Genomic DNA, 55,712 nt, shown 5'->3' with positions numbered 1-55,712 from the left:
CCCGACAGCTCGAAAATCGCGTGCGTGACCATCAGGGGATGCAGCTCCCCCGCATCGCGCTCACCTGGGGCTTGGGTGGGTGGTGCGCCCACCAGCACGGTTCCGCCCCGTGCGTTGGCCAGCCCCACCGCGTACCGCGCGAGCTCCTGCGGCGTGACGTCGAGCGGCAGATGCACGCACGACGGCCCCGGCGGCGGCAGCACCCCCAGCGGTGAGATCGCGTCGACCGAATCAGACGTCACGGGGAGGAAGTATACGGGGGGCACAGGCGGCTGTCACCCGGTCGGGGGCGTGCCTTGCGCCTGTTGGGTGGCCCAGAAGCGCTCCACTCCACAGACCTTTCCCTGGTCGTCGAGCCACACGAGCGCGGTTCGCGCGCCGATTCCCCACAGCACGGCGGCCTGACCCCAGGCGGCACCCCAGGCCACGGCCTGATGCAGGCGGGCCGTGGGGATCAGCAGGGCCTCCTCACGCCACATGCCCTCACCGTTGTGGGCAGGAAGCGGTGAGAAGCCCTCGGCCTGAATGCGGGCCAGCAGCTCGGCAGCGGCGCGGGTGTTGGCCTGGTCGCTCGCTGGCTGGCCCCCCGGGTTCCAGGCGGTGACGACGGCCCAGGTTCCGCGGGCCCAGGAGGGAGCTTTTCCCCGCTGTGTCGCCAGCCGAAAGCGTTCGTGGGCGGTGCCGTAGGTGGCGGCATGAAAAGCGGCACGAAGCTCCTTCACTGGGCGCGCAGGACGGTCGCCTCGATATTCAGCACCCGAAGGTTGCCAAAACGCAGCGCCAGCTTCACGTGCTGACCGGTGCGAAAGTCGCCACTCACCGCGATTCGGTAGGGCGTTTCCGTGCCCAGCCGCAGGGTGCCGGAAAGGGGAATAGCCTGGACGGCGGTGCAGCGCGGCGTGCACTTCAGGAGGCGGGCACGTCCCCCGGCGCTCCATACGCCGGTCAGCTCGTCCCCTGCGCCCGCCGTGATGTGGCCCTCCAGGACCGCGCCCCCAAAGGAGGGCCGCAGATTCACCGCCGCCACGGGTGGGCGGGCCGCCGCCGCCCCCAGCAGGAGGAGGAGCGCCGCCCAACGAACGCACCTCATGCGGTTTCCTCCTGGTCACGCTCCTCGGGGTTTTCTTCTGCCACGTCCACCTCCGTCTTCATCAGTTCCCGCAGAACACTGGTCGCAAAGCTGCCCTTGGGAAGCGTGAGGGCCACGGTGTAGCCGTCCTCTTCGGGACGAACCTCCGCGTCCTCCAAAAAGACGCGCGTCAGGCGGCGGTCACCCCGGCGTGAGGCGAAGAGTTCAGGCGTCAGCCCAAAGGTGGACAGTGCCTCCCGTTCGAGTTCGCCCGCGTCCCGCGTCAGCGGCTTCACCTTTTTCCCGAAGAGGGTTCCGGTCGCGCTCACCTCGCCCCGCTGCGCGCGGGGGGACTCGGCCGCCGCGTCCTCCACCAGAAAAACGCCCCCAGTGTCGTGCTTTTTGGCCATATCGCCCACCAGTAGGCGGTCAAAGAGGCCGCGCGCGAGGCGCAGGCTCAGAAAGCGGTTAAACACCAGGCTCTGCACGCTCGTCGTGAGAAGGCGCCGCACGCGGGGATCGCGCAGCCGGGATTCGCCGCGCAGCACTTTCAACCCTTCCTCCGCATTCAGGCCGCGCAGCCCAAAGCGTTGCGGCCCGAAGTAGTTCGGCACGCCCCGTGCCCTCAGCAGGGCGAGCGTGGCCGCCGCCTGGTCTGCGGTTCCCGCCGCGTTCCGCACCCGGATCACGAAGCGGTTGCCGCGCAGGTGCCCCAGCCCCAGCTTGTTGCTGTGCCGCCGCGTCTCCAGGATCCGCACGCCCGTCAACGCGAAACGGCTGAGCCGCGCCTCGTAGCGGGCGGGCAGGCTGAGCCACTGCGTCGTGACCGCGTGGCGGTCCTTGAGTCCGGCGACGCCGACGTCCCGGTCCCGCACGCCCAGTTGTGCGCTCAGCTCCCGGACCACCTGCGCGGTGGTGTGTCCCCGCTTCTCCACAAGCAGATACAGGTGCTCACCCTCGCCGGAGGGCAGGTAGGCGGGCACCTCCTCGACCCGGAAATCCTCCGGCGCCGCTCGCAGCTGTCCGCTCGTTCCCGGGGTATCTGTCAGCAGTTCCAGCGCCGACCACTCGAAAACCAAACTCACGATGCCTTCCACCATACGCCAGGCGAAGGAACCGCGAAACCCTTGACCCCCTGCGCTGCCCCCTCAATTCAGAATCCGGCGGTCCGCATACACCTGGGGTGTCCAGTCGGCGCGAAAGAGGCGGGGTTCACCGCTACGGGAGCCCGTGACATACCAGACGCGGATGCCGCCCACGTGCTGGGGAAGGGGCAAGAAAGCACTCTGGCCGCTGCTCAGCGTGTTCAGGGGGCTGCCGCCCTCATCGCGAACGCGCAGCCAGGCGTTCATGCCCGAGGGTGACCACCCGGCCAGGCGCAGAGGCACCTTGGAGACGTTGACCAGCCGGGCGCCCCGTTCGGTCACGGTCACGCTGAGATCCGGCCATTCCGGCTGCTGCACTGGGCCAAAGCGAATCTCCAGCCCAAGCGGGTGGGCGGGACGACGGGTCCGGTAGAGCGCTGCGGAGAGCCCCCCACCCAGCCCGGCGAGCAGCGCCATCAGGGCGAGGGTGACAGACGGCGCCGGACCGCCCTGCACGGCGAGGAGGACGAGCAGCAGGAGGCCACTCAGCATCCCGACGAGCGGCCACGCCAGGGAGGGCCGCTCCCGCGCGGGCCGAAAGGCAGCGGGCCAGAACTCGGCCAGCAGCAGCAGGGCCGCGCCCACGCCGAACAGCGCGGGCACCTCCAGCGGCGGCGTCAGCCAGAGGAGGCCTAGGCCCGGCACCGCCCACCACGCGACCTGCGGCGCCCAGCCCTGCCGGGCCTCGTGCGCCACCCGCCACAGCCAGTAGGCAGCGATCAGGGCCAGGCTCAGGGCGTAGGGAAGGGTCACCTCGCTGCTGGGGGTCAGGGTCCACGGCGCAGCCACGGCTTAACCTTCCCCCCCGGGTTGCTCCGGCTGGCCGTGGCGCGCCACCTCAAAGGCGAGGTGCCCGAGTTCGTCGCGCAGCAGCCCTTCCCAAGCGGTTCGCACGGCGTTCAAGCTGCCCGGCAGCGCGAACAGCAGGGTCTGGCCCGCGAGCCCTCCCACCGCTCGGGACAGCATCGCGGCGCCGCCCACCTCGCGGTAACTCAGCATGCGAAAGAGTTCCCCAAAACCCGGCAGAGGCTTGGTGATCAAGGACTCCACCACCGGAATGGTCACGTCCCGCCCGGTGATGCCCGTGCCGCCGCTTGTGATGACGATGGTCGCGTCTCGCAACAAGCCCGTCAGCGCTGCGCGGATGGCGAGCGCGTCGTCCCGGACCACCGCGTAGCCCACCACCTCGTGTCCCCCCGCGCGCAGCTCGGCCAGGAGGAACTGGCCACTGGTATCCGTCTGCGCCGTGCGGGTGTCGCTGACCGTCAGGACCGCGGCCCGCACGGACCGGGGAGCGGCGGCATGGTGCGGGGTGGTTGGGGCAGGCGAGCGGTCCGTCATGCCCGGCACAATACTCCCAGCGGCGGGCGGGGGGCGTGGACAGGCTCACGGTCCACGCGCGGCGGTCCGGTGTCTGCGTGAGCCTTCATGTGCCCCGCTTATACTTGCCCCCGTGATGCCCATCGGCCCCTACGTGGCCGCCCGTGAGCTGACGGGCCAGCGGCCCCCCGGTGCGGTGCGGACGCTGCGCGCCACCGACCGCCTGACCGGTATGCCGGTGCTGCTGCACGTGTTGCCGCACGCCGTTCCCCTGCCCGAGTTGCCCCACCACCCGGCCCTGCTGTCTCCCAGCGAGGGCGGCATCGCGGGGGACACGGCCTACGTCGTGACCGAGTTGCCCCCGCACGCGCACCCTGTGACTGATCCCCTGCGTGCCGCGCGCGGCGCCCTGGCTGGCCTCGCCGCCCTGCACGCGGCGGGGCTGACCCACGGCGGCATAGACCTGCCGCAGCTTTGGGAGGTGAATGGACGCGTGAGCCTCGCGGGGGCGGGCCTTCCCTGGGAGGGCGAACGCTCGCCCGCCGCCGATCTGCGCGACTTGATGAGCACCCTGGAGGCGCTGGGTGGCGTTCCCCCCGCCCTGCGGGCAGCGCCCAGCGATGCCAGCGCCCGTGACCTTCTTGCCCGCCTGGACGCGCCCGAGACCCCAGAAAAGCCGCTTGAGACCAGCGGCGCGAGCCCCCCGCGAGAGCAGGCGAGGGAGGGCAGCGAGCCCGCGCCGGAGCCCCCCCCCGCCGCCGAGACGGTCTCCTTCGCGGTTCCGGGGGGAGAAGACACCCCTCCCCAGACCAAGGCGGGGCGGGTGCCCCCCCGGCGCGTTTCCGGCGATCCCGTTCGCATCGCCTGGAACCCGGACGGTACCCGGCGGGTGGTCAAACCTGACCGTGAGGCCCGCTCCGCCCCCCGCCGCGCCCCCGGCGGGCTGCTGCCCGTGCTCGCCCTCGTCCTGCTGCTGCTGCTGGCCGCTGCCCTGTGGGTCTGGCGAACGGTCGCCACGCCACAGAGGAGCACGGCGGGAGCCGCTGTGGCGGCCCAGTCCTGCTGCGACGTGCGCTTCACGGTGCAGGGAGACGCCACCGTTCCCGTACGCCTCAGCCTTATCACAGCCCCGGAGGGCGTGCAGGTGAACCCGGACGCGGTCCTTGGCCGCGCTCCCGGCACCGTGCGCCTTCCCAAACCCGGGACCTATACCCTGCGGGTCGCGGCCGAGGGCTACACGCCGGGAACGGTGACGGTCACTGTACCGACGGCGGTACCGGTCCAGATTGCCCTGACGCCTTGAGCGCCCCGGGGAAGGCCCCCTGCGCGGCGCAGCCCCCGACATGAGACAATTCCCTTCGTGAGCATCGTCATCCTCGACTTCGGCAGCCAGTACACCCGTCTGATCGCTCGGCGCTTTCGTGAACTTGGTGCCTACAGCGTGATTCTGCCGGGTACGGCGAGCCTGGAGCGCATTCAGCAGGAACATCCGCGGGGCATCGTGTTGTCGGGCGGCCCCAGCAGCGTGTATGACGCCAGTGCCCCGCGCCCGACGCCCGGAGTGCTCGACCTTGACGTACCCATTCTGGGCGTGTGCTACGGCATGCAGTTTCTCGCGCACGAGGCTGGCGGCGACGTGCGGCGGGCCGGGAAACGCGAGTACGGCAAGGCGGACCTCACCCGCTACGGCGGCGAGCTCTTCGCCGGCATTCAGGGTGAATTCGTCGCCTGGATGAGCCACAGCGACTCGGTGACGCGGCTGCCGCAGGGCTACGAGGTGATCGCCGAAACCGCGGATACACCCGTCGCGGGGATCGAGAACGCCCAGACCCGCCGCTACGGGGTGCAGTTTCACCCCGAAGTCGTTCATACCCCCAAGGGCGGTCAACTGCTGGCGAACTTTCTGGCGATTTGTGGCGTGGCGCGCGACTGGAACGCCGAACACATCGTCGAGGAGCTGATCGAGGACGTGCGGCGGCAGGTGGGCAACGGCCGGGTGCTGCTCGCGATCAGCGGCGGCGTCGACTCCTCCACGCTGGGCCTGCTGCTGTCCCGCGCGATCGGTGACCGCCTGACCGCCGTCTTTATCGACCATGGTCTGCTGCGGCTGGGGGAACGCGAACAGGTGGAGGCCGCGCTGCTCCCCCTGGGGGTGAACCTCGTGACCGTGGACGCCAGCGAGGAATTCCTGGGAGCGCTTCGCGGCGTCGCCGACCCCGAGGAGAAGCGCAAGATCATCGGGCGCGAGTTCATTCGCGCGTTTGAACGCGAGGCCAGGAAGTACGGGCCCTTCGACTTTCTCGCGCAGGGCACCCTCTACCCCGACGTGATCGAGTCGGCGGGCGGTGAGGGCGCCGCCAACATCAAGAGCCACCACAACGTTGGCGGCCTGCCCGAAGACCTCCAGTTCAAACTGGTGGAACCCTTCCGCACCCTCTTCAAGGACGAGGTGCGCGCCCTGGCTCGCCTGTTGGGCCTCCCCGACGCGATTCGCATGCGCCACCCCTTCCCCGGTCCCGGCCTGGCCATCCGCTGCCTGGGAGAGGTCACCCGCGAGAAGCTCGACATCCTCAAGCGGGTGGACGACATCTTCATCAGCGGCCTGCGCGAGTTCGGCCTGTACGACGGCTGCTCGCAGGCCCTCGCCGTCCTGACCCCAATTCAGTCCGTCGGCGTGATGGGTGACGAGCGCACCTACTCCTACACGGCCGCCCTGCGCGCCGTCACCACCGACGACTTCATGACCGCGGAGTGGGCGCGGCTGCCCTACGACTTCCTGGCGACCATGAGTAACCGCATCGTCAACCACGTCCACGAGATCAACCGCGTGGTGTATGACATCACCGGCAAGCCGCCCGCCACGATTGAATGGGAGTGAGGCCCGGACCGGAGGAGACGGCGCTCCTCACGCCTTGGGCGGCTCGTCTAGCCCACGCACCAGGATGAGTGAGCCGCTGGCCCTCTCCTGCCGCAGGGGGCGAATACGGGCGTACCCTTCCGACTCGTACCACGCGCGGGCCTGCTCGGCCGAGGGAAAGGCAATGACCACCACCCGGCCCGGCACCGCGCCCTCCAGCGCCTCGGGGTGGCCGCCCCGCACGAGGAACTGGCCGCCGTACGGCTCAAGGGTGGCGGGCACCTGCCCCGAATAGGTGGGGTAGCCCTCGGGGTCGTGGACGTCCATCAGGCCGATCACGTAGGCGCTCATGCTTCCTTCATTTTGCCCTCCAGGCCCAGTCATACCGTTGTCTGGCTCACCGCCCGGCTCTTGCCCATCCCGGCCACGACCTGATTCACGATGCGAATCCAGGCGCGGGCGCTGGCCTCCACCACGTCGGTCGCCACGCCGGTGCCGTGCAGCGTCGTTTCGCCGTAGCGTGCGCCGATGCTGACTTCGCCCAGCGCGTCGCCGCCGCCCGTCACGGCCTGGATGCGGTAGCTCTCCAACTCCGGTGTGATGCCGGTGATCTTGTTGATCGCCTGGAAGGCGGCTTCAACCGGGCCGTCGCCGTGGGCGGTGGCGTCCACCTGACCGTTTGGCGTTTGCAGGCGCACAAAGGCGACGGGGGTCATGTTCATGCCGGAAGTGATCTGGAAGCCCTCCAGCGTGAAGGTCTGCGGCACGTCGCTGCGGCTTTCGACCAGGGCCCGCAGGTCATCGGCGTAGATTTGCCCCTTGCGGTCAGCCAGGTCCTTGAAGCGGGCAAAGAGGTGCTGTACCCGGTCGTCGGGCAGGTCGGTGTAGCCCAGGTCGCCCAGCGCCTTGCGAAAGGCGGCGCGGCCCGAGTGCTTGCCCATCACGAGCACGGCAGCCTCGCGGCCTACAAGTTCCGCATTCATGATCTCGTAGGTCTCGCGGGCCTTGATGACGCCGTCCTGGTGGATGCCCGACTCGTGGGCAAAGGCGTTGTCCCCCACCACGGCCTTATTGGGCTGCACCGGCATCCCGCTCAGGCGGCTGACCATTCGGCTGGAGCGGTAGAGTTCGCGGGTGTGAATGCCCGTTTCGAAGCCGTAGTGGTCGCGGCGGGTATGAAAGGCCATCACGATCTCTTCCAGGCTGGCGTTTCCGGCCCGCTCGCCGATGCCGTTCACCGTGCACTCGATCTGCCGCGCGCCGCCCTCCGCCGCGGCGATGGAATTGGCGACGGCCATTCCTAAGTCGTCGTGGCAGTGGGCCGAGAGGATCACGTGCTCCGGCAACTCGCCGCGCAGGTAGGCAAAGAGGTCGCGGATCTCCTCGGGAGTGGTGTAGCCCACCGTGTCGGGCACGTTAATCGTCGTTGCGCCCGCCTCCACCGCCGCTTTAAAGATGCGAGCCAGGAATTCGCGCTCACTGCGGGTGGCGTCCTCCGCGCTGAATTCCACGTCGTCCACAAAGGAGCGCGCCAGGCGCACCGCCTCCACCGCCCGCTCGATCACGGCGTCGGGCTCCAGTCCCAGCTTTTTGGCCATGTGAATCGGGCTGGTGGCGATGAAGGTGTGAATGCGGGGCTTCTGTGCCGGTTCGACCGCCCTGGCCGCCGCCTCGATGTCGGCACGGTTCGCGCGCGCCAGCCCGGCGATGATGGGCCCCCGCACCTCGCGGGCGATCCGCGAGACGCCTTCGAGGTCACCGGGAGAGGCGATGGGAAAACCCGCCTCGATCACGTCCACGCCCAGGCGGGCCAGCTGATGGGCGATCTCCAGCTTTTGGGTGTGGTTCAGCGCCACACCGGGCGACTGCTCTCCGTCGCGCAGGGTGGTGTCAAAGATGCGGATGCGCTGGCTCTGTGCGGTCTGCTGCGTCATGGGCGTCTCCTGAGGGTGAGAAGGGCGGGCGCAACGAAAACTCCCCGGAGGGCTGTCCTCCGGGGAGCAAGCGGGTCTTCTGCCCTTCACTCCACCGGAGGAAGGCTAAGAAGAAGGCCGCCGAATACGGTCATGGGGTGCATCCTAAGGCGAGTTCGGCCCTGCGGCCGTGCCGGTGTCTAGACGCTCAGACTTCCAGTTCCTGCTTGCTGAGAAAGGGCATCTTGCCCCGCAGCTCCCGGCCGACCACCTCCAGCGTGTGGGTCCGCATCTTTTGGCGCTGCGCCTTCATGAAGGGGAAGCCGCTTTCAGCCTCCTCAATAAAGGCGCGGGCGAACTGACCGCTCTGGATCTCAGAGAGCACGTCCCGCATGGTGGCTTTGGTCTCGTCGGTGATGATGCGCGGCCCGGTCACGTAGTCCCCGTACTCGGCCGTGTTGGAGATGGAGTGGCGCATGCCCTCGAAGCCTTTCTCATAGATCAGGTCCACGATCAGCTTGACCTCGTGCAGCGTCTCAAAGTAGGCGATTTCGGGCTGGTACCCCGCCTCGACGAGCGTCTCAAAGCCCGCCTGAATCAGGTGCGTGACGCCGCCGCAGAGCACGGACTGCTCCCCGAAGAGGTCCGTTTCCGTCTCTTCCTTGAAGGTCGTTTCGAGGACGCCCGCGCGGGTGCCGCCGATCCCGCGCGCATAGGCGAGGGCGAGGTCGCGGGCTTGGCCGGTGGCATCCTGCGCCACAGCAAAGATGCTGGGCATGCCCGCGCCGTCCACGTACACGCGCCGCAGCATGTGGCCCGGCCCCTTGGGGGCCACCAGAAATACGTCCACGTCGGCGGGGGGCTGAATGCGCCCGAAGTGGATGTTGAAGCCGTGCCCGAACGCGAGCGCCTTGCCCGCAGTCAGGTGGGGCGCGATGGCCTCCTCGTACACCTGGGGCTGCGTCTCGTCGGGGATCAGCAGCATGATGACGTCCGCTTCCTTTGTCGCGTCCTCGATGCTCGCCACCCGCAGCCCCGCCTGCTCCGCCTTGGGACGGCTGGGGCTTCCCGCGCGCAGACCGACCACCACATTCAGCCCGCTGTCCCGCAGGTTCTGCGCGTGCGCGTGCGCCTGCGAGCCGTAGCCGATGATGGCGATCAGTTTGTCTTCGATGGGGGAGAGGCTGACGTCACGGTCATAGTACATCTTGGCGGCCATTGGTGAATTCTCCTACAAATGGTGGGCGAGGGGGATGGGTGGACTAGGGAAGCGGCTTAGAACAGATTGGGTACGCCTCGCGCCCGCTCCTCGCGCGGTTCGACGCCCTCCACCGCGGGTTTGAGGGCCTGGGTCTCGCCCGCGTGGTAGACGTGGGTGGGAATATCGGCGTTGGAGCCGCGCGTAAGCGCCACGCGGCCCGTGCGCATCGTTTCCAGAATGCCAAAGGGGCGCATCTGCTCGATAAAGGCGGTGATCTTGCCCTCGTCGCCGGTGACCTCAAAGGTCAGCGCGTGGCGGCCCACGTCCACGATGCGGGCCCGGAAGTCTTCCGCGATCTGGCGGACCTCCACGCGGCTTTCCGGCGTGATGGCCACCTTGACAAGCACGAGTTCGCGGTCTACGTACTTCTCCAGGCTGTGGTCGATGATGTTGATGACGTCGTGCAGCTTTTCCAGTTGCCGCATCGCCTGTTCGACCACGCCGCGGTCACCGGTCACCACAAAGGTCATGCGGCTGACGCCGGGGTGCTCGGTCGAACCGACCGAGAGGCTCTTGATGTTGTAGCCGCGCCGGCCAAAGAGGGACGTGATGCGGGTCAGCACCCGCGGCTCGTCGCGGACCAGGGCGGACACGAGGTGGTCACGGGGGGTGGGGTCGGTCATGCGCCCTTTGCCTCCTCTGCGGTGGGGTTGCGCTCGTTGCCGGGAATGGACCGCGCCGGCTCCTGTTCGATCATCTCGCTGAGGGCCGCCCCGGCGGGCACCATCGGGAAGACGCCGTGCTCGTGCGGCACCACGACCTCCAGGAGGGCGCTCTTTGGGTCGGCCAGCCAGGCGTCGATGGCGCCCGGGAGGTGTTCGGCGCTGTCGGCGCGGTAGCCGGGGACACCGTAGGCATCAGCCAGCTTCAGGAAGTCGGGGTTGGAGTCCCCCAGCCACACTTCCGAGTAGCGGCGCTCGTGGAAGAGTTCCTGCCACTGCCGCACCATGCCGAGGTAGGCGTTGTTGATGATGCAGATCTTGACGTTGCGGATGTCGTACTTCTTGAGGGTGGCCAGCTCCTGTGCGGTCATCTGAAAGCCGCCGTCTCCAGCAATCACCACGCTGCGCACGCCGGGCTCGGCCAGGGCCGCGCCGATGGCCGCCGGAAAGCCAAAGCCCATCGTGCCCAGCCCGCCCGAATTCAGCCAGCGCCGGGGCCGCTCGAAGCGAGCGAGCTGCGCGGCGAGCATCTGGTGCTGCCCCACGTCGGAAGCGAGGATGTCGTCCGGCCGCAGGCGCTCGGTGACGGCCTGCACGGCATAGGCCGCGCCCCAGCGGTCGGGCTTTTGGGTGCGCGCCTGCCAGCGGGCAAGCTGGGCGTGCCACTCGGGCCGGTCGCGCCGCTGCGCCCCCTCGCTGAGCAGCCGGGCTGCGGCGGCGGCGTCCCCGCGCACCGGCACGTGCGTTCGCACGATTTTGCCGATCTCGGCGGCATCGAGTTCGACGTGAATGATGGCGGCGTTGGGAGCAAACCCGCTGACCCGGCCCGTCACCCGGTCATCGAAGCGGAGCCCGATCCCCAGCAGCACGTCGGCCTCGCTGATCGCGCGGTTGGCCGCAACCGAACCGTGCATGCCCGGCATGCCCAGCCAGAGAGGATCGCTGGCGGGAAATGCGCCCAGGCCCATCAGCGTGGTGATGACTGGAATCTGCCAGGCGCGGGCGAGTGCAGTGATCTCCGCGGCGGCGTCCAGCGAGCCTCCACCCACGATGATGACGGGCTTGTTCGCGTTTCGCAGCAGCTCACGGGCACGCTCGATCGCCTCCGGTGCCGGTGCTGGAGCCTCGGGGCGAGCATGGGGGACCGGAATGTCCCCGGAATAGGGCGCGAGTTGGATGTCTTTAGGAATGTCCACCAGGACCGGGCCGGGCCGTCCGCTGCGCGCGATGCGAATCGCTTCCGCGAGAATGCGCGGCAACTCTTCCACCTCCCGCACCACGTAGTTGTGCTTGGTGATGGGCAGCGTGATCCCGGTGATGTCGGCTTCCTGAAAGGCGTCGGTCCCCATCAGGTGCCGCGCCACGTTTCCGGTGATCGCCAGGATGGGCACCGAGTCCATCATGGCGTCTGCCAGGCCAGTCACCAGGTTGGTTGCGCCCGGCCCCGAGGTGGCGAGGCACACGCCGATCTCCCCAGTCGCCTTCGCCCAGCCCTCCGCCGCGTGGACCGCGCCCTGCTCGTGCCGAGTCAGGATGTGCCGCACCTCCGGGTAAAAGGTGAGGGCGTCATACACCGGCATAATCGCCCCGCCCGGATAGCCGAACACCGTGTGAATGCCGTGTCCGACCAGGGTGGCCCACAGCGCCTTGGCTCCCGTCATCTCGCCTTGGGTCATGCGTCTCCCTCCTGCAAAAGGCGCGCGCCACGCTCACCCGGGGGCGGCGCGGCGCGGCAAGCGTCCTGGTGAACCAGTCCCGGACGGTTGGCATGTGACTGCTGGCGTTTCCTCATCTTGCCTCTCTCCTTCGCTGGCCTTGAACGAAACACCCCCGCCCGGGTGGGGGCGGGGGAACGGCACGCACTCGCGCTTAGCAGCCAGAACCCCCGGTGCTAAGAAGTACGGTCACGAGAATCACGTGCGGCGCGTTCATGACCCTACCCTAAATGCTCAGCGGGCTCAGGAGAGGGAGGGCGTCTAGACGCCATACGGGAACAAGGTGGAGCCGGGAGAGAACCCGGGCGAGTGTCCGCGGCTGGACCTACCGCCCGCTGGGCACGAATTCGCGGTCGGAGTAGTCTTCGCGGCGGCGTTCCCGGTCATCCCGGTCGCGGCTCCAGCGGCCCTGACCGCCCCGGTAGCCGCCTTCACGGTTGCTAAAGCTGCCGCGTCCACCCTGAGCGCCGCTCCCCCGACCACCGCGGTAGCCACCCTCGTCGCGGAACCCGCCGCGGTAGCCGGAGCCGCCCTGACGGCCCTCGCGCGCCGGAGCCTCGAACAGCTCGGGAAGTTCCTGGGCGACTTCCACCCGGATGTCACCCTCGAGCGGCGACGCCGTCAGCAGCTTCTCGACGTACTCGCTGGGCACGTCGGCCACCGTGCCGCCGCGCCACTGCCGCACCTTGCCCAGGCGGCGGGTGTCCACGTCGCTGTTGCGGGCGATGAGCGCCACGGTGCGCGGCACGCTCAGGCGTTCGCCGTGCAGGATCAGGGTGGTCAGGCCCTCTTCGCCGCTCAGCAGGCTGGCCGCCTGAACAGGTTCGGTCACGCCGCTGATCTTGGCAAGCGCGCGGGCCAGGGCTTCGAGGCCCAGCTCGCTAAAGAGCCGTTCGGCTTCGGCCTGGAAGGGCCGTGCCGCCTCCGCCTCCACCTTGCGCACCAGGTCGGCGCTGGCGCGGGCGCTTGCCGCCTGCACCTCCTTGGGGGTGGGCAGGGCGCGCTCCTTGAACTGCACGCCGGTGCGCTGCTCCAGGAAGCGCAGCTCGCGTCCTTCGCGCTCGCCGTACATCACGATGGCGGTGCCGGTGCGCCCGGCGCGGCCCGTGCGGCCCGAGCGGTGCACGTAGCTCTCGGGGTCCTGCGGCAGGTGGTACTGCACCACCAGGTCCACTTCTGGAATGTCCAGGCCGCGGGCCGCCACGTCGGTGGCGACCAGCACGCCCACGCGGCCGCTGCGGAAAGCGCCCAGCGCCCGTTCACGCTGGCTCTGCGCCAGGTCGCCGTGCAGCGCTTCGGATTCGATGCCGCGGTGAATGAGTTCGAGCGCCAGCTCGTCGGCCTCGCGTTTGGTGCGGGTAAAGACGATGGCCTTTTCGGGGTTGTAGACGGTGAGCAGGTCGGCCAGCACACGGGTGCGGGTGCGCCCCACCTTCACCTTGAGGTGCTCGACGCTCTGCGCGGCCTGGCTCTTGCCCTCGCCGACCAGGTCCACCACCACCGGTTCACGCAGGTACTGGCGAGCAATGCGGTGAATCTCGTCGTTCAGCGTGGCGCTAAAGAGCAGGGTCTGCCGCGTCTCGGGCGTCTTCTGAAGGATCGTCTCGATCGCGTCCGCAAAGCCTACGCTCAGCATCTCATCGGCCTCGTCAAGCACGGCGTACTGGATGGCGCTGAGGTCCAGCGTGCCGCGCTCGAGGTGGTCGATCAGGCGTCCGGGCGTTCCGACCACCACGTCCACGCCTCGGCGCAGCGCGTTTTCCTGCGGCCCGTAGGCCGCGCCGCCGTAGACCGTCACGGTGCTCAGCTGCGGTCCACTCTTGCTGAATTCCTCTGCGACCTGCTTGGCGAGTTCGCGGGTGGGCGCGATCACGATGGCCCGCGGCAGGCGCCCCCGTTCGCGGCTCGGGGCGAGGTTCTGAATAATGGGCAGCGCAAAGGCCAGCGTCTTGCCCGTTCCCGTGCGGGCGCGCCCAATGAGATCCCGCCCCGCAAGGGTGTGGGGCAGGCTTTCCGCCTGGATGGGGCTGGCTTCGGTGATGCCGCGTTCCTGGAGACGCGCCGCGAGTTCGGGCGCGATCAGTTGATCAAAGTTCATTTGTGGTCCTTTCCGGGAAAGCGCGTCCCCGTTGACCAGCAAATGCTTGACCTGAAAGTGGGGGCACTTTCCAAGCCGCCGGGAACGTCCCGAGCGGCGCACGAAGTAAAATCTTACACCACCGGGGGGAAAAAGGCAAGAAGAGTCACTCCAGCGGGCTTCTTGTCTCTGGCTCCTCTTCCAGCTCGGCCGGAAGGGTGCCGCCCAGCGCCACCCAGGCACCCAGCAGGTCATCCGGCACCGGCGCGTGCAGGTGCAGGAGCTCGCCGCTGACGGGGTGAGGAAGCGTCAGGAAGTGGGCATGCAGGGCGTGCCGGGGCATCACTGCGCTTTCGCGGCCATACACCGGGTCACCCAGAATGGGGCTGCCCAGGTGGGCGAGGTGCACCCGGATCTGGTGGGTTCGGCCCGTACGCGGCTGCGCCCGCACCAGCGCCAGCGTGCGCCCGTGTCCATCAGGGTGGACCGCGAGGGGGGTGAAGTGGGTTTGCGCCTCGCGGGGCCGAACGCCCCCCACGGTCATCCGCTGCCGCGCGGTGGGGTGGCGGCCCACCGGCGCATTCACGGTCAGCGGACCCTGCGCCTTCCAGGTTCCGGCCGCGATGGCCAGATATGTCTTGCGCGTGGCGCGGTCCTTGAAGGCAGCAGCAAGCCGGGCGTGGGCCTCAACCGTCTTGGCGACCACGATCACGCCGCTGGTGTCCCGGTCCAGCCGGTGCACGATGCCGGGGCGGTAGCCGTCGGGGCCCGCCGCACCGGGTTGCTCGGGCAGCGTCATCCGGCCCAGCAGGGCATTGACCAGCGTACCGGAGCTCACCCCCGGTGCGGGGTGGGTCACCATGCCGGGCGGCTTGTTCACGGCGATGAGGCTCTCATCCTCGTACAACACGTTGAGGGGGACCGTTTCGGGAGCGATGGCGGCCTCGGGCGGCGGGGGCAGCTGCACGAGAAGCGTCTCCCCCCCTTTGAGTTTCAGCCCGGCTTTCTGCACCACCACGCGGCCCACCTGCACCCGCCCGCCTTCGATCCACCCGGCAGCCTGCGAGCGGCTGACTCCAGCAAGGTCCGCAAGCACCGTGTCGAGGCGGCCAGGTCTGGCGGTGAGGTGCAGGGTGGGGGAGGTGTCCGTCACGGCGGGCAGTGTAGCGCCCCGCTAGCGCGGTGATTCGGCCCGCAGGGGCGGGACCCGCAGGCCCCCCCGCCCGTCCCATCCCTTAAAGGCGTAGAAGCGTCCCGGCTCGCCTGTTCGCAGATAGTCGTGCAGCGGCTCGCGCATGGGGGGCGATTCCAACAGCTCTACGGCCTCGTCGGGCGGACAGAAGCGGGCCTCCACAATGAAGCCGTCGGGATCGGAAGGATTCAGGAGCCCTTCCCAGGTCGCCTCAAAGGCAACGGCAACAGCGCGTTCGCCCCGGCGCTCATCCTCGATGTGGACCGTGTAGGCCATGTGCTTGATCCCGGTGAGTTTGAGGCCGGTCTCCTCTGCGATCTCGCGGTAAAGGGCCTCGAGAAGCGTCTCGCCGGGTTCGACCATGCCCCCCGGAAGGGTGTAGCGCACCCGGCCCAAGCCCTGCCAGTCGTTGCCCACCAGCAGCACTCGACCGAACTTGTCCCGCAAGACCCCTGCGGCGACCAGCAGGTCACGCCGCGCCATAGCTTCCCCGTGGCTCCTCGGTTCCCTGCATGGCGAGAAGCTGCCGCTCGCGCTCCAGGCGGGCAAGCGCAGCGACGATGGGCGCGAGGTCGCCTTCTATGACGCTCTCCAGCGGAAAGTTCTTGTGTTCCCCTTCCAGCCGGTGATCGGTCACCCGGTTTTGCGGGTAGTTGTAGGTGCGGATTTTTTCGCTGCGCTCGCCGGTGCCGACCTGCGCCGCCCGCGTCTCGCGTTCGCGTTCCTCCCGCGCGGCCCGCTCCCGCTCGGCAAGGCGTGAGGCCAGCACGACGAGGGCCTTTTCGCGGTTCTTGATCTGGGAGCGGCTGTCTTGGCACACCACCACGATCTCGTCGGGCGTGCCGGGCCGGTACACCGCGCGCACCGCCGAGTCCGTGGTGTTGACGCCCTGTCCTCCCGCCCCCTGCGAGCGGAAGACGTCAATGCGCACTTCAGAGGGGTCAAGCTGCACCTCACCCTGCTCCGCTTCCGGCAGCACGGCCACCGTGACGGTGCTGGTGTGGATGCGGCCCTGCGACTCGGTGGCGGGCACCCGCTGCACCCGGTGGACGCCGCGTTCCCACTTCAGGGCGCGGAAAGCAAACTCCCCGGTCACCTCCGCCACCACCTTGCTCGCGCCGCCCAGGTCGCTTTCGGAGGCGTCCAGGACATGGAGCTTGAGTCCTGCCCCCTCGGCGTAGCGGGTATACATCCGCAGGAGATCAGTCACAAAGAGGGCCGCCTCTGCACCCCCGGCCCCGGCGCGCAGCTCCAGAATCACATTCTTGGCGTCGTCGGGGTCGGTGGGGAGCAGCAGGACTTCCAGCTCGGCCTCGATCTCGGCGAGGCGAGCCCCCAGGCTCTCCATCTCGCCCTGCGCCAGCTCGCGCATGTCGGGATCCGCCAGCAGTTCGCGTGCGCCCTCTAGATCGCGCAAAAGCGCCGCGTGCTCGCGGTACAGCGTCACGATGGGCATGAGTTCACGGTGGCGGCGGGTGAGCCGGGCATACTCGCGGGGGTCCGCGAGCATCGCGGGGTCACCCAGCGCCCGCTCCACCAGGCCGAACTCCGCAGCGAGTTCCTCCAGCCGCTGGCTTACCACGGTGGACACGATCCAGAAACGAGCAGAAGACTTGACACAGGCATCATACCCGCAGTCTAGCGCTGCCCCTCCCTAGACGACCGGAAGGCAGGCAACAGGGGTAAGCGCGCGGGCTGACGCTACAGTCACCCGCATGAGAACGGTGACGGTGGGCGTGTTGGGCTGCGGCGCGGTGGGGCAAAACATCCTGCAGCTTCTGGAGCGCCGCAAGCCGATTTTTGATGATTTGGGCGTGCGTATCGAGGTCAATGGTGTGCTGGTGCGCGACGCGGCCAAGCCGCGCGACGTTCCGCCCGGCACGCCGCTCACCAGCGACCCCGGCTTTCTTCAGGAAAGCAGCGTGGTGATCGAGGTGCTTGGCGGCATCGAGGGGCCCCTGGCCCTGCTGCGCCCCTACCTGCGTTCCGGGCGGCCCGTGATCACGGCCAACAAGGCGCTTCTTGCCGAGTGCTGGGACGAGCTGCGCGAGTACGCCCTCGCCGGGCGCCTGTACTACGAGGCGAGCGTGATGGCCGGGACGCCGGTGATCGGCCCGATGAGCACCGTGTTGCGCGCGAGCACCTTTACCCGCCTGCAGGCGGTGCTCAACGGTACCTGCAACTACATCCTCACCCAGATGGAGGGGGGCAAAACCTACGCCCAGGCGCTTGCCGAAGCGCAAGCCCTCGGCTACGCCGAAGATCCGCCTACCCTCGATGTGGGTGGCTTTGACAGCGCCCACAAGCTGACGGTCTTGGCGCGCTTCTGTGCCGACGGGGACTTTCCCTATTCCGCCGTGCGGGTGCAGGGCATCGAGGACGTGACCCCAGAAGACGTGGCGGCGGCGCGGGCTGCCGGGCAGCGTATCAAGCTCGTGGCCGAACTGCACCGCGAAGGCTCAGGCTGGCGGGCCAGCGTCTCACCGCAGCGCCTGCCCGCCACACACCCCCTCTGTAACGAGGGTGCCAGCCGCAACGCCCTCGTGTACGAGGGTGAGGAATGCGGTCCCCTCATCTTCGCGGGGGGCGGCGCGGGCGGCATGGTCACCGCCTCCGCGATGGTGGGGGACCTGCTGGACTGGCTGATCGGGTTTCCGGGACATGTGCCGCTGCACTAGCCAGCCGGCACCAAGACGGCAGCTTCACGCCCCGGCACCTCCACCTCCGCCTCCGCGCTCAGCCGGTACAGCTGCCCGCTCAGGGCGTCGCGGTACCGGCCGGGCTGCACGTCGCGCAGGGGGAGGCGGGCCGGAGTCCGGGCCGCATTGATGGCCACGTAGGCGTGGCCCGCAGCGTGCTCCCGCACGTACACCAGCGCCTCGTCCTGCGCGTGTGTAAAGCGGAAGTCGCCCCGGCGCAGGGCGGGCGTGGCATGCCGAGCCGCGGTCAGCGTTTGCAACAGGCGCAGCGTTGCTCGGTCCCAGCTCGCCTCGTCCTGCCAGGGAAAGGCGCGGCGGCAGTCGGGATCGGGGCCGCCGGGGAGGCCGATCTCGTCACCGTAGTAGATGCACGGTGCCCCCACATAGGTCATCTGAAAGACGCTGGCAAGGCGAAAGGCCGTCCCGTCGCCCCCCGCTGCGGTCAGAAAACGGGCCGTGTCGTGTGAGCCGAGCAGGTTGAGCTGCGCGCGGACGATCTGGGGATGGTAGAGCGCGGTGACCTCGGTCATGCGCCCAGCAAAGGCGGCGGCGTCGAGCGGCTCGATGCGGCCCATACCGCTGCGTTCGTTCATCGCCTGGTCCAGGCTGTGCCGGCCAAAAAAGGCCAGGCAGGGCCGCGTGAAGTGATAGTTCATCACCGCGTCGAACTGGTCACCCTGAAGCCAGCGGTGCGCGTCACCCCACAGTTCCCCCACGATGTAGGCGTCGGGATTGATGGCCTTGATGCGGCGGCGAAACTCGCGCCAAAACGCGTCGTCGTCGATCTCATTGGGCACGTCAAGCCGCCAGCCGTCGATTCCCTGCGCCATCCAGTACTCGCCCACGTTCCATAAGAACTCGCGCACCGCAGGATGATTGGTGTTGAATTTGGGCAGAGCGCGCAGCCCCCACCACGCCTGATACCCCGCGGGCTGCGAGTCGTCGTAGGCATGGAGCGGCCAGCTCTCCACATGGAACCAGTCGCGGTAGGCGCTCGCCTCGCCCTGTTCGAGGAGGTCATTGAACTGAAAAAAGCCCCGGCTGGCGTGGTTAAAGACGCCGTCCAGCACAATGCGGATGCCGCGGGCGTGCGCCGCCTCGATCAGCGCCCGCAGCGCGGCATTGCCTCCCAACATCGGATCGACCTGAAAGTAGTCGTGGGTGTGGTAGCGGTGATTGGAGGCCGACTGAAACACCGGACAGAAGTAGATGGCGTTGACTCCCAGCGCCGTGAGGTGATCCAGGTGCTCGATCACCCCCCACAGGTCCCCGCCCATGTAGCCGTGCACGGTGGGCGGGCTGCCCCAGGGTTGCAGGTGAAGGCCCGTCACCCGGCCACTGCGGGCAAAGCGGTCGGGAAAAATCTGGTAGAAGACGGCGTCGGCGACCCATTCCGGGGTACGGGGGGGCAGCGGCGAGGAGGACATGCCGGGCCAGGATAGCGGAAGCGCTTCCCCCGGGCCTTAGGGGTTCCTTGTGTGCCAGGCCTGCAAAAAACTCCGTGCCTCCTGGGCGGTTCGCACCTCACCAAGCGCCTGTGCCTCGGCGACCGCTCGGAGTGCTGCCCCGACAGCCGGGCCGGGAGGAAGGTGCAGCAGCGCCATGACGTCGTGTCCGCTGAGCAGTGGGGGTGGGGGGGCGGGCTGCTCTTCGAGCGCGGCGAGCACGCGCTCAATGCCAAGAGCATAGGCCTGACGGGTGCCGGGCGTGCTCTGTGGTCCCCGCGCCGCCTCACGGTCAGCGAGCATCAGCCGCAGGAGGTCGGGCAGCAGCTCGCGGCGACGGTGAACAAAGCGCCGCGCCTCCCGCTCGTCGCTGGGTAGATGGGCCATATGGGCGCGAATCAGGGCCGCGACTCGGTTCACCTCCGCGCTCGGCAGACGCAGCCGGGTCAGGGCCTCCCGCGCCAGCTCTGCCCCTACGCGCTCGTGGCCGTAGAAGGTGATGCGGCCAGGGTGCTTCTCGGTCTCGCGGGTACGCGGCTTTCCCACGTCGTGGAGCAGCGTCGCCCACCGCAGCGGCAGCTCCGCTTCGGGAAAGCGGCTGAGCAGTTGGTGCAGCGCTTCCAACCCGTGTCCGAACACATCCAGATGGTGAAAGCCGCCCTGTTGTACCCCGATCCCTTCACGCAGTTCAGGCAGGGTGAGGGCGAGCAGGCCGAGGCGTTCCATACGCTGCACCCCTCTTGCTGCGTTCGGATGCGAGAGAAGCACCTGCCACTCATCGCGCACCCGCTCGGGCGCGGGAAGCGGCAGTCGGCCCGCCGCGAGGTCGGCCGCCGCCTGCCTGACGGCCGTTTCCGTCGCCGGCTCCAGGCGAAAGCCCAGGGTGGTTTCGAAGCGCACCGCCCGCCAGGCCCGCAGGGGATCTTCGCGCAGATTCGCCTCCGACACCATCCGCAGCCGCCGTGCTCGTAGATCGGCCCGCCCACCCGCCGGGTCCAGCAGCTTCCGGTCGGCGGTAAGGGCAAGCGCATTGACCGTGAAGTCCCGCCGCAGGAGATCGCTGGTGATGTCCTGCGGAAGCGGCACGAAGTCATGCTGAATACCCGCTGGTGTCTGAACCCGCCAGTAGCCCCGCGCCTCATCGAGCGCGAAGGCCGGGCCACCCACCTGCGCGGCCAGCGCCTGTGCTGCCTGCGCGGGCGAGGACGCCGCCCAGTCAAAATCCCTGGGAGCCAGGCCCCGCAGCCAGTCGCGCACCGCCCCGCCAACCAGCAGGGCGCCCGCTGGAAAGGGGGGGAGGGAAGGCCGGCGCAACATGGGCGTTATGGTAACGGCTCTTGTTCTGTCTCGCTGGCTTTGCTACCTTAAGCGCCGCTGGGGGCATAGCTCAGCGGGAGAGCATCCGCTTTGCAAGCGGAGGGTCAAGAGTTCGAATCTCTTTGCCTCCACCAAAGAAAACACCGCGCCTAGTGCGCGGTTTTCTCTTTTCGTGCAGTCGCTTTTTCGCCTGCTCTTTTGAGGTCTATGACCAACGCGTGACCAACCGGCCTAATTTACGACCCTGGGCCGCCCCCCGGTCAGCTCGCTCAGGTTGACCGCCCACTCTTCATGCTCGCTCTGGTAGACCGTCCGGTACACGTCTGCAGTGAAGGACGGGCGCGAGTGCCCCAGCTTCTCGCTGACCACCTCCAGCGGCACCCCACGGCGCAGCATCAGGGACGCGTGCGTGTGGCGCAGGCCGTGCACCGTCACGGGCCTAATCTTCGCCTCTTCGCAGAGCTTGTGCAGGTAGCGGCCCAGGTTCTCCGGGTTCAGCCGGACGCCTGATATGCCCGTGAAGACATAGCCGGTGTCGGTCCAGAGGCGCTTCCTCTGGTAGTCCTTCGCGTGCCCCGGTACCGGCCCAGCGGTCAGCGCCTCCCGTTCAAAGGCCTGCAGGTCACGCTGACGGCGCAGGCAGCCCAGGCCCTCGCTGGAGAGATGCACCCGTCGCGCACTCTTCGCCGTCTTTGGGGTGCTCACCTGCACGGCTCCATTGATCGACACCAGATTCTCCCGAATGTGGATGACGCCCCCCTCTAGGTCGACGTGCTCCCACTTCAGGCCGCACGCTTCGCCCCGGCGTAGGCCGGTGTGCAGCATGAATTCAAAGATCAGCCCCCAGCGGCTCGCCTGCAGCACGGGAAGCAGCGTAGCGACCTCTTCCGCTGTCAGCGCCTTATCGACCGGCGCAGTCTGCCGCCGCACCGGAGAGGGCCGCACCACAGCAGAAGGGTCACGCATCACCAGCTCTAGGCGCAGCGCCTCAGCGAAGGCCCCATGCAGGACGTTGTGCACCTGACGCTGCATGGAATCGCCCAGCCCCGCCCCGGTCAGGTGGGCATAGAGCGCCCGGAGGTCAGCGGGTCGCACTTCCTGCAGGCGCTTCCGGCCCAGGTGGGGCGTGATGTGCAGGTCGATCAACTTCCGGTAGTTGTGCCGCGTCTTCGCGGCCAGCCCCGCTTCCTTGCCCCCCAGCCACCGCTCCAGCCACTCGCCCAGGGTCACGCGGGCAGGCGCGGCTACCCCGCCCCGCAGGTGATCCGCCTGGGCCTGGGTCATCGCGGCCCAGGCCGCCTTCTCTGTGGGGGCCGTGCCGCTCTTGCGCATGGGCGTGCCGTCCGGCTTCAGACCAACCGTGATCCTCCAGCGCCACTTCCCGCTCGGAAGTTGGTCGATGGTGCCGCGCCCGTTGCCGTTCTTCGCCTTGTCGACCCTCTTGGCCCGTGCCATAGCCTCACGCTTCCTTCCTGGGCACGGCGACCAACTCCAGGCCCAGCGCGTCTAGGACTCTCTGCCAGCTCTCCGGCACCGCCCCCACGCGTCCGGCCAGAAGCCGCTGCACGTTGGGCTGGGCCATTCCAACCAACTCCCCCAGCTCTGTCTGGGTCAGCCCCTGCTCTTGCATACGCTCCCGGACCGCCCGCCGCACCTGTTCATTCATTCCAGTCATTCTTATATCACCCGTTGACATGGTATGTCATAAAGTGATATGTTTCAAGCAGCAGAGAGGGCGGGCCTGCCCGTGGGCGTGACATTTTCCGACATTTTCCGACGTAAAAAAGAAGCATCCCCACCGCCTGCCCCTGGGCGTCTCACCCGGCCACCTCCCCCACCTCGCGGGCGAGACTCGCCCACCATCGACAATTCGCCGCGCCCCACCTGAAAGCCGTCATGAGGGCCGCTGTGGGCATCTCGCACTCACTCAGCGCCCGGTCGAAGTCTGCCGCCCACGCTTCGAGCTGCTCAGCCGCCCCCACCGGGGCGAGGGGCAAGAGGTCATCCTCTGCCACCTCATCCGCCGCGCTGATCCAGTCGAGAAAGTGCCCATACTCGGCGCTCACGCGGTAGGGCTTCAACGCTTCCGCCACCGCGTCTAGCTGTTCCTGGGGGGCGTCTCTCAGCTCACACAGCGTCTCCCGGTCTGCCTGAGAGAGCCGCCCCCATGCCCGGTCAACCGTGGCCCGCTGCGCTTCCACCCGCGCCGCCTTCGCCTGCTCTGCGGCCAGCTCCAGCGCCGCGAGACGCTTCCGCCGGGTCATGCCGCCCCCCGCGCCGTGACTGCCTGGCGCAGGTCTTCAGGCAGGGCCAGGGCCACCAGGCGGGCGAGTCTGCCGCGCCGGGTCACAGTGCCCCCCCCAGGCCCAGGCCGTCGACGTAATCCACCAGGATTCGCAGCCGCCCACGCGGGCAGGGGGGCAGGTCAGCGAAGGCCACCGCCTCCCCCTGCCCCAGCTTGCGCCGGTAAGCACCGGGCCGGTCTTCGACCATCCACCAGACTTCGACGCCGCCCGCACCCTGCCGCGCCTCCAACTCCCGTAACCGCCTGCGAAGGGTCATGCCGCCCCCCTGCCCACGCGGGGGCCTGGGCCTTCCTGGGCGATCTCCAGGGCCGCGATACGGGCCTCCAGCTCTCCCACTTCGACGAGCTTCGCGTAACTGCTTGCCCCCTGGCTGACCGCGTGCACGGCCTTCAGGGTTAGGGCCGGGTCGTCTTCCTCCAGCAGCTCAGCGGCCCTCTGGAGTGCCCGCCACAGCAGCGCCCGCGCATCTTCGAGGGTGCCAGGCTTTCCGCGCCGCTTGCGTCTCTTCGCTTGCCGTGCTTCGACCGGATCAGGGTTAGGCATGGTGCCCTCCTATAGAGAGGGGGGGGTTAGCCCCCCTGGAATGTCTCAGCAGACCTGCAGCACGGCAAAGAGCGCCCGCGCTGGCCTGTCTGAGAGGGGCTTATGGGTGGTCATCTGCGCCGCTTCCAGCCGCGTCCGGCATGGGCCGCGCATTCATGGAGGGGCGTGGTCATGACCGGCGCGTCAGGGTTGCCGTCATACCACCCGTGGGCACGTCGACCCAGGGGACAGAGGCCGTCGCCGTATTCGTCCGGCCCCTGCCAGTGAGTGCAGGAAGCGCAGCGCCCCGGCTGGAGCTGAAGCACGGCGGCATTCAACCGCCCGTCAGGGAGTCGGGTGACTGCAGGCGCGGCCCCGGCTGGAATCGGGGCGGGCACCCCCACCCCCCCACCGTCAGAACCGTCAGAAGGGGCAGCGACAACGGGGCACGGGGGCCGGGGTGGGGCTTTTGTCGGTTTTAGCGGTGGGGGGGGCGGGGTCTGCCGCCGTTTTTCGGTAGCTCCGCATTTTGAAGGTGGTCACGCTTCACCCCCCGTCAGCTCCGGGTGCAGGCGCAGCACTTCCGCCGGTCGCCCGCCCGTCTCTACGACTTCGACCTGCACCCATCCCCATTCGGTCAGGGCGCTCAGGGCCAGCCCCAATTCCTCATCCTTCAGCCCGGCCCACTCCTTCCGGCGCAGGGCATACAGCCGGTCCCCATCCCTGACCGCGCCCGCCTTGATCTTGTCGACGAGGGCATAGGCCGGGGCGTGGAAGCCCCCTACTTCGACCGCGTACACCTTCCGGGCGTGCAACTCCAGGAACTCAGCCCAGTTGAGGGCCAGCTCCAGCGCATCGATGGACACGGGCGGCAGTGTGGCCGGGTCCGGGTGGGCCTGGGCCACTTCGACCAGATGAAAGATCAGGGCCAGCGAGGGCACCAGGGAGCGGTATTTGCCCAGGTGTGATTCAAACGCGGGAGAGTCGACCAACTCCCCACCCCGGAGGCGGTTCTCCAGGGTGTCGCGCCACTCCCTGAAGACGGCCTGGGCCTCGTCGGTAAAGGTCAGCGTGACCGGCTCCGCTGACCGGCGCAGGGTGTCCAGCGCCTCATACACCGCAAAGGCGCGGGCCTTCGCCTGGGGGTCTGCCGGGTGGCCCCGGCGTACCCATTTGGGCATCCCGTCCGGGTAGATCAGAAGCTGGAACCGCTGCAGTAAGCCCACGTCACCGGCAGTCCCGGCGCGGCTCCGTCTCAGGAATTGTTGCATCGGCCCCGGCTGGATCATGCCGACCACGGCCAGACAGAGGTGATCCACTCGCACGGTGCCCCGGCCTATGCGGTCGAAGTCATAGGAGCCGTCGCCGTTCCAACTGGTGAGGAAGAAGCCCCGTGCTTCCGCGTTCTCTTCGCGGCTCATGTGGTCGATCCACCCGGCCAGCTCATCCCGCACCATCGTCAGGCCGCGTGGGTTCTCCCCCAGAAGCTCGCCCAGCTTCTCATACGTGACGTTGTTGACCACGTACCGGGTAGCGACGGGCGCGGCCTCCCGCAGTTCTTCCCGCAGTTTCCGGAGGGCGTCAAGGTCGAGTGATCCCCCTTTGGTTCGGGCCGCTTTCTTGATCTGCTCTTCCTGGGCCTTCAGAGACTCCAGGCGTAATTCCCGGTCGATCTCCCCGTCTCGGAACTCATCGCGGGCGCGGTTCTCTAGCGCCTGCAGTGGCTCCAGCGCCCGGTCTAGCTGCATGCTTTTCAGGGCGCTGGGGCGCAGCACCACACCGCCCCAGAGGTTAGGCGTGACGATCCAATCCCCCAGGCCCTCCGGGTCGATCCGTACAGAGCGCCCGATCAGCCCGGAGAGGCCAACCACGGCGGGCGCGGCCATACCCTCCAGGGGGACACAGGCCAGCTCTGCCGCGTCGACGAGCCACCCCCTTAGCGCGGGGGGCAGCATCTCCGGGGGCATGGTGGGCACGGGCGGCAGCTTTGGCGGCAAGGGCTGACGCGGGCCCCATTCCAGGGCAGGCGCGGCCTGCCTGGGGCCTACGCGGATGCCTTCGCCGTCGACAGGGGAGAGGCCCAGCTCCTCTGCCGCTGCCTTCACTGCCGCTCTGTAGTCGCCGCTGTGCTCATACAGGCGGTACAGGTCGAAGGGTTCCTGCAGGTGGGCCGCGTCCGGGGTATCGGCAAGGGGGTCATTGCTGGAGTGATGGTAGGAGCACAGCACCCCGCGTGCGTTCTCCAGCAACTTCACGTCACGGCCTGACGCATCCTCACCGGGCCGCGTGTAGCGGTCGCCGTCCCGTGTGTACCCGTAGCGGGTCAGCATCTCGTGAATGTCGTACCGGGCGTTAAAGGCCTGGATCACGTCGCCCTGCTCCGGGGGGGCGGGCGTGGGACGCTTGAGCCGGGGGGGAGGGGGAGGCGCAGGCCTGGGGGCGTGGGCCTGGGCCAGCGCCTCCAGGGATTCACGGGGCGTCACTGCGCCCGCGTCGATGTACCAGACTTCGACCGGCAGAGGCCGCGCCGGATTCTTCAGGTTGCGGCCACCGGGCACCCGAAAAATGCGCTGGGCGTCGACTGTCTTCGTGTCTGCCCCATATTCCGGGCCGTACTCGGCAACCAGGGCGCGGTTATAGCGTTCGGTGTCTTCCAGGGTCGACCGGGCCGGACGTGCCCAGTACACCTGCAGGCCGTGCCCGGAGTAGACCACCAGGCGCACCGGGAGGCCCAGCGCCTCTGCCTTTGCCAGCACGTCACGGCAGAGCACCTGGGCAGCCTCCCGCAGTTCCTCCGGGGTCATGTTCAGCACGTCCGTCCGACCGCCCGTGTAGGGCGTCCCCTTCAGGTCGAAGTCGACCCATTGAAGGTGCGTCGGGAGGCAGTTCTCCTTGCTGCCCCCACTGGAGTCTTTGCGGAGGCTGATCCCGAAGTACACCTGTTGCCCTGCCGGGGCCTGCTCCAGCGTGAAGAGGTCCGGGTGCCCGTCGAAGATGGGCCACGGCATGAAGACCCGTTTGCCAGAGGGCAGGAAGCGGAACTCTACCGCCCCCTTCGCCTCTGCGCCGCCGTACAGCACGGTCAGGAACTCCAGGGGGGGCAGGTGGGCCGGGGCCTCTGGGGAGGCGGTCAGAGCGGAGGCGGTCACGCGTCCCCCTGCAGGCCCAGATCCTCTAGACTGTCTGCAGCGCCCGCCCGCGCTGCCCCTGCCCCGCCGTCCCGGTCACGGCGGGGCATTAGTTGGCCCCCGTGCTCTGTGCCGCCGTGTATGCCTCCAGTGCCTCACGGGGAATGCGGATGACCTTCGCGCCGATCTTCACAGCGCGAAGTCGACCGGCGCGAATCTCTTTGTAAACCAGGGCCGGGTGTACGCCCAGGTAGGCGGCAGCATCCGGCACGCTCAGGAACGCGGGCACGATGGGCGAAGACACGCCCAGCTCTTCAGGGTTGATCGCAGTCAAAGGGAAACACCTTCCAACTACACCCGCAGGTCAGCGGGGGAGAACTTCAGCCAGTGGCGAAAGTTCTCTAGTTGGTCGGTGCGGTCGGTTGGACCTGGGGCCGGTAGTCGATGGGCCGGGGCCGCTTCAGGCGCGTGGGCCGTGCTGCAGGCAGAGGCCGTGCCCAGAGCCGCTTCAAGCGGCGCTCTTCGCGCTTAACGGCGGTCAGGGCCTCTTCGAAGGTCAGGCCCGCTTCCTGGGCCTCCAGGTGCTTGAGCGCCCGCCAGAGGTGCCGGTGAAGGTGGAAGAGGTCGAAGGCGAAGGCCTGCAGCATGGCGCGGGCCTGGGCGTCATCCTGTGCCCCCAGGCGCTCGGCAAGCTCTGCCGTTCGTACCTGTCGACCAGCCGCAACCTGGGCGGCATACCAGCGCCTTACGGCCCGCTGGGTATCCCAGTGGGCACGGTAGGCCTTCTGCGCTTCATGGTCGATGCGTTCCCGTTCCTCTTCAGGGATGCGCGGTTGGAACCCTCCCAGGGTCCACATGGGAAGGTCTAGCGCGTCGTACCAGTTCCGCATGGATTCAACGCCCAGCTCATGCCGCAGCTCATCACGCTCAAGCTCGCGGTATTCACGCGAGGAACGCTTAGGAGCTGAGCCGACCGCAAACATGTATCAGAAGATAACACACCGTCCGTGACTCAGCGCAACGTAACCGCACATAGCAGGCATGACCAACCGTGACCAACGCGTGACCAACCCATCCGTTACGGTGCGTTATCCAGAGCGCACAAGCGGGCGCGGTCGATAGGGGAGAATGCCCTCCAGAGCGGTCAATTTGGGAAGATGCGTAGGGGTCCGTTCCCTGCCATAAATCACGTCTAGGCCAGTTTGCAAGCGGAGGGTCAAGAGTTCGAATCTCTTTGCCTCCACCAAGAAAAACACCGCTCTGGGCGGTGTTTCTTTTTTTGCCCCGAGCGGCTTCCCGTCCCCAAAACAGGGCGTGATGCACGGGACACGGCGGGGCGGCCCTGCGCAGTGGACCGTTGCTCTGGGCCGCCGCAGGGCAGTACTGGGTGCGGGACAAGAGCCCGGAATGGGCCGCCGTGTTAGCCTCATGCCCGTGATCCTCTTGTGATGCTTGCGGTGATCGGTGTCGGCCTGCTCGCCGGGGTGCTGGGGGCGATTCTGGGCCTGGGCGGCGGTGTGGTGGTCGTTCCCGCGCTGGAATTCGTGCTTCCGCACTTCGGGCGCGACATCACCATCGGGCAGGCGGTGGCGGTCTCACAGATCGGGGTGCTGGCGGTGGGCTTGAGCGGCGCGGCCAGCTACCTGCAACAGGGCCTGGTGCGTGCCCGCACAGGGTACCTGCTTTCGCCCTACACCATCATCGGCGGGGCAATCGGTAGCTTTCTGGGGCTGGTTTTGCCGGCGCGGGCGGTCGCCACGGTCTTTGCGCTGCTGCTGCTGTATTCGGCCTACAACCTGCTTCGCGGGCTGAAGCGGGTGGAGGTCGAGCGGCCACCGAGCCGCCTGGTACCGCCTGCCATGACCTTTGCCGGCATCATGAGTGGCCTGTTGGGCATCGGTGGGGGCACGGTGCAGGTGCCGGTGCTCAACCTGCTGGCGGGGGTTCCTATCCGGCAGGCGATCGCCACCTCGACCTTCATCATGGGGCTGACCGCCGTCGGAAACGCCTTGGTCTACCAGGCAGGCGGGCTGCTGGACGTGCGCCTTGCCGCTGGGGTCGCGCTGGGTGTGCTTGTCGGGGCGCGTGCCGGAGCCGGGCTACAAAGCCGCATTCCCGCTGCGGGGCTCAAGCTGTTTTTCAGCGTGCTGCTGGTCTTGACCGCCGGTCAGCTTCTCTGGAAATACTGGGGGCACACGTGAGCCCCGAGCGCAAAAGCGACACCGAACTCGCTGGGCTTCCCGCCTGGCTCTATCCCCTCGGGTTCTGGGTGGCGGTGGTCCTGTTGGCCCTGGGGGTGCTGTTTCCAAAGCTCGCTGCGGGCGGGGTGGCCTGGGTCGGCCTGGTGCCCGTTCTGGCCGCGGTGTGGGTGGCGGTGGGTGCCTGGAAGCGTGACCGCCGCCTGAGCCTCGCCGCGCTCGCGGCGCTGGGAGGGCTCGCCGTGGTGTATGGGGTCAAGAGCTTGCTGTAGAGCGGCCACCCGCAAGAAACGCCCGTCATGATGGCGGGCGCTTCAGCATCCAGCCGCGTCTCCTTGCGGCTCCGGCAAGCACGGTTGAACGAGCTGACCTCTACTGTACGGGCAGCGCCCACCTCTTTCCAGGCCCGCTAAAGAACGGCTCAAGGCACAAAGGCACCTGGGCCAAGCCCTGCGGCCCCAGTGGACAAACGCCCCGAACAGTCTTAAAATTTGGACTGAGTTCAAGATTTACCCTGCTGGAGGTTGCATGAAGAATCAGCCGTACCGCATTCAACGGGCCGCCGTGATCGGCGCGGGCGTGATGGGGGCTGCCATCGCCGCTCAGCTCGCCAACGCGGGCATTCCGGTCCTGCTCCTCGACATCGTGCTGCCCGATCAGCCTGACCGCAACTTTCTGGCCAAGCAGGGGATTCAGCGGGCGCTCAAGGCCCGGCCTGCCGCCTTTATGGACGAAAGCCGCGCTGCGCTGATCACCCCGGGCAACCTCGAAGATGACCTGAAGAAACTCAAGGACGCCGACTGGATTCTCGAGGCCATCATCGAGAAGCTCGACGCCAAGCGTGACCTGTGGGCAAAGGTGGAGGGGGTCGCCAAAAAGACGGCCATCATCAGCTCCAACTCCAGCGGCATCCCGATGCACCTCCAGATCGAGGGCCGCTCGGAAGAGTTCCAGCGCCGTTTTGTGGGGGCGCACTTCTTCAACCCGCCGCGCTACCTGCACCTCCTCGAAGTCATCCCCACCCCCAAGACCGACCCCGAGGTGCTCAGGGCGTTTGTGGCGTTCGGGGAACATGTCCTGGGCAAGGGCATCGTGATCGCCAACGACGTGCCCGGCTTCGTCGCCAACCGCATCGGCGTGTACGGCATCGTCCGCGCGATGCGGCATATGGAACGCACCGGCCTGACCCCCGACGAGGTGGACCAGCTCACCGGCCCCGTCTTGGGCCGTGCCAAGAGTGCCACTTTCCGCACCGCTGATCTCTCGGGCCTGGACATCATCTCCCACGTGGCGAATGACCTGAACCGGGCCACCCCGGAGGACGAAGACTTCAGCCTGCCGGAGTTCTTCCGCCGGATGGTCGAGGAGAAGAGGTTTTTGGGGGACAAGACCGGCAGCGGCTTCTACAAGAAGACAAAGGACGAGAAGGGCAAGACGAAGATCCTCAGCCTCAACCTTGAGACGCTGGAGTATGAAGACCGCGGCAAGGTGAAGGTACCCCTGGTCGAGAGCGTCAAGAATCTGCCCCTTGATCAGCGCGTCAAGGCCCTCTACCACGCCGAAGGCAAGGAGGGCGACTTCCTGCGCGGCGTGATGAACGACGGCTTTTGGTACGCCGCCAAGATGGCCGGGCACGTCAGTGAGCGCCTGCCGGATATCGATCACGCCCTGAAGTGGGGCTTCGGCTGGGAACAGGGCCCCTTCGAGACGATGGACACGCTGGGCGTTCAGGCCGTGATCGCCCGTCTGGAAGCGGAAGGCCGCACCCTCCCGCCCCTGCTCCAGCGGATGAAGGAGACGGGCCGCGAGCGGTTCTATCAAGATGGCGAGGTCGTGACCCCCACGGGCGAGCCGACGCGGTATGAGGCGCCGTACTTCATCCTCAAGGATCTGAAAAAGGACGCCACGAAGGTGGTCAAGAAGCGCCCCGGCGCGAGCGTGGTGGACCTTGGAGACGGCGTGCTGCTCGTCGAGTGGCACGCGAAGATGAACGCCCTCGGGGAAGACCAGCTCCGCGCCGTACAGGACGCACACCGGCTCGTGCAGGAGATGGGCTACGCGGGCTTGGTGCTGGGCAACCAGGGCGAGAACTTCAGCGCGGGGGCAAACCTGCCCCTGATCCTCTCGCAGGCGCAGGATGAGGAATGGGACGAGCTCGACAGCGCCATTCGGCAGTTCCAGCAGATGACCACCTCCATGCGCTTTTCGCCGCATCCCACCGTTGCGGCGCCCTTTGGCCTCGCGCTCGGCGGCGGCTGTGAGTTTTCCATCCATGCTGACCACATCGTTGCCAGCGCAGAACTGTATATGGGCCTGGTGGAAGTCGGCGTAGGTCTGATTCCTGCCGGTGGGGGCACCAAGGAGATGCTGCTGCGCTTCACCGACCAGCTGCAGCCGGGCCAGCCGCTCTTGCCGGCTGTGCAGCGCGCCTTTGAACTCATCGGCACCGCCAAGGTGTCCACGAGTGCGCTGGAGGCCCGCAAGCTCGGCTTCCTGCGCGACCACGACACGGTTGTGATGAATAAACACCACGTTATCGAGGAGGCCAAGCGGATGGTGCTGGCGCTGGCACCGGGGTACATCCAGCCCACGCCCCGCCAGGACATCCCGGTGATGGGGGATGCGGCGATCGCCGCCGTCAAGATGGCGCTGTACGGGATGCGTGAAGGCGGCTACGTCAGCGAGTACGACACGGTGGTCGCCACAGAGCTCGCCCGCGTCCTTTCCGGCGGTACGGGCAACAACCGGAATGCCAAGGTCAGCGAGGAGCATCTGCTCGACCTGGAACGCGAAGCCTTCCTGACGCTGCTGGGCAAGAAGGGGACGCAAGACCGCATCGCTCACATGCTCAAGACCGGCAAGCCGCTGCGCAACTGACGGCAGGAGGCGGGCGGGCGCGGCACCGATCGGAACTTCACTCGTTGTCGAATGCAGTCGAGAGGCTCACGCTATGAAGGGGGTGGCTGGCGCCTGGGCTGCCTCGCGGGCCAGAACCCCTTCCCGCTCAACCGCCAACCTTACCGTCTGCAGCAGTGCTGGTCGCCGCAAGCCGCCTCTGCCTTCTGCAACAAAGGAGAACATCCGTGAGAGACGCTTTTATCGTTTCCGCCGTTCGGACCCCGGTGGGCCGCGGCGTCAAAGGTACCCTCGCCAACACCCGCCCCGATGACCTTGCCGCCCTCGTCCTCGATGAGGCGGTGAAGCGCGCGGGCGTAGATCCGGCGATCGTCGAGGACGTCTACCTGGGCTGCGCGATTCCCGAGGCCGAGCAGGGGCTGAATATCGCCCGCCTCGCGGCGCTGCGGGCCGGTATGCCCGACTCGGTCGGCGGCGTGACGATCAACCGCTTCTGCTCCAGCGGCCTCCAGACCATCGCGATGGCCGCGGCAGCCATTCAGACCGGGCAGGCGGACGTGATGCTGGCCGGGGGCGTGGAGAGCATGAGCATGGTGCCCATGACCGGCCACAACCCCAGCCCCAACCCTGACCTGGTGGACACGCGCCCCGGCGCGTACATCGGCATGGGCCTGACCGCCGAGAACGTGGCCGCCAAGTACGGCATCAGCCGCGAGGATCAGGACCGCTTCGCGCTGCAAAGCCACCAGAAGGCGGCTGCGGCTCGCAACGCCGGGAAGTTCAAGGAGGAGGTCGTGCCCGTGCCCGTCCGCAAGGATACGGTGAAGGGGACCAAGGTCAAATCCGAGACGGTCCTGTTTGACACCGACGAGCTGATTCGCGACGACGCCAACTTGGAAGACATGGCGAAGGTGCGCCCGGCCTTTAAGCAGGGCGGTTCTGTCAGCGCCGCCAACTCCAGCCCCTTCTCGGACGGTGCGGCCGCCGTGCTGCTCATGAGCGGCGAGAAGGTGCAGGAACTCGGTGTAAAGCCCTTGGCGAAGTTTCTGGGCTTTGCGGTCGCGGGCGTCGAGCCCGAGCTGATGGGCATCGGGCCGGTCAAGGCGATTCCCAAGGTGCTGGCCCAAACCGGGCTGACCCTAGAGGACATCGACCTGATCGAGCTCAACGAAGCTTTTGCCGCCCAGAGCCTCGCCGTCGTCCGCGAGCTTGGCCTTCCCGAGGAGAAGCTGAACGTGAATGGCGGCGCGATTGCCCTCGGCCATCCGCTGGGCTGCTCTGGGGCCAAGCTCACCACCACCGCCATCTATGAGCTGCGGCGACGCGGTGGCGGCAAGGCGCTGATCACCATGTGCATCGGCGGCGGCATGGGCGCAGCGGGCGTGATCGAGGTCTATCCGGCCGAGGAAGCCGGGCAGAGCGAGCAGGCGGCCGACTGAAGACGGAACAGGGGCGGCTTTGGGGCGTGACAGGAAAGAACCTGCGCGCCCCTTTTCGTGCGCTACCCTGCCTCGCGATGCCCGACCCTGTGACGGCCCCTCCTGCCCGCCCCCGCCTGCGCCTGCGCGTGACGGCGGCTGCCGAAGCGCAGCTGCGCGGCGGTCACCCCTGGCTGTATGCGTCCAGCGTGCGTGAGCAGAACCGCGAGGGGGAGGCGGGTGAACTCGCCGTGGTGTATGACCGCCGTGACCGCTTTCTGGCCATCGGCCTGTACGACCCCACCTCGCCGCTGCGACTGCGGGTGCTGCACGTGGGGCTACCGGTGACCGTGGACAAGGCGTGGTGGCGGGCGCGGCGCGATACGGCTCTGCTGCGCCGCGCGGCCCTCTTCGGCCCGGAGACGGACGGCTACCGTCTTCTGAACGGCGAGTCGGACGGCTTTCCCGGGGCGGTGGTGGACCGCTACGCGCAGACGCTGGTCCTGAAGCTCTACACGGCGGCGTGGTTCCCGCAGCTCCCCCTGCTTCTCGCCCTGCTGGCAGAGCGCTTTCCCGGTTTTCGCGTGGTGCTGCGCCTCAGCCGCAACATCGCGTCGCTGGCGGGAGAGGCCGGGCTCCACGATGGTCAGACGCTGGTGGGTGACGAGCCGGACGGCCCAGTTCTCTTCCGCGAGTCCGGCATCCGCTTTGAGGCCGATGTGGTGCGCGGGCAGAAGACAGGCTTTTTCCTCGACCAGCGCGAGAACCGCCGCCGGGTGGAGGGGCTCTCGCGGGGACGGCGGGTGCTCAACGCCTTTTCCTTTTCCGGGGGCTTCTCGCTGTACGCGGCCAGGGGTGGGGCGCGGGAGGTCGTCAGCCTCGACCTCAGCGCCCATGCCCTGGCCAGCGCGGCGCGAAACTTCGCCCTCAACCCTGGCCTCAGCGCGCCGCACGAGACGGTGCAGGCCGACGCCTTCACCTGGCTCTCCCAGACGCGGCGCGAGTTTGACCTCATCGTTCTTGATCCGCCGTCCCTGGCACGGCGGGAAGTGGAACGGGCGGGGGCTCTTCGCGCGTACGGGAGGCTGGCCGCAGATGGCCTGCGCCGCTTGGCACCGGGTGGCGTGTTGGTAAGTGCCTCGTGCAGCGCCCACGTCAGCGCGCAGGAGTTTTTCGAGGCGGTGCGGGGTGCGGCGCGGCGCAGCGGCCGCAAGTGGCGCGAGCTGCGGACCAGCCGCCACGCTCCCGACCACCACGCGAGTTTTCCTGAGGCCGAGTACCTCAAGGCGATCGTTCTGCACCTGGACTAGCCTGTAAGAGGCTTGTGAGCGCGCCTTTGTACCGTGAGTTATGCAACATTCATGGGATAAGAGGTGGAAGCGGGCCGTCCTTTCTGCGCTGCTGCTGACCGGTATGGCCGAGGCGGCGACCATCAAGATTGCGACGGTCAGCCCGCTCAGCGGCAGCCTGACGCCCATCGGCAGCGAGGTCAAGCGCGGCGCAGAGCTGGCGGTGCAGGAACAGGCACGGGCCTTTAAGGCTTTGGGCTATGACCTCGTGCTGGCGCCCTACGATGACCAAGCCTCAGCCACACTGGCCCCGCAGGTCGCCAAGACCATCCTGGCCGACAAGGCCATCATCGGCGTGGTGGGAGCGCTGAATTCCAGTGTGTCTAATGTCTTGGCCCAACACTTCGCGGCTGCCAAACTCGCCATGATTTCTCCCGCCAGCACGGGGGACCAGCTCACCCAAAACGGTTGGTCGCACTTTAGCCGAGTGGTTGCGCCGGACAGCGCGCAGGGGGTGGCGGCGGCCGACTACCTCGCCGAAGAGCTGAAGGCGCGGTCGGTCTTTGTGATTTCCGACAACACCGCCTATGGCAATGGGCTGACGCGGGCGCTGATGGCTAACCTGAAAAAGCGCAAGGTGCCGGTGGCCGCCTACATGGGCGCTTCGACCCCCGCACAGATTGCCGAGGCGGTGAAGCGGGTGGCGGCGAGCTCCGCCGATGTCGTGTACTTTGGCGGCACGGACGACACCGGCTCTCAGCTTGTCAAGGCGCTGCGGGCGGCGGGCGTCACCGCCACCTTTATGGGCGGAGACGGTCTGGACTCGCCCAGCTTCCTCCAGCGCGCCGGCATCGCGGGGGCGGGCGTGGTCTACAGCACGGTGTTTGGACCGCCCAGCGCCTTTTCGAACGCCCTGGACTTCAGTGAACGGTACCAGGCCGCCTACAAGACCAAGCCGAGTGGGGTGGCCGTCTACGCCTACGACGCCACCAACACGCTTCTCAGTGCGATCAAGGCGGCGATGGGGAGCGGCCGTACCCTGCCCACACGCGCGCAGGTGAGCGCGGCGGTTCGCAAGGTTAACCTGCCCGCCTGCTTCAACGCCGACAAGAGCCGCTGCGCGACGGTGACCGGAGCCATCGCCTTTCAGGACAACGGGGAGCGGGAACGCTCGCGGGTGATGATGATGCGCTTTGACGACGTGTTGCAGGCGCAGGTTGTCAAGGTACAGACCGTCAACGCGGACAACCTGAAGTAGGAGAGGCGCTAGACCCGCGCGGCCTCCCGCTCCCCGGCGAGATGGAGCCAGGTCGAGAGCACCGAGTCGGGGTTGAGGCTCACCGAGTCGATCCCCTGCTCCATCAGCCACTGGGCGAGGGCGGGATGGTCCGAAGGCCCCTGCCCGCAGATGCCCACGTACTTGCCCGCACGCTTGGCCGCCCGGATCGCCTGACTCATCAGGGCGAGCACCGCCTCGTTCTGCTCGTCGAAGAGGTCGGCGACCAGCCCGGAGTCACGGTCGAGTGCCAGCGTGAGCTGCGTCAGGTCGTTGCTGCCGATGGAGAAGCCGTCGAAGTGTTCGAGGAACTGGTCGGCCAGAATCGCGTTTGACGGCACCTCGCACATCATGATGACCTTGAGGCCTTCATCCCCTTCCGACACGGCCTCGCCGCGCTTCAGGCCGTTTTTCTCCAGAATCTCGATGATGGTTCTGGCCTCGCCGACGGTGCGGACGAAGGGAATCATCACCTGGACGTTGGTGAGGCCCATCTCCTCTCGCACTTCCCGAATCGCCCCGCACTCCAGCGCGAAGGCGGCGGCAAAGTCGGCGGAGCGGTAGCGGGAAGCCCCCCGAAAGCCGATCATGGGATTCTCTTCCTGCGGCTCGTAGGCAGAGCCGCCGATCAGGTGCGCGTACTCGTTACTCTTGAAGTCGCTGAGGCGCACGATCACCGGCTTGGGCGCAAAGGCTGCCGCGATGCTCGCTATGCCCTCACTCAACTTCTCGCGAAAGAAGTCGCGCGGTGAGGGGTACCCCGCCGTCTTTTCCTCGATCTGCGCCCGCACGTCCTCGGGGACATTCGGGTAGTCGAGCAGCGCGCGGGGGTGAATGCCGATCACGTTGGAGATGATGAACTCCACCCGGGCCAGCCCCACGCCCTCGTTGGGGAGCGCCGCAAAGGAGAAGGCGCGGTCGGGCGAGGCGACATTCATCATGATCTTCATGCCGACTTCCGGCATCGCGTCCAGCTCGATGCGGCTGACTCGGTAGGGAAGCTTGCCCGCGTACACGTAGCCGGTATCGCCTTCTGCGCAGCTCACGGTGACGGTTTGCCCGCTCCTGAGTTCACGGGTGGCGTTCCCGGTGCCCACCACCGCCGGAATCCCCAGCTCGCGGGCGATGATCGCCGCGTGGCAGGTGCGGCCGCCGCGGTTGGTCACGATGGCGGCCGCGCGCTTCATCACCGGTTCCCAGTCGGGGTCGGTCATGTCGGCCACCAGGATGTCTCCGTCCTGCACCTGGTTCATCTCGGCGGGGTCGCGCACCACCCGCACGGTTCCTGCGCCGATACGGCTTCCCACCGCGCGGCCCTCGACGAGCACCTCGCCCCGACCCTGGAGTTCGAAGCGTTCCAGGGTGCGCCCGGCGCGGCTCTGCACCGTCTCGGGCCGCGCCTGCAGGATGTAGATGTGTCCGTCGCGCCCGTCTTTCCCCCACTCGATGTCCATCGGGCGGCCATAGTGCTCCTCGATGGCCACGCACTGGCGAGCGAGTTCGGTGAGGTCCTCGTCCGAGAGGCAGAAGCGGCGGCGTTCCTCCTGCGGCACATCGACCGCCAAGACGCCGCCCCCCTCGGCATACACCATCCTGCGGGCCTTGCTTCCCAGCGTGCGGCGCAGCACCGCGCGCTTTCCGGCCTTGAGGGCAGGTTTGTACACGAAGTACTCGTCGGGGTTGACCGCCCCCTGCACGATGAGCTCGCCCAGCCCGTAGGCTGCCGTCACAAGCACCGCGTCCCGGTACCCGCTCTCGGTATCGAGGGTAAAGGCCACCCCGCTCACGCCCAGATCAGTGCGGACCATGCGCTGCACGCCCGCCGACAGCGCGACTTCTGCATGCCTAAAGCCGTGGTGGACGCGGTAGGAGATCGCTCGGTCGTTGTACAGGGAGGCAAAGACCAGGCGAACATGGTGCAGCACAGCCTCGGCGCCGCGCACGTTGAGAAAGGTTTCCTGCTGCCCGGCGAAGCTCGCTTCCGGCAAGTCCTCGGCGGTCGCGCTGGAACGCACCGCCACGTCCGGCTCGCTGCCACCTGCCTCCTGCGTCATCCGTGCGTAGGCGTCGCGAATCGCTCCTTCCAGGGCGCTGGGGAGTTCGCCCTGCTCCACCCACCCGCGAATCTCGCGGCCAGCAGCGGCAAGGGCGACCACGTCGTTCACATCGAGTGCCGCGAGCCGGGCGTTGATCTTTTCCTCGATGCGGTTATGCGCAAGAAAGGCGCGGAAGGCGCCAGCAGTCGTCGCAAAGCCTCCCGGCACCCGCACCCCGGCCCCGGCGAGGCCCTGGATCATCTCGCCGATCGAGGCGTTTTTGCCCCCCACAAGCTCCACGTCCGTCATCCTTAGTGTCTGGAACCAGCGAATCATCTCCATGCGTTGTCTCCGTTCTGATGGGCTTTTGCCGAGTGGAAGCGGCGGGGGTTCGTGTGCTGAAGCCTCCCCAGCTTACTCCGGCGGCCTCCTGCCGTCTGCCCCCCCTCTTTACGGGAACTTAACAGCGCGCTCGTAGCCTCAGCCGCGAGGTGAACGACATGCACAAGACGTTCCTGACCACGCTGGCCCTCAGCGTCCTGACCACGCCCGCCCTTGCCCAGATGAATCACGGCGGGATGAATCACACCACGCCGAGCGCCCGTTCTCAAACCGCGATGACCATGGACCTGGAGGCCCTGAATAGGCTCAGCGGCAGGGCGTTCGACCGCGCCTTTCTCTCCATGATGATCCCGCACCACCAGGCGGCGGTTGCCATGAGTCAGGCCGTGCTTGGCACCAAGGACGCTCAGGTGAAAGCCTGGGCGAGCGCCATCATCCGGGACCAGAACCGCGAGATTGCCCAGATGACCACGCTGCTCCAAAGCTACGGCGGCGTGGACACCCAGATGGCCGGAATGATGAAGACCATGATGGGCGGGATGGTGGAGCGGGTGAAGCAGGCCAGCAACAAGGACCTAGCCTTTGTGCAGGGGATGCTGCCCCACCACGCCTCCGCTGTTGCTATGGCGAACCTCGCCTTGCAAAAGTCCCAGAGCCCCAGCATCCTCAAGCTCGCGCGTGACATTGTTCGTGCCCAGGCGCAGGAGATGTACGAGTTCAGGCTGTCCCTGCTGCGCTGACCCGTCACCGCCCGGAGGTGGAATGCCCCAGATCCTGCTTGTGGATGACGATCCCGCCATTCTCGAAATCCTGCGTGCCTACCTCACGGCCGAGGGCCATACCGTGCTGGAGGCGGTGGATGGAACGCGGGCACGTGCCCTTCTCCCCCGTGCCGATCTCGCCATTCTCGACTGGATGCTGCCGGGCACCTCTGGGATGGTCCTGGCCCGTGAGGCCCGCGCCGCTCGCCTGGACCTGCCCATCCTGATGCTGACGGCTCGGGGCGAAGAGGAGGACAAGTTGCGCGGCCTGGACGCCGGTCTAGATGACTACGTGGTCAAGCCCTTTAGTCCCCGCGAGGTGGTGGCCCGCGTGCGTGCCCTGCTGCGCCGTGCCGGGGTGCGGGAGACGGTGACGAGTGGCGGCCTGCACCTCGATCTGCGCGCCCGCAGCGCCCGTCTGGACGGGCAACCGCTCGACCTCTCCAGGCTGGAGTACGACCTGCTGACGACCCTCGCGCAGCATCCCGGTTTGGCCTGGACGCGCGAACGCCTGCTCGAACGGGTCTGGGGAGGCGACTTTCCCGGCACCGAGCGGGTGGTTGACGTGCATATCACCGGGCTACGCAAGAAGCTGGCGGATTCTGCAGAAGCGCCGCGCTTTATCGAAACCGTTCGTGGAGTCGGCTACCGCTTTCGGGATGCGGAAGACTAGGCCATGCGCTTTTTTCCCCGGCTGCTGCTCTCGCACCTGCTGGTGATCGGGCTGGCAGTGTGTGGCCTCGTTCTCTCGGCAGAATGGATTGCCCCCGCCTTCTATCGCAGCCACGTCGAGCAGATGGTCCGGCTGATCGGTCCGGAGGGGGCCGAGCTGCGGCCCGACCTCGAACACGGGATGCGGCAGACGCTGACGCGGGCTTTGCTCGCTTCCCTGCCGCTGGCGATCCTGGTCGCGGCGGGCACTGCCCTGCTGTCTTCCCGGCGGGTGGTTCGCAGCGTTCACCTGCTGAGTGAGGGGAGCCGTGCCCTCGCGAGTGGGAGGTATGCCCGGCGGCTTCCCGAGGAGGGCCGCGACGAACTGGCGGACCTGGCGCGTAACTTCAACACGATGGCCGGTGCCCTGGAACGGGTCGAGCAGGGCCGAGTGGAGCTGATCGGGAATGTCGCCCACGAGCTTCGTGCGCCCTTGGCCGCCCTGCGGGGGTACGCGGATGCCATGACCGACGGGGTCATGTCCCCAGAGCACGCGGCGCGTTCCATCGTCCGTGAGGTGGGGGCCATGGAACGCCTGGTGCGTGACCTCAGCCTGGTCTCGCGGGTGGAGGCGGGCGCGGTCGAACTGCATCCCAGTATCTTTCCTCCCGGCAGGCTGCTGGCAGCGGCACGCGAGCGGTTCGAGGGCGCTTACGCCGACAAGGGCGTGACGCTGGAGGTGACGCTCACGCTTGGCCTTCCCGACGTGCGGGCCGATTTCGAGCGGGCCTCACAGGTGCTCGCCAACCTGCTGTCGAACGCCCTGCGATATACGCCAGAAGGTGGGCGCGTCCAAATCGGTGCTGGCCTGGCAGGCACAGCCGTCCAGTTCACTGTAGTCGACACCGGGAGCGGCATCGCGCCCGAACACCTGGGCCGTATCTTCGAGCGCTTCTACCGCGGCGACCCGGCCCGTTCCCGAACCGACGGCGGCAGCGGTGTGGGCCTCACCATCGCGCGGGGGCTGGTGGAAGGCATGGGAGGAACACTCACGGCGAGCTCGACGCTGGGAAAGGGGAGCACTTTTGTCTTTACCCTACCCCTGGCGGGCGCTCCAGAGCCGGGCACACTCAGCGGTGCGTTCGCAACCAGTCCTGAAAATCGTGCATCTCGTCGGCCTGGGTCATGATGATCTGCTGCGCCAGGCTCAGTACATGCTCGTCGTTCGACCGCTGGAGGGCGAGGTTGGACATCTCATTCGCGCCCGCATGGTGGGGAATCATCATCTCCAGAAAGACGGCATCGGGATTCTGCGTGTGGGCCATCATCTGCATCATCGGGGGCATGCCGGACATCGCCTGCCGCATCAGGTTCATCAGGGCAAGGCTCGGGCCGCCGAAGCGTTGCAGTTCGGCCTGCATCTCCGCGATCTCTTTCTGCTGACTGTCGATGATGCTTTGCGCCCACGCTCGCACCAGGGGATCACGCAGCCTCGGCAGGGCGGCGCGGCTCATCTCGATGGCCGAGGCATGGTGCGGAATCATCGCCGAGAAAAACGCCCGGTCAAAGGCGGTGCCGGAGAGGCTCCGAAGCTGATTCATCACCGGCTGCATCCGGGCGTGCATGTCCATCTGCATGGCCATGGGCATCGGCCCACTCCCGCCCGCCTGTGCAGCACTCACCGGCAGCGCCAGCAGGGTCAGGCTCAGCAGGACGTTCTTCATGCCGCCACACTCCCCAGCAGGTTCTGGCAGGCTTGTTCGCAGCGGCGGCAGCTTTCCGCACAGACCGCGCAGTGTTCCATGTTCATGTCGCGCGCATGCCGTTCGCACTCGTCCCCGCAGGCCCGGCAGGCGGCCACGCACGCCTGAAGCTGAGCCCGCAGCACATTCTGGTCAGGCTGCGTCAGCCGCGACAGCACGCGACCCGTTGTCCCGCACACGTCGGCGCAGTCGAGGTTGAGGCGGATGCAGTGAACGAGGTGCATCAGGTGTTCGCGCTCGCCCAGGCAGGCGTCAGCGCAGGAAGCGCAGGTCTGGGCACACGCAAAGCAGGCCTCGATGCACTCGGCCAGGGCGTTGAGGTCAAACACGCTGGCAGGATTGGGATGCGTTTGCAGCATTTCTCGGGTGTTCTGCGACATGGCGAGGCTCCTGGTGGCATGAGGGCGTTCAGAGGGGTCGCGCCGAGTACGTCGCGGCCTAGCTGAGCGCCACAGGGGCGAATGACCTTGCCTCGTCATCGTAGGAGGCGCCGTGTTCAGCTTGTGTAAAGCTCCGGCAAGCCTCAAGGGAGCCTCAAGGCAGCGCCGCAGCCAGAGGGAGGAAGTTTGGCGGGCTTGCGCGTGTCACTCTGAGGCATGACTGCCCCGCGCCCCGCTTCTCCTTCGCAGCCGGTCCTTATCGTCTCGGACCATACGGGTCTCACCGCCGAGAATACGGCGCGTGCCCTCCTCGCTCACTTTCCCGGCCAGCCCCTGCGGTACCTTCAGCGGCCCTTTGTGGCCACGGTGGAGGCGGCGCGGGGCGTCGCGCGGGAGGTGAGGGCCCTGGCCGAGCGGGGTGAGCGGCCCCTGATCTTTACCACCATCACTGATCCTGCTGTGCTGCGTGAGCTGGAAGCCACTCCCGCCCGCGTGTTTGACCTGTTGGGTCCCGGGCTCGCCGCCCTAGAGGAGGAGTTTGGTGTCCGCGCCGCCCGCAGCGTAGGCCGCTACCACGACATGCATGACCAGACGAGCTACGTCGCCCGTATGGATGCCCTGGACTTTGCCCTGGCGACCGATGACGGCTTGGGGAACCGCCAGTACGGGCTGGCTGACGTGATTCTGGTGGGCGTCAGCCGCGCCGGCAAAACGCCGACGAGCCTGTTTCTGGCCCTGCAATACAGCCTCAAGGCGAGCAACTACCCCCTGGCCGAAGACGACTTTGAGCGCGAGGGGCTCCCGATTCCCCTCGAACCCTACCGCAGCAAACTGCACGGCCTCACCATAGATCCGCGGCGGCTGCACGCCATCCGCACCCAGCGCAAGCCGGGCAGCCGCTACGCGAGTCTCGAGCAGTGTGAGTACGAGGTGCGGCAGGCCGAGCGCCTCTTCGCCCGAGCTGGGCTCCCGGTGCGCGACACGACGAGTGCCAGCGTGGAAGAGATCGCGGCGGGCATCGTCGCACAGCTGCGGCGCGAGTAGGCGCTGCATACATAAGTTCCTGTGCCTTTGGTCTGGCCCCCCTATCCTATCCCGCGTGAGGGCTGTCGCGAGGAGAGCAGGGCCGTGAACAATGAGATTCCCGTGCAGATGATCGGACCGCAGGGTGAGGTGATGGCGCACGCGGTAGACGCCTGCGTGCACTGTGGCTTTTGTCTGCCCGCCTGCCCGACCTACGCCCTGCTGGGCGACGAGATGGACAGCCCGCGCGGACGCATCGTCCTGATGAAGGAGGTGCTCGAAGGCAGCCTGCCCCTCGCGGACGCCGCCCCACACCTCGACCGCTGCTTGGGCTGTCAGGGCTGCGTGACGGCCTGTCCCAGCGGCGTGCCCTACGGTGAACTCATCACGGCCTTCCGCGGCTGGAGCGAGCCGCGGCGCCAGCGTTCGCCCCTGGACCGTGCCAAGCGGGCCGCCATCCTCAAGATTCTCCCCGCGCCCAAGGTCTTCAGCCTGGCCGCGCGGGTGGGGCAGCACACCAAGCCCCTGGCGCCCGTGCTGCCCGCCGCGCTGCGGGCACCCCTCGACCTGCTGCCCGAGCAGGTCCCGGCCATGCAGCCGCTGCCCCAGGTGACCCGTGCGCGGGGCCCGCGCCGGGGCCGGGTGGCTTTTCTCGCTGGATGCGCCCAGCAGGCCCTTGCCCCCAACTTCAATGCGGCGACCTTGCGCGTGCTGGCCCGCAACGGCATCGAGGTGGTGATTCCCGAAGGGCAGGGCTGCTGCGGAGCCGCCGCCCTCCACACCGGTGCTCGAGATGAGGCCCTGCGGCTGGTCCGCCAGAACCTGGCCGCCTTTCATCCCGACGACTACGACGCGATTCTCTCCAACGCGGCGGGCTGCGGCGCAGGCCTCAAGGAATACCCGGCGGTGCTGCACGGTCTGCCCGATGAGGCCCGGGCGCGTGCCCTGGCCGCCAAGGTGCAGGACATCAGCGAGTTCCTGGCGGGGTTGCTGCGGGCGGGTGAGCTGGAACCCTTCTTGCCCGCCTCCCGTCCCCTCACCGTCGCCTACCACGACGCCTGCCACCTCGCCCATGCCCAGGGCGTGCGTGCTGCCCCCCGTGAACTCCTGCGGGCCATTCCCGGCGTGACGGTGGCCGAGGTGCCCGAAGGTGACCTGTGCTGCGGCTCGGCGGGCACCTATAACCTCGAGCAGCCCGAGCTGGCCAACAGCCTTGGCGTGCGCAAGGCCAGAAACATTCTCTCCACCAGGCCCGACCTGATCGCCAGCGGCAACATCGGCTGCCACACGCAGATTCAAAGCCACGTGCGCCGAGCGGGGAGCCGGGTCCCCGTGCTCCACACGGTGGAGGTGCTTGATCTGGCCTACCGGGGGGAACTGTGAAGCGGGATCAGTGGAAGGGTGGAGGGCCGTTCACCCTTCCTGCTCTCCTGACCCCTCACCCTGGCCCACGCACGGAAGCGGCAGGAGACCTATGACCCCCCGCAAGACAGCCCTTTTTCCCGGTTCTTCCGCCCCCCTGCCCCGCTCGGCGAGCACGCCGGACAACGCCCTGGCGACCGAACTCACCCGCCGGCTCGGCCCGCACAAGGTGCTTTCCCGCCTCTCCGAGCGCCTCAACTACCGCTACGACGCCATTCAGTTCGGGGCGACGCCGCTTTGCGTGGTGCTGCCCGAGTCCACGGCGGACGTGGTGACGGCGGTGCGGGCAGCGCGGGCCGCCGGGGTGCCCATCGTGGGCCGTGGGGCGGCAAGCGGGCTTTCGGGGGGGGCGGCGCCCGCTCAACCGAGCGTGGTCGTCTCCTTTACCCGCATGACCCGCCTGGAGATTTTTCCCGAACGGCGTGAGGCGCGGGCTCAGGCGGGCGTGGTGACGCTGGCGGTCACGGAGCGGGCCAGGCCCTTTGGCCTGATCTATCCGCCCGACCCCGCCAGCTTTCGCACGAGCACCATCGGCGGCAACCTGGGGGAGAATGCGGGCGGCCCGCTGTGCTTCAAGTACGGGGTGAGTGGCGACTACGTCCGGGCGCTGGAGTGGGTGGACGCCGAGGGCGAGGTGCATGAGCTCACCCGTGAGGCCTACGACCTGGCTGGTCTGCTGATCGGCTCGGAGGGGACGCTGGGCCTGATCACCGAGGCTTCGTTGCGCCTGACCCCGCCGCCCCAGTTTACCCGGACCCTGATGGCCAGCTTTGCGGACGTCGGGGCCTGCGCGCAGGCGGTCAGCCGGGCAATTGCCACCGGTGCGGTGCCGGCCAAGCTTGAATTCATGGATCAGGCTTGCGTGAATGCCGTGGAAGACTTTCTTCGGCTCGGCCTGCCGCGTGAGGCGGGAGCGCTGCTCCTGGTCGATACCGACGGCGACGATCTGGACACCGTCGAGGAGGAACGGGCGCTGGTGGAAGCGGCCTGCCTGGAGGCGGGAGGAACGGTGCGCCGCGCGGTTAGTGACGCCGAGAGCGCCGCGCTGTGGCAGGCCCGGCGCAGCGTCAGCCCGGCCCTGGGGCGTATTCGCCCGCAGCGCATGAACGAGGACATCGTGGTCCCGCGCTCGGCCCTCGCGGAGGTGGTGCGCGAGATTCGGGCGCTGGGGGACGCTTCCGGCCTACCGCTGGTGCAGTTCGGGCACATCGGGGACGGTAACCTGCACCCCAACATTCTCTTTGATCCCCGGCGCGAGTCCCCGGAGGCGGTGCATGACCTCGCGCACCGGATTGCCCTCGTCGCCATTCGTCATGGTGGCGTTCTCAGCGGTGAACACGGCATCGGCACCATGAAGCGGCCCTTTATGCGCGAGGCGGTCGACCCGCTCACCCTGGCCGCGTTCCGAGACGTGAAGCGGGCGCTGGACCCGGCGGGGGCGCTTAATCCAGGCAAGGTGCTGCCGGATGAGGAAGGAGAGCCCCATGCCCATCCTTGACCTCTCTCCCGGTGACCAGACCATCACCGTGAGGAGCGATACCAGCCTGCTGGAGGTGTACCGGGCCCTTCCCGCCGGGCTTTACCCGCCCTTTCCCCCGGTGGAGCTGCCGGGGGGCATCGGCGGTCTTGTGGCACGCGGCGGCTTTGCCCAGACCTTCTTTTTCGCTGCGGAGGTGCTGGGCGTGACCTTCCGTTCGCCCTCGGGCCGGGTGATCCGGGCGGGTGGACGCACGGTGAAAAACGTGCAGGGCTACGACCTGACCCGGCTCTTCGTCGGTTCCTTTGGGCGGCTGGGAGAAGCCCTGGAGGTCACCCTCAGGCTGCGCCCGGGTCCCGACCTGCGGCATGTGGTGGCTCCCGGTTCCCTCGCCGCTCTGGGGCACCCCACGGCCCGCTTTGCCTGGCAGGACGGCGACAACGTGCACCTCCTGCACTTTGGCCACGCGCGCGAGGTGAAGCGGGCGCTGGCCGCGCTGCCCCAGGCGCAGGAGGTGACTGAACCGCTTGATCTCACCTCCCGCTTTCCAAACGGAATGGGCGTAGCCGAAAGCGCCTCCCTGCGTGACCTGCGCTTTGGCTGGGTCAACGGTGCAGGCCCCCCCCCGGTTCCCCCACTGTTTGCCCGGCTGGCGGACACCCTCTGAACGCTCCGCGGTCTATGCTGAGCCATGACCACCATCACTGGGCCGGGGCGAACGCGCCAGACGGAGGTGTACGTGCGTGGCCTGGGGGGCGAGCGGCCCGCCGTGCCTGTCTCGCCCGAGCGGCTTCAGGCGGCGGCGAAGGCCAAACTCAGGGCCGCTGACTTCGCCTACATCGCGGGGGGAGCAGGAGCGGAGCGCACCCTACGGGCCAACCTCGCCGCCTTTGAGCGGGTGCGGTTGCTGCCGCGCCGTCTGTGCGGCACGCGCGAACGTGACCTCAGCGTCGACCTGCTGGGGCAGACGCTCAAAAGCCCCCTTCTCCTCGCGCCCATCGGCGTGCTGGAGGCGGCGCACCCGCAGGCTGACCTCGCGGTGGCGCGCGCGGCGGCCGCAGAGGGCGTCCCCTTCATCTTTTCCTCGCAGGCTTCGGTGCCCATGGAGGCTTGCGCGGCGGCGATGGGCGATTCGCCCCGCCTCTTTCAGCTCTACTGGGGCACGGACGACGAGGTGACCCGTTCCTTTGTGCGCCGGGCCGAAGCCTGCGGCGCGGCGGCCATCGTGCTCACGCTCGATACGACGCTGCTGGGCTGGCGCCCGCGTGACCTCGACCTGGGGAGCCTTCCTTTTCTGCGTGGCCAGGGTCTCGCGCAGTACCTCAGCGATCCGGTGTTTCGCTCGCGCCTCGCTGCGCCTCTTCCGGCGCCTGCCGTGCAGCCCCGGCGCACACCGGCCCTGCTGCGCGCCGGGGCCGAGCTCGCCGCCAAGGGCCGTCTGTTCGGCCTCAGCCTAGAGCAGATGCGCGCAGCTGCCGCCCGCTTCACCGCCACCTACACGCGCCCCGACCTGGGCTGGGACGACGTCAGCCGCCTGCGCGAGTGGACGCGCCTCCCCATCCTCCTCAAGGGCATCCTCCACCCCGAGGACGCGCGTGAGGCTGTTCGCCGGGGCGTCGATGGCCTGATCGTGAGTAACCACGGCGGCCGGCAGATCGACGGCGAGGTCGGGACGCTGGACGCCCTGCCCGGCGTGGTCGCGGCGGCAGGAGACCTCCCCGTGCTCCTTGACAGCGGTGTTCGCACCGGCTCGGACGTGGCCAAAGCCCTCGCCCTGGGCGCGCGGGCAGTGCTGCTGGGACGGCCCTACGTCTACGGCCTGGCGCTGGCAGGGGAACGGGGGGTGCGCGAAGTCATCGGGAACGTGCTTGCCGAGTTTGACCTCACCCTGGGCCTCTTGGGGGTGGGGGCGGCGCGCGATCTGGGACCGGGGCAGCTGGCCCCGTCTACACAACCCTGACAAACCCGGCTATTCTGCGAGGCGTGCACAAGCAACTTGCCTTGATGGCTGCCCTGCTGCTGGGGGCGGCGGGGGCGCAGACCGTGAACCTGCGCATTCTTGAAACCTCCGATCTTCACACCTCGGCCCTGGGGTACGACTACTACCAGGACAAGCCGACCGGCGAATTCGGACTGGAGTACACGGCCACCCTGATCAAGCAGGCCCGTGCCGAGAGGCGCAACACCCTGCTGTTTGACAATGGCGACCTCATTCAGGGAAATCCTCTCGGCGACTTCGCGGCGCGGGTGCAGCCTCTCAAAGAGGGCCAGATGCACCCCATGCACCAGGCCATGCGTACGCTGAAGTACGACGCGGCGACGCTGGGCAACCACGAATTCAACTACGGTCTGGACTACCTGGAGCGGGTGTTGGACGCGGCGCCCATGCCCTACGTGAACGCCAACGTGCTCAACCCCGACGGCAGCAACCGCTACACGCCCTATGTCGTGCAGCGCAAGATCGTCTATGACGAAACGGGCCGTCCGTATGTGCTCAATGTCGGTGTGATCGGCTTCACGCCCCCGCAGATCCTGAACTGGGACCGAGCCCACCTTGAAGGCAAGGTGCAGGTGATGGACATTGTGGAGGCTGCGCGCAAATTCGTGCCGCAGATGAAGGCCCAGGGGGCGGACCTCATCGTGGCCCTGGCCCACACCGGCATCAACCAGGGGGAGTACACTCCCGGAGCGGAGCAGGCGGGTGCCGAGCTGACTCGTGTAGACGGTATTGACGTGGTGCTCACCGGGCATAGCCACCTGGAGTTTCCTGGCACCGCCTACAAGGATGTACCCGGCGTCAACCTGCAAAAGGGCACCATCAACGGCAAGGTTGTGCTGATGCCCGGCTTTTGGGGCAATACCCTCGGTGTGGCGGATCTCCAACTGAAGTACGACCGCGCTGCTCAGCGTTGGAGCGTCGTCGACGCACAGGGAAGCCTGCGGCCCATCTGGGACAAGGCGGCCAAAAAGAGCCTGGTCACGCCTGACCCGAGCGTGGCCCGGGCCGTGCAGCAGGCCCACGAGGGCACTCTGGCCTACGTGCGCGGCAAAGTGGCGGATCTCAGTGCCCCCATCACCTCCTACTGGGCGCTCGTGCAGGACGACCCCAGCGTGCAGCTCGTCAGCAACGCACAAGCCGCCTACGTCAAGGCTGCGCTGGCCAACACCCAGTACAAGGATCTGCCGGTGCTGTCCGCTGCCGCGCCCTTCAAGGCCGGGGGCCGCGCCGGGGCCAGCTACTACACCGACATTCCGGCTGGAACGCTCGCCATCAAGAATGTCGCGGACCTGTACGTCTACCCCAACACGGTGCAGGCGGTGCTTGTCACCGGCGCTCAGGTACAGGAATGGCTGGAGCGCAGTGCCGGGCAGTTCAGACAGATCGATCCAACCAAAACTGAACCCCAGGCCCTGGTTGACGAGAGCTTCCCCACCTACAATTTCGACGTCATCGACGGCGTCACCTACGAGATAGACGTGACCCAACCCGCCCGCTACGACCGCAGCGGCAAGCTCGTCAACCCAGAAGCCCGCCGCATCAAGAATCTGATGTACCAGGGCAAGCCCATCGATCCCCAGCAGCAGTTTGTGGTCGCCACCAACAATTACCGCGCCTCGGGCGGCGGCGCCTTCCCCGGACTGAACGGTAAAAACATCGTTCTTGAGGCTCCTGACGAAACCCGCCAGGCGATCATCAAGTACTTCCAGGACGAGAAGACGGTCAACCCGACAGCCGATGGCAACTGGAAGCTTACGCCCATCCCCGGCGTGACCCTGCTGTATGTGAGCAGCCCGAACGCGCAGAAGAATCTGCCCGCCGGAGCGTCGCTGCTGCGGACGCGCGACGACGGGTTTGCGGAGTACCTGATCAAGTTCTAAAGGAGACCGCAGGACCGGGGGCGGTGTCGGCCACGTGGCTTCCACCGCCCCCCTGCTTTTGACCGAAAGCTCAGCTCCGGTGCTTCACTCGTCACCCAGGCGCAGTCCCTGACTCACAATGCCGTCTGCCTGGATCGTCACCGGCTGCCCGTTGCTGCTGGTGCCGTAGAACTCGATAGAAGTGACCTGCGTCACATTACCGTCGGTTGCGCGGGCCAGGTTTCCCAGACCACCTTCCAGGGAGAGGGTGTACTGGGCGGGAACCCCGTTGGCGGGCAGCGTGTCGCTGGCCTGGGGCGGGCAGGAATTGAGAGCCGTCCGGGCAGCACAACTGTACCCGGAGGTCAGGTACAGGTTCAGCTTGTTGACGTCACCCAGGTTCTCCTGCGTGGTCGTGCCGCTGACCGTAGAGACGGTTTTCTTGAGGATGCGGTATCCCTTGAGGTACACCGCGTCCGAGCCGGGACGGGTCATGAAGGTAAAGGTGACGCCATTGCCCGGCGTGATCGTCCAGGTGACCTTTGCGGGTGCGGTTTCTGTGGCGGGCGTGACCGTCTTCGTCGCGGTTTCCGTTGACCCCGAGTCATCGACCGCCACCCCTACCGACACCCGGTTGCCGAAAAGCTGTCCCGGTGCGTTTCCGCAGGCACTGAGGACCAGACCAAGGACGAGGGGTAGACAGGCCAGTTTCTTCATTCGTTCTCCTCCGGTTCGACCGTCTTCAGGTGGGGATTGAGGATGTAAAAGGCGAGGCGCTTCATCCCCGCTAGAAAATCCACATTCTCCACAATCACAGCACGCCACTCGTCACTGATTTCTTGCTGGCCAGAGCGCTCCAGCAGGCGCGGCTGAATCACGGTGGGAGCGAAATTGAGAATGCCGCGAATCCCTGCGTCCGCAAGGCTCTGCGCGGCGTCCTGCGCGCGTTCGGGCGGCACTGCCAAAAAGCCCATGTCCACCCGAGTGCTGCGGGTAAAGTCGCGCAGGGTCTCCACATGCGCCACCGTCAGGCCACGCACGCGCTGACCGACGATCTCGGGGCTAACGTCGAACAGGCCGACGTACTGAAACTGGTAGTCACTCGCGCCGGGGTAGTTGGCGATGGCCTGCCCCAGACGGCCCATGCCCACAATCACGACGTTCCAGGTTTGGTTCAGGCCCAGGACGCGCAGCAGTTCGCGCTTGAGAACAGGCACGGTGTAGCCCATGCCGCGGGTGCCAAAGCGCCCGAAGTAGGCGAGATCCTTGCGAACCTGAAAGGCGGTGACCCCCGCGCGCTCGGCGAGGTCATTGCTGCTGGTGCGGCTGACGTCCTGCGCCTCCAGCCCTTCGAGGATACGCAGGTACGTCACGAGGCGGCTGATTGTCGCCGTGGGAATGCCCGTCATGCGGTCACCGGACCCGGAAGTGATCGAAGCCGTTTGCGTCGAGATTCTCCTCAGCCTTGAGCAGAGCGTCGCCGCTGAAGGGGCCGATCAATACGGTCACCTTTTTGCCTTCCGGGGCGTTGACCGTCGGGGTGTAGCCCTGTTCGCGCAGCATACCAACCATGCGCTGGGCGCTTTCCACGCGGTCGAACGCGCCGACCTGGAGGTACACCGGCTCGCTGGGCGCCGGCACGCCGGCAGAAGCAGAAGAGGTGTCCTCGGATGGGGCCGTCTCCGTGCGTTCGCCCCCTGTGTCTTCCGTGGCGGTTGCCTCCGTGAGACGACGACCACGCGGCGGGTACAGGACCGCCTGGGGATATGCCCGCTGAATATCGGCGAGTGCCTGCCGGGCCGTCGCCTCGTCCGCGAAGGGCCCAACCTGCGCAACCACCTGATCCCCCAGATCGATGGGGTAGACCGTGTATCCCAGGTTCCGGACGCTTGCCGTGTTGTTTTGGGCCAGGGCTTCGGAACTGAAGGTGCCCAGGCTGATGCGGTAGTCACTGCGCAGCGGCGTGCGCTGCTCGCTGGTGGGCACCGCGCCGCCCGCGCGGGGAGTGGCTGCCCCCGGCGCTCCGGCAGCTGTGTCCAGGGCCCCAGGATTTGCCGGAGGCGTGGTCAGCGTGACGGTGGGTGGGGAAGGTGCGGGCGGCGCAGCGGGGATGGGCTCGGCGGGCACGACCGGGACCTCGGCGCCCTCAGGGCGGGCCGTGGGTGAGGAAGTGGCCGTTGCCGTGTTCCTCTCCTGGGGCTGCGAAGGTGTGGCCGGGGCGGGCGAGGCCGCCTCCTCGGGAGGAGAGGAAAGCCCCGCCGCGTCTTCGGCGGCGCGGCTGGTGTCGGGCGCGGGGGACGGCGTGACGGGCTCCTCTGTTTCACCGAGGTCCGTGCCGGGGGCGCTGGGGATCACCGGCGCGTCTTCGGCGGCGACCACCGGGGAGGTAGGGGCCTGGGCGACCCGCTCGGGACGCTGTTCCAGCAGCAGCAGTCCAAAACCTGCGAGCAGCAGCAGCACCAGCAGGCCGATCAACAGGTCCGGCCAGCGGCGGGGCCGTGCATCGGCGCGGCTCATTTCAGCGCTCCTTTCGCGCCCGCGTGTCCGAGGTTGGCCGCCCGCTTGAGCGACTCACGCGCGTCCGACTCCCGGGCTTGGGCGCGTTGCGTCAGGCCCAACAGGTACCACGCCTCGCCGTTCTTGGGCTGGTCGCTCACCAAACCGCGCAGAATCGCCTCAGCCTCGGCGTAGCGGGCGCCGGCAAGCAGGGCCGCCGCAAGGTTTTGCCGCGCCGTGGGGGTGGGGTCCAGCTTCACGCTGGTGCTCAGGGCGCCCGCCGCTCCGGCATAGTCCTTTTGGGCGTACGCACTCAGGCCCAGCCACAGGTAGGCTTCGGCGCTGGGAAGGGCCGCCACGCTCGCCCGCAGGGCAGTGCGGGCAGCACCATACTGGCCCTGCCGATATGCGGCAACGCCCTGCACAAACCGTGCGCGGGCGAGGGTGCTCGCCTCCGGCTTCAGGCGAAGCGCCTGCGCGGCGTCTCGCGCGGCCTGCGCCGTTTGCCCCAGCGCGAGGCGCAGGGCGGCCAGGCCGGTGAGATACGCTGGGTTTTGTGGAGCGAGGGCCACGGCCTGTTCATAGGCGGACAGCGCTCCCTGGCGGTCTTGGCGGGCAAGGCGCAGTTCAGCCAGCCGGGCGTAGGCGGCTGCGTTGCGGCTATCTTCCCGCGTGGCGTCCTGGGCGGCGAGAACGGCGGCCCGCGTGTTCCCCGCGGCAGCCAGCACGTCGGCCTTGCGCAGCAGCAGGCGGGCACGGTCACGGCCGTTCGTCACGCGCCCAACCGCCGCGTCCAGTTCGCGGGCCGCTCGGTCGGGCAGGCCCTGCCCCAGGTAGACATCGGCCACCAGCAGAGCGGCGTCCACTCGCTTCGGCTGGCGCTCCAGCACCGCGTACAGGTCCGGCAACGCCGCTACGCCCTGACCCGCCAGCACCTGCGCCTGCGCTCGTCGAAACCGGGCATCCAAGTCATTGGGGTCAAGGGCGGTGATCTCGGCCAGGGTCGTACTCAGCCCCGCAAAATCTCCGGCGCGCGTCTGCTCGGCCGCCAGGGCTTCCAGAATCTGCCGCTGTGTGGCCGCGCCCGCCTTGCCGCGGGCCAGACTCGCGGCCTCGCTGTAGAGCCGCAGCGCGTCGGCGTAGCGGCCCTCGCGGGTGGCGATCACACCCAGGTTGTACGGTCCCTCGGGGCGCTCGGGGGCCAGGGCCACCAGTTGGGCGAATTCGAAGGCCGCGCCCTTCAGGTTGTTCTGCGCGAGCAGCGTCAGGCCCAGGCCAAAGTGAGGCTCGGGCTGCCGGTAGTTCTGTGCGATCAGGCTCTCGAAGAGCGTCTGTGCCCGCGCAAGCTGCCCGCTGCGCAGCGCGGTCTGTGCCTGCGCGAGCGTGTCGAGCTGCGCCGCGGTGAAGGGTGTGACGGGGAGAGCCGCGGCTGGGGCTGCGGGACTGGTCGAGGTGGTGGGCAGGGCGGGCACGCGCGGCACGGTGGGCGTTCCCACCCCCTGCAACGTGGTCTGCACCGAGGTCGCCGCCGACGTGTCGAGGAGTGTCTGCGCGGAGGCGGCGGGCACAGCGGTCAGCAGCAGGCCGAGCAGCACCTTAAGGTTACGTTGGGTCACCGGGGGGCCTCCTGAACGGGGAAACGTGACAAGGGTAGCATCAGGTTCTTTCTTAACCCTTACGCGGGTCGGGCACGCGAGGTGGTTGTGATTCTCGCATGCCCCATCGGCCAAGGTGGTATGAAACCCCGCCTCATCCACCTGGACACGAGAAGTGCCCCCCGGGGATGGGGAGGCACCGAGCAGCAGACCGGAATGTCAGGCGGGAACACCGAGGGCGGCTCCGGGCCGCTTCAATGCCAGTTGCCCGCAGGCCGCGCCCGCATCCTTCCCGCGCGAGCGGCGCACGCTCACGTCCACACCGCGGCTTTCCAGCACGTCGTAGAACGCCTGGATCTGCTCCTCGCTGCTCGCCTCGAAGTCTGAGCCCTCCCAGGGATTCATGGGAATGAGGTTGACGTGGCTGACCAGGCCACGCAGCAGGTCGGCAAGCCGCTCAGCCTGCCACAGGTGGTCGTTGACGCCGCGCAGCATGGTGTACTCAAAGGTGACCCGGCGGCCGGTGACCGCCTGGTAGTCACGGGCTGCCGCCATAATTTCCTCGATGGAGTTGGCCGCGCCCGTCGGAATGATGCGCCGCCGCGTCTCCTCGTCTGGGGCGTGCAGGCTGATCGCCAGCTTGAGGCCCAGGTCGTCCTCCTGCGCGAGTTGCCGAATGCCCCGGGCGATGCCCACGGTCGAAAGCGTCACGCGGCGCTTGCTCATGCCCAGGGCCTGGGGGTGCAGCAGGATGCGCGCGGCCTTCATGGTCTGGGCGTAGTTCAGCATCGCCTCGCCCATGCCCATAAAGACCAGGTTGCGGATCTCGCGCGGGGCGATCCCCTCGCCACCCGCGACCGCGAGCACCTGCCCGACGATCTCGCCCGGCGTGAGGTTGCGCCCAAAGCCCATCGCCCCAGTCGCGCAGAAAGCGCAGCGCGCAGGACAGCCCACCATCGTCGAGACGCAGACCGTCTTGCGGTCGAGGTAGGGCATATAGACCGCTTCCATCTGCCGCCCGTCCTGCAGAGTAAAGAGATACTTCACCGACCCGTCCGCACTTCGGACCGTCTCGATCTCCCGGAAGGGGTTTAGGGTGTAGCGCGCGGCGAGGTCTGCCCGCATCTGGGCCGGGAGGTTCGTCATGGCCTCAAAGGAGCTGACCCCCTGCACGAACACCCACTCCAGCAGTTGCCGCCGCCGGAAGCCCTCCAGCGGGTATTCTTCAGGGTGGAGGTCAAGGAGAAGCTGCATCAAAAAAGTCTAGCGGTTGGGCTGGGGGAGGGGAGAGGTGCAGGGCACGATCCCCGCCAGGGTCCTGAACGCCCTGCCCGACGCCGTACCCTGTGACGCATGGAGGACTCCCACCTCAACGTTCTGGCCGCGATGATCACGCCCGCCGTGCTCATCAGCGGCGCGGGTACTCTGCTGATGAGCACCAGCACGCGGCTGGGCCGCGCCACCGACCGCGTCCGGCAGCTCACGGCCCGTTTCAAGGAGCTTGTTGGCGAGGAGGGCCAGCGTTCGCCCCTCGCCCGCGAGGAGAAACGGATGATCATGCGGCAGTTGCCGCGCCTCACCCGCCGCACGCGTATCATCCAGCGGGCCATGACCGCCTTTTATCTCGCGGTGGCGCTGCTGGTGCTCACCAGTCTGGTCATCGGGGCATCCGCCCTGCTGGGCTCGGCCCCGGGACCTGCCCCCGTCCTCCTGGCGATTCTGGGAGCAACCGCCCTCGCCTACGGCGCCCTGCTTCTCAGCTTTGAGACGCGGCTCAGCGCCCGTACCACCCAGGAGGAGATGGCCTTTTTGGTGCAGCTTGGTGAGCACTACGCTGGCCTGTACGGCGGCGAGGAGCGGTCCTGAGCCGCCGTTCGCCCCCCGCCACGGAAGCCCAAAGCCAAAAGCCCCCACCCGTTGCCAGGTGGGGGCTCTTTTCAGTGGGGGCTTAGTCGCCGTAGCTGGGGTGAACCGTGTTGCCCGGGCGGGTGTCGTCGTAGCGCCCCGTGCCCGTGACGGCGTCCGTGCTGGGAACAGCCTCGCCGTACTTCTCCAGCGTGCGCTCGTCGGCAACCTGCATCTCGCGCACCGCACTCAGGCCGGTCCCGGCGGGGATCAGCTTGCCGAGAATCACGTTCTCCTTCAGGCCGATCAGCTCGTCCACCTGGCCACGCATGGAGGCTTCCGTCAACACGTGCGTGGTGTGCTGGAAGGAGGCAGCCGAGAGCCAGCTCTTGGTGGTC

53 protein-coding genes and 2 tRNA genes (2 of these 55 only partly in view) are annotated in these 55,712 nt (G+C 67.8%); 21 read left to right on the top strand and 34 right to left on the bottom strand.

The window, feature by feature from the left end; translation table 11 throughout:
- The 6 genes in view from EI73_RS05485 to EI73_RS05460 are tightly spaced (at most 48 nt apart) and all read right to left on the bottom strand, a layout consistent with a single transcriptional unit that may run on beyond the window.
- Positions 1-242, bottom strand: partial view of a helix-turn-helix domain-containing protein gene (locus EI73_RS05485; RefSeq protein WP_034387791.1) — the 5' end (the start) only. 1,459 nt of this gene lie to the left of the window's left edge; 242 of the gene's 1,701 nt are visible here — the first part of the coding sequence; it begins with the start codon at positions 240-242; its stop codon lies off the left edge, out of view.
- Positions 243-275: 33 nt separating this feature from the next.
- Complete coding sequence (locus tag EI73_RS05480) at positions 276-722, bottom strand: DUF3293 domain-containing protein (RefSeq protein WP_034384912.1); 447 nt, start codon at positions 720-722, stop codon at positions 276-278.
- Positions 719-1,090, bottom strand: coding sequence for a hypothetical protein (locus EI73_RS05475; RefSeq protein WP_034384911.1), 372 nt, complete (start codon positions 1,088-1,090; stop codon positions 719-721). Before EI73_RS05475 ends, EI73_RS05480 begins: the two co-directional genes overlap by 4 nt.
- Positions 1,087-2,169: a tRNA pseudouridine(13) synthase TruD gene (gene truD / locus EI73_RS05470; protein WP_034384909.1), complete on the bottom strand. Its 1,083-nt coding sequence runs from the start codon at positions 2,167-2,169 to the stop codon at positions 1,087-1,089. The genes EI73_RS05475 and truD overlap by 4 nt, the downstream gene beginning before the upstream one ends.
- A gap of 48 nt (positions 2,170-2,217) precedes the next feature.
- A complete protein-coding gene (locus EI73_RS05465; protein ID WP_051935421.1) occupies positions 2,218-3,003 on the bottom strand; it encodes a hypothetical protein in 786 nt (261 codons plus the stop codon).
- Between the two features lie 3 nt (positions 3,004-3,006).
- Positions 3,007-3,555, bottom strand: coding sequence for a molybdenum cofactor biosynthesis protein B (locus tag EI73_RS05460; RefSeq protein WP_034384907.1), 549 nt, complete (start codon positions 3,553-3,555; stop codon positions 3,007-3,009).
- A 115-nt stretch (positions 3,556-3,670) separates the two neighbouring features.
- Here EI73_RS05460 and EI73_RS05455 point away from each other — a divergent pair, with 115 nt between their 5' ends.
- On the top strand, positions 3,671-4,837 hold the full coding sequence (locus EI73_RS05455; protein WP_034384905.1) for a PEGA domain-containing protein: 1,167 nt from the start codon (positions 3,671-3,673) through the stop codon (positions 4,835-4,837).
- A gap of 57 nt (positions 4,838-4,894) precedes the next feature.
- On the top strand, positions 4,895-6,412 hold the full coding sequence (gene guaA, locus EI73_RS05450; RefSeq protein ID WP_034384903.1) for a glutamine-hydrolyzing GMP synthase: 1,518 nt from the start codon (positions 4,895-4,897) through the stop codon (positions 6,410-6,412).
- 27 nt (positions 6,413-6,439) lie between these two features.
- On the opposite strand, the gene EI73_RS05445 is transcribed toward guaA, so the two are convergent.
- The 9 genes from EI73_RS05445 to prfA all read right to left on the bottom strand — a co-directional run bounded on the left by EI73_RS05445 (position 6,440) and on the right by prfA (position 16,793).
- Positions 6,440-6,742: a DUF1330 domain-containing protein gene (locus tag EI73_RS05445; RefSeq protein ID WP_034384902.1), complete on the bottom strand. Its 303-nt coding sequence runs from the start codon at positions 6,740-6,742 to the stop codon at positions 6,440-6,442.
- Positions 6,743-6,771: 29 nt separating this feature from the next.
- Positions 6,772-8,325 carry a 2-isopropylmalate synthase gene (locus EI73_RS05440; protein WP_034384901.1) on the bottom strand — a complete coding sequence of 518 codons (1,554 nt, stop codon included), beginning with the start codon at positions 8,323-8,325 and terminating at the stop codon, positions 6,772-6,774.
- A gap of 187 nt (positions 8,326-8,512) precedes the next feature.
- Positions 8,513-9,523 carry a ketol-acid reductoisomerase gene (ilvC, locus tag EI73_RS05435; RefSeq protein ID WP_034384899.1) on the bottom strand — a complete coding sequence of 337 codons (1,011 nt, stop codon included), beginning with the start codon at positions 9,521-9,523 and terminating at the stop codon, positions 8,513-8,515.
- A 56-nt stretch (positions 9,524-9,579) separates the two neighbouring features.
- Complete coding sequence (gene ilvN / locus EI73_RS05430; protein WP_034384897.1) at positions 9,580-10,188, bottom strand: acetolactate synthase small subunit; 609 nt, start codon at positions 10,186-10,188, stop codon at positions 9,580-9,582.
- Positions 10,185-11,903, bottom strand: coding sequence for a biosynthetic-type acetolactate synthase large subunit (gene ilvB / locus EI73_RS05425; protein WP_034384895.1), 1,719 nt, complete (start codon positions 11,901-11,903; stop codon positions 10,185-10,187). Before ilvB ends, ilvN begins: the two co-directional genes overlap by 4 nt.
- A 364-nt stretch (positions 11,904-12,267) precedes the next feature.
- Positions 12,268-14,040 (bottom strand): DEAD/DEAH box helicase, encoded by a 1,773-nt coding sequence (locus EI73_RS05420; RefSeq protein ID WP_034384892.1) that lies wholly within the window; start codon positions 14,038-14,040, stop codon positions 12,268-12,270.
- Positions 14,041-14,185: 145 nt separating this feature from the next.
- Positions 14,186-15,172, bottom strand: coding sequence for an RluA family pseudouridine synthase (locus tag EI73_RS05415; protein WP_034384891.1), 987 nt, complete (start codon positions 15,170-15,172; stop codon positions 14,186-14,188).
- A gap of 21 nt (positions 15,173-15,193) precedes the next feature.
- Entirely contained in the window at positions 15,194-15,694 is a 501-nt protein-coding gene (locus EI73_RS05410) for an NUDIX hydrolase (RefSeq protein ID WP_034384888.1), read from the bottom strand.
- Positions 15,681-16,793, bottom strand: coding sequence for a peptide chain release factor 1 (gene prfA / locus EI73_RS05405; protein WP_034387785.1), 1,113 nt, complete (start codon positions 16,791-16,793; stop codon positions 15,681-15,683). The genes EI73_RS05410 and prfA overlap by 14 nt, the downstream gene beginning before the upstream one ends.
- A 133-nt stretch (positions 16,794-16,926) precedes the next feature.
- Here prfA and EI73_RS05400 point away from each other — a divergent pair, with 133 nt between their 5' ends.
- Entirely contained in the window at positions 16,927-17,889 is a 963-nt protein-coding gene (locus tag EI73_RS05400; protein ID WP_034384887.1) for a homoserine dehydrogenase, read from the top strand.
- Here the strand turns inward: EI73_RS05400 and EI73_RS05395 are convergent.
- Positions 17,886-19,337, bottom strand: coding sequence for a glycoside hydrolase family 13 protein (locus EI73_RS05395; RefSeq protein ID WP_034384886.1), 1,452 nt, complete (start codon positions 19,335-19,337; stop codon positions 17,886-17,888). The two genes, EI73_RS05400 and EI73_RS05395, sit on opposite strands and share 4 nt — an antisense overlap.
- A 36-nt stretch (positions 19,338-19,373) precedes the next feature.
- Positions 19,374-20,672 (bottom strand): HD domain-containing protein, encoded by a 1,299-nt coding sequence (locus tag EI73_RS05390; protein ID WP_034384885.1) that lies wholly within the window; start codon positions 20,670-20,672, stop codon positions 19,374-19,376.
- A gap of 59 nt (positions 20,673-20,731) precedes the next feature.
- Here EI73_RS05390 and EI73_RS05385 point away from each other — a divergent pair.
- Positions 20,732-20,806: transfer RNA gene (locus EI73_RS05385), tRNA-Ala, on the top strand.
- 97 nt (positions 20,807-20,903) lie between these two features.
- Here the strand turns inward: EI73_RS05385 and EI73_RS05380 are convergent.
- The 8 genes from EI73_RS05380 to EI73_RS05345 form a co-directional block, all read right to left on the bottom strand.
- Complete coding sequence (locus EI73_RS05380; RefSeq protein WP_051935420.1) at positions 20,904-22,127, bottom strand: tyrosine-type recombinase/integrase; 1,224 nt, start codon at positions 22,125-22,127, stop codon at positions 20,904-20,906.
- Between the two features lie 4 nt (positions 22,128-22,131).
- Positions 22,132-22,338, bottom strand: a complete 207-nt coding sequence (locus tag EI73_RS05375) for a helix-turn-helix domain-containing protein (RefSeq protein ID WP_231557291.1) — start codon at positions 22,336-22,338, stop codon at positions 22,132-22,134.
- A 151-nt stretch (positions 22,339-22,489) separates the two neighbouring features.
- The gene (locus EI73_RS05370) at positions 22,490-22,936 is read right to left on the bottom strand and encodes a hypothetical protein (RefSeq protein ID WP_034384882.1); all 447 of its coding nucleotides are present in this window, start codon (positions 22,934-22,936) and stop codon (positions 22,490-22,492) included.
- An 82-nt stretch (positions 22,937-23,018) separates the two neighbouring features.
- The gene (locus EI73_RS05365; protein ID WP_156103466.1) at positions 23,019-23,234 is read right to left on the bottom strand and encodes a hypothetical protein; all 216 of its coding nucleotides are present in this window, start codon (positions 23,232-23,234) and stop codon (positions 23,019-23,021) included.
- Positions 23,231-23,521, bottom strand: coding sequence for a hypothetical protein (locus EI73_RS05360; RefSeq protein WP_034384880.1), 291 nt, complete (start codon positions 23,519-23,521; stop codon positions 23,231-23,233). The genes EI73_RS05365 and EI73_RS05360 overlap by 4 nt, the downstream gene beginning before the upstream one ends.
- A 518-nt stretch (positions 23,522-24,039) precedes the next feature.
- The gene (locus EI73_RS05355; RefSeq protein WP_034384878.1) at positions 24,040-26,649 is read right to left on the bottom strand and encodes a YfjI family protein; all 2,610 of its coding nucleotides are present in this window, start codon (positions 26,647-26,649) and stop codon (positions 24,040-24,042) included.
- 88 nt (positions 26,650-26,737) lie between these two features.
- On the bottom strand, positions 26,738-26,962 hold the full coding sequence (locus tag EI73_RS05350) for a helix-turn-helix domain-containing protein (RefSeq protein ID WP_034384876.1): 225 nt from the start codon (positions 26,960-26,962) through the stop codon (positions 26,738-26,740).
- Positions 26,963-27,029: 67 nt separating this feature from the next.
- Positions 27,030-27,611, bottom strand: coding sequence for a hypothetical protein (locus tag EI73_RS05345; RefSeq protein ID WP_034384874.1), 582 nt, complete (start codon positions 27,609-27,611; stop codon positions 27,030-27,032).
- A gap of 139 nt (positions 27,612-27,750) precedes the next feature.
- Between EI73_RS05345 and EI73_RS16225 the strand changes: the two genes are divergently transcribed.
- The 7 genes from EI73_RS16225 (at position 27,751) to EI73_RS05315 (ending at position 35,647) form a co-directional block, all read left to right on the top strand.
- A tRNA-OTHER gene (locus tag EI73_RS16225) sits at positions 27,751-27,874 on the top strand.
- 202 nt (positions 27,875-28,076) lie between these two features.
- On the top strand, positions 28,077-28,829 hold the full coding sequence (locus EI73_RS05340; protein WP_034384873.1) for a sulfite exporter TauE/SafE family protein: 753 nt from the start codon (positions 28,077-28,079) through the stop codon (positions 28,827-28,829).
- Positions 28,826-29,098 (top strand): hypothetical protein, encoded by a 273-nt coding sequence (locus EI73_RS05335; RefSeq protein ID WP_034384871.1) that lies wholly within the window; start codon positions 28,826-28,828, stop codon positions 29,096-29,098. Before EI73_RS05340 ends, EI73_RS05335 begins: the two co-directional genes overlap by 4 nt.
- A 256-nt stretch (positions 29,099-29,354) precedes the next feature.
- Complete coding sequence (locus tag EI73_RS05330) at positions 29,355-31,703, top strand: 3-hydroxyacyl-CoA dehydrogenase/enoyl-CoA hydratase family protein (RefSeq protein ID WP_034384870.1); 2,349 nt, start codon at positions 29,355-29,357, stop codon at positions 31,701-31,703.
- 206 nt (positions 31,704-31,909) lie between these two features.
- Positions 31,910-33,121 (top strand): thiolase family protein, encoded by a 1,212-nt coding sequence (locus EI73_RS05325; protein WP_034384869.1) that lies wholly within the window; start codon positions 31,910-31,912, stop codon positions 33,119-33,121.
- Positions 33,122-33,198: 77 nt separating this feature from the next.
- Complete coding sequence (locus tag EI73_RS05320; protein WP_034387780.1) at positions 33,199-34,410, top strand: 23S rRNA (cytosine(2499)-C(5))-methyltransferase; 1,212 nt, start codon at positions 33,199-33,201, stop codon at positions 34,408-34,410.
- A gap of 40 nt (positions 34,411-34,450) precedes the next feature.
- Positions 34,451-35,647: a branched-chain amino acid ABC transporter substrate-binding protein gene (locus EI73_RS05315; protein WP_034384868.1), complete on the top strand. Its 1,197-nt coding sequence runs from the start codon at positions 34,451-34,453 to the stop codon at positions 35,645-35,647.
- Positions 35,648-35,655: 8 nt separating this feature from the next.
- Here the strand turns inward: EI73_RS05315 and ppsA are convergent, their stop codons facing one another.
- Positions 35,656-38,043 (bottom strand): phosphoenolpyruvate synthase, encoded by a 2,388-nt coding sequence (ppsA, locus tag EI73_RS05310; protein WP_034384866.1) that lies wholly within the window; start codon positions 38,041-38,043, stop codon positions 35,656-35,658.
- 158 nt (positions 38,044-38,201) lie between these two features.
- On the opposite strand from ppsA, the gene EI73_RS05305 reads away from it, so the two are divergent.
- The 3 genes from EI73_RS05305 to EI73_RS05295 are packed head-to-tail and all read left to right on the top strand — an operon-like array spanning position 38,202 to position 40,644.
- Positions 38,202-38,783 (top strand): DUF305 domain-containing protein, encoded by a 582-nt coding sequence (locus EI73_RS05305; RefSeq protein ID WP_034384864.1) that lies wholly within the window; start codon positions 38,202-38,204, stop codon positions 38,781-38,783.
- Positions 38,784-38,805: 22 nt separating this feature from the next.
- Positions 38,806-39,477, top strand: coding sequence for a winged helix-turn-helix domain-containing protein (locus EI73_RS05300; protein WP_034384863.1), 672 nt, complete (start codon positions 38,806-38,808; stop codon positions 39,475-39,477).
- Between the two features lie 3 nt (positions 39,478-39,480).
- Complete coding sequence (locus EI73_RS05295) at positions 39,481-40,644, top strand: cell wall metabolism sensor histidine kinase WalK (protein WP_081908965.1); 1,164 nt, start codon at positions 39,481-39,483, stop codon at positions 40,642-40,644.
- Here EI73_RS05295 and EI73_RS05290 read toward each other — a convergent pair.
- On the bottom strand, positions 40,586-41,179 hold the full coding sequence (locus EI73_RS05290) for a DUF305 domain-containing protein (RefSeq protein ID WP_034384860.1): 594 nt from the start codon (positions 41,177-41,179) through the stop codon (positions 40,586-40,588). The genes EI73_RS05295 and EI73_RS05290 overlap by 59 nt on opposite strands.
- Complete coding sequence (locus EI73_RS05285; RefSeq protein ID WP_034384859.1) at positions 41,176-41,598, bottom strand: four-helix bundle copper-binding protein; 423 nt, start codon at positions 41,596-41,598, stop codon at positions 41,176-41,178. Before EI73_RS05285 ends, EI73_RS05290 begins: the two co-directional genes overlap by 4 nt.
- Positions 41,599-41,814: 216 nt before the next feature.
- Between EI73_RS05285 and EI73_RS05280 the strand changes: the two genes are divergently transcribed.
- The 6 genes from EI73_RS05280 (at position 41,815) to cpdB (ending at position 49,399) form a co-directional block, all read left to right on the top strand.
- Positions 41,815-42,642, top strand: a complete 828-nt coding sequence (locus EI73_RS05280; RefSeq protein WP_034384858.1) for a pyruvate, water dikinase regulatory protein — start codon at positions 41,815-41,817, stop codon at positions 42,640-42,642.
- 84 nt (positions 42,643-42,726) lie between these two features.
- The gene (glcF, locus tag EI73_RS05275) at positions 42,727-44,004 is read left to right on the top strand and encodes a glycolate oxidase subunit GlcF (protein WP_034384856.1); all 1,278 of its coding nucleotides are present in this window, start codon (positions 42,727-42,729) and stop codon (positions 44,002-44,004) included.
- Positions 44,005-44,095: 91 nt separating this feature from the next.
- Positions 44,096-45,541, top strand: a complete 1,446-nt coding sequence (locus EI73_RS05270) for an FAD-binding oxidoreductase (protein ID WP_034384855.1) — start codon at positions 44,096-44,098, stop codon at positions 45,539-45,541.
- Complete coding sequence (locus tag EI73_RS05265; RefSeq protein WP_034384854.1) at positions 45,528-46,187, top strand: FAD-binding oxidoreductase; 660 nt, start codon at positions 45,528-45,530, stop codon at positions 46,185-46,187. The genes EI73_RS05270 and EI73_RS05265 overlap by 14 nt, the downstream gene beginning before the upstream one ends.
- A gap of 24 nt (positions 46,188-46,211) precedes the next feature.
- A complete protein-coding gene (locus EI73_RS05260) occupies positions 46,212-47,480 on the top strand; it encodes an alpha-hydroxy-acid oxidizing protein (RefSeq protein WP_034384852.1) in 1,269 nt (422 codons plus the stop codon).
- Between the two features lie 44 nt (positions 47,481-47,524).
- Positions 47,525-49,399, top strand: coding sequence for a 2',3'-cyclic-nucleotide 2'-phosphodiesterase (gene cpdB / locus EI73_RS05255; protein ID WP_051935419.1), 1,875 nt, complete (start codon positions 47,525-47,527; stop codon positions 49,397-49,399).
- An 84-nt stretch (positions 49,400-49,483) separates the two neighbouring features.
- Here cpdB and EI73_RS05250 read toward each other — a convergent pair whose 3' ends face one another.
- From EI73_RS05250 to rlmN, 5 genes are all read right to left on the bottom strand, one after another.
- Positions 49,484-50,095, bottom strand: a complete 612-nt coding sequence (locus EI73_RS05250; protein WP_034384849.1) for a hypothetical protein — start codon at positions 50,093-50,095, stop codon at positions 49,484-49,486.
- Positions 50,092-50,787: a redox-sensing transcriptional repressor Rex gene (locus EI73_RS05245; protein ID WP_034384848.1), complete on the bottom strand. Its 696-nt coding sequence runs from the start codon at positions 50,785-50,787 to the stop codon at positions 50,092-50,094. The genes EI73_RS05250 and EI73_RS05245 overlap by 4 nt, the downstream gene beginning before the upstream one ends.
- A 4-nt stretch (positions 50,788-50,791) precedes the next feature.
- Positions 50,792-51,895, bottom strand: coding sequence for an SPOR domain-containing protein (locus EI73_RS16220; protein ID WP_034384847.1), 1,104 nt, complete (start codon positions 51,893-51,895; stop codon positions 50,792-50,794).
- Positions 51,892-53,490 carry a tetratricopeptide repeat protein gene (locus tag EI73_RS05235; RefSeq protein ID WP_034384845.1) on the bottom strand — a complete coding sequence of 533 codons (1,599 nt, stop codon included), beginning with the start codon at positions 53,488-53,490 and terminating at the stop codon, positions 51,892-51,894. Before EI73_RS05235 ends, EI73_RS16220 begins: the two co-directional genes overlap by 4 nt.
- Positions 53,491-53,688: 198 nt before the next feature.
- On the bottom strand, positions 53,689-54,723 hold the full coding sequence (rlmN, locus tag EI73_RS05230; RefSeq protein WP_034384844.1) for a 23S rRNA (adenine(2503)-C(2))-methyltransferase RlmN: 1,035 nt from the start codon (positions 54,721-54,723) through the stop codon (positions 53,689-53,691).
- A 99-nt stretch (positions 54,724-54,822) separates the two neighbouring features.
- On the opposite strand from rlmN, the gene EI73_RS05225 reads away from it, so the two are divergent.
- A complete protein-coding gene (locus EI73_RS05225) occupies positions 54,823-55,335 on the top strand; it encodes a DUF2721 domain-containing protein (RefSeq protein ID WP_034384842.1) in 513 nt (170 codons plus the stop codon).
- 82 nt (positions 55,336-55,417) lie between these two features.
- On the opposite strand, the gene EI73_RS05220 is transcribed toward EI73_RS05225, so the two are convergent.
- Positions 55,418-55,712 carry the 3' end of a DNA-directed RNA polymerase subunit beta' gene (locus tag EI73_RS05220; protein ID WP_034384841.1) on the bottom strand. Its footprint extends 4,316 nt past the window's final position, so only the last 295 of its 4,611 coding nucleotides appear in the window; the start codon falls outside the window, past its right edge; the stop codon is at positions 55,418-55,420.

Origin of the sequence: Deinococcus sp. YIM 77859 (assembly GCF_000745175.1) — a bacterium.
Lineage (GTDB): Bacteria > Deinococcota > Deinococci > Deinococcales > Deinococcaceae > Deinococcus.
The sequence above is the reverse complement of the archived record's forward strand: the minus strand, read 5'-3'. Positions and strand labels throughout refer to the sequence as shown.

Coding starts and splice junctions, on each gene's coding strand:
- EI73_RS05475 (WP_034384911.1), bottom strand. CDS start 1,090: ATGAGGTGCGTTCGTTGGGCGGCGCTCCTCCTCCTGCTGGGGGCGGCG.
- truD (WP_034384909.1), bottom strand. CDS start 2,169: ATGGTGGAAGGCATCGTGAGTTTGGTTTTCGAGTGGTCGGCGCTGGAA.
- EI73_RS05460 (WP_034384907.1), bottom strand. CDS start 3,555: ATGACGGACCGCTCGCCTGCCCCAACCACCCCGCACCATGCCGCCGCT.
- EI73_RS05455 (WP_034384905.1), top strand. CDS start 3,671: ATGCCCATCGGCCCCTACGTGGCCGCCCGTGAGCTGACGGGCCAGCGG.
- EI73_RS05445 (WP_034384902.1), bottom strand. CDS start 6,742: ATGAGCGCCTACGTGATCGGCCTGATGGACGTCCACGACCCCGAGGGC.
- EI73_RS05440 (WP_034384901.1), bottom strand. CDS start 8,325: ATGACGCAGCAGACCGCACAGAGCCAGCGCATCCGCATCTTTGACACC.
- ilvC (WP_034384899.1), bottom strand. CDS start 9,523: ATGGCCGCCAAGATGTACTATGACCGTGACGTCAGCCTCTCCCCCATC.
- ilvN (WP_034384897.1), bottom strand. CDS start 10,188: ATGACCGACCCCACCCCCCGTGACCACCTCGTGTCCGCCCTGGTCCGC.
- ilvB (WP_034384895.1), bottom strand. CDS start 11,903: ATGACCCAAGGCGAGATGACGGGAGCCAAGGCGCTGTGGGCCACCCTG.
- EI73_RS05420 (WP_034384892.1), bottom strand. CDS start 14,040: ATGAACTTTGATCAACTGATCGCGCCCGAACTCGCGGCGCGTCTCCAG.
- EI73_RS05410 (WP_034384888.1), bottom strand. CDS start 15,694: ATGGCGCGGCGTGACCTGCTGGTCGCCGCAGGGGTCTTGCGGGACAAG.
- EI73_RS05400 (WP_034384887.1), top strand. CDS start 16,927: ATGAGAACGGTGACGGTGGGCGTGTTGGGCTGCGGCGCGGTGGGGCAA.
- EI73_RS05395 (WP_034384886.1), bottom strand. CDS start 19,337: ATGTCCTCCTCGCCGCTGCCCCCCCGTACCCCGGAATGGGTCGCCGAC.
- EI73_RS05390 (WP_034384885.1), bottom strand. CDS start 20,672: ATGTTGCGCCGGCCTTCCCTCCCCCCCTTTCCAGCGGGCGCCCTGCTG.
- EI73_RS05380 (WP_051935420.1), bottom strand. CDS start 22,127: ATGGCACGGGCCAAGAGGGTCGACAAGGCGAAGAACGGCAACGGGCGC.
- EI73_RS05375 (WP_231557291.1), bottom strand. CDS start 22,338: ATGAATGAACAGGTGCGGCGGGCGGTCCGGGAGCGTATGCAAGAGCAG.
- EI73_RS05370 (WP_034384882.1), bottom strand. CDS start 22,936: ATGACCCGGCGGAAGCGTCTCGCGGCGCTGGAGCTGGCCGCAGAGCAG.
- EI73_RS05365 (WP_156103466.1), bottom strand. CDS start 23,234: ATGACCCTTCGCAGGCGGTTACGGGAGTTGGAGGCGCGGCAGGGTGCG.
- EI73_RS05360 (WP_034384880.1), bottom strand. CDS start 23,521: ATGCCTAACCCTGATCCGGTCGAAGCACGGCAAGCGAAGAGACGCAAG.
- EI73_RS05345 (WP_034384874.1), bottom strand. CDS start 27,611: ATGTTTGCGGTCGGCTCAGCTCCTAAGCGTTCCTCGCGTGAATACCGC.
- EI73_RS05340 (WP_034384873.1), top strand. CDS start 28,077: ATGCTTGCGGTGATCGGTGTCGGCCTGCTCGCCGGGGTGCTGGGGGCG.
- EI73_RS05330 (WP_034384870.1), top strand. CDS start 29,355: ATGAAGAATCAGCCGTACCGCATTCAACGGGCCGCCGTGATCGGCGCG.
- EI73_RS05320 (WP_034387780.1), top strand. CDS start 33,199: ATGCCCGACCCTGTGACGGCCCCTCCTGCCCGCCCCCGCCTGCGCCTG.
- EI73_RS05315 (WP_034384868.1), top strand. CDS start 34,451: ATGCAACATTCATGGGATAAGAGGTGGAAGCGGGCCGTCCTTTCTGCG.
- ppsA (WP_034384866.1), bottom strand. CDS start 38,043: ATGGAGATGATTCGCTGGTTCCAGACACTAAGGATGACGGACGTGGAG.
- EI73_RS05305 (WP_034384864.1), top strand. CDS start 38,202: ATGCACAAGACGTTCCTGACCACGCTGGCCCTCAGCGTCCTGACCACG.
- EI73_RS05300 (WP_034384863.1), top strand. CDS start 38,806: ATGCCCCAGATCCTGCTTGTGGATGACGATCCCGCCATTCTCGAAATC.
- EI73_RS05295 (WP_081908965.1), top strand. CDS start 39,481: ATGCGCTTTTTTCCCCGGCTGCTGCTCTCGCACCTGCTGGTGATCGGG.
- EI73_RS05290 (WP_034384860.1), bottom strand. CDS start 41,179: ATGAAGAACGTCCTGCTGAGCCTGACCCTGCTGGCGCTGCCGGTGAGT.
- EI73_RS05285 (WP_034384859.1), bottom strand. CDS start 41,598: ATGTCGCAGAACACCCGAGAAATGCTGCAAACGCATCCCAATCCTGCC.
- EI73_RS05280 (WP_034384858.1), top strand. CDS start 41,815: ATGACTGCCCCGCGCCCCGCTTCTCCTTCGCAGCCGGTCCTTATCGTC.
- EI73_RS05270 (WP_034384855.1), top strand. CDS start 44,096: ATGACCCCCCGCAAGACAGCCCTTTTTCCCGGTTCTTCCGCCCCCCTG.
- EI73_RS05265 (WP_034384854.1), top strand. CDS start 45,528: ATGCCCATCCTTGACCTCTCTCCCGGTGACCAGACCATCACCGTGAGG.
- EI73_RS05260 (WP_034384852.1), top strand. CDS start 46,212: ATGACCACCATCACTGGGCCGGGGCGAACGCGCCAGACGGAGGTGTAC.
- cpdB (WP_051935419.1), top strand. CDS start 47,525: ATGGCTGCCCTGCTGCTGGGGGCGGCGGGGGCGCAGACCGTGAACCTG.
- EI73_RS05250 (WP_034384849.1), bottom strand. CDS start 50,095: ATGAAGAAACTGGCCTGTCTACCCCTCGTCCTTGGTCTGGTCCTCAGT.
- EI73_RS05245 (WP_034384848.1), bottom strand. CDS start 50,787: ATGACGGGCATTCCCACGGCGACAATCAGCCGCCTCGTGACGTACCTG.
- EI73_RS16220 (WP_034384847.1), bottom strand. CDS start 51,895: ATGAGCCGCGCCGATGCACGGCCCCGCCGCTGGCCGGACCTGTTGATC.
- rlmN (WP_034384844.1), bottom strand. CDS start 54,723: ATGCAGCTTCTCCTTGACCTCCACCCTGAAGAATACCCGCTGGAGGGC.
- EI73_RS05225 (WP_034384842.1), top strand. CDS start 54,823: ATGGAGGACTCCCACCTCAACGTTCTGGCCGCGATGATCACGCCCGCC.